The sequence below is a fragment of the Segniliparus sp. genome (genome assembly GCF_051660745.1).
Taxonomy (GTDB): domain Bacteria; phylum Actinomycetota; class Actinomycetes; order Mycobacteriales; family Mycobacteriaceae; genus Segniliparus.
The window spans coordinates 1-56,862 of the sequence record NZ_JBOFQF010000023.1; the positions used below are offsets into that span (position 1 = coordinate 1).

Sequence of the window (56,862 nt, forward strand, 5' to 3'; positions counted from 1 at the left end):
CGACGTAGACTCTACGTCGCCCGCGCCCGACGGCGTCGGCGAGTCGAACCGCGAGAGGAGATCGAAGCATGCGGCTGGTGTTCGCGGGCAGTCCCGAGGTCGCGGCGGTCTCGCTCGCCAAGATTCTGGACGACGGGGAGCACGAGGTGCTCGCCGTCGTCACCCGCCCGCCCGCCCGCTCCGGGCGGGGCCTTTCCCTCAAACCGTCCCCCGTCGGCGCGCTCGCGGAAGAGCGCGGCCTCCCGGTCTTGACCCCGGCGAGCGCGAAAGACCCGCAGTTCCAGGAGGCGCTGAGCGAGCTCGCGCCGGACTGCGCCCCCATCGTCGGGTACGGGGCGCTGATCCCGCCCGCGTTGCTCTCGGTGCCGAAACACGGCTGGGTGAATGTGCACTTCTCCCTCCTGCCCGCCTGGCGGGGGGCCGCCCCGGCGCAGGCCGCCATCGCGGCAGGCGACGAGATCACCGGCGTGAGCACGTTCCTCTTGGCGGAAGGGCTCGACACCGGGCCGGTGTTCGGCCAGGTCACGGAGAGGATCCGCGACACGGACACGGGAGGGGCGCTATTGGAGCGCCTCGCGGAGTCCGGGGCGCAGCTGCTGGCGGCCACGCTCTCGGGGATCGAAGCGGGCGCGCTCGCGCCTGTGCCGCAGACCGAGGACGGAGCCTCGTACGCCGCGAAGATCTCCGCCGATGACGCGCGCGTGCGCTGGGACCTTCCGGCGCATGTGGTGGACCGGCGGATCCGGGCGATGACGCCCGCGCCGGGGGCGTGGACCCTGTTGCAGGGCAAGCGGCTCAAACTCGGCCCGCTCGCCAAACCGCAGGAGCCGGTCTCTGGCCTCGGGCCTGGCGAGCTTCGGGCGACCAAGTCCGCAGTGCATGTGGGCACGGGATCGGCGGCGCTGGCGCTCGGCGAGGTTCGCCCCGAGGGCAAAGGCGCCATGCGCGCCACCGACTGGGCGCGCGGCGCGCGGCTGGAGCTCGGGGCGAAGTTCGATTAGACCTGGGGAGCCCCAGGCGGATGCATCGCAAGGCGCACCGAGCCGACGCGTACGGAGGCGGTATGGGTACGCGAGGTGAGGAGCAACGCCGCGAGGCGCCGCCTGGACCCCAGAGCTACTTCCACTTGCCGCGCTTGGAGAGGATGTCGACGACCAGCCACAGGGCGGCGATCGCGGCGATAGCGATCAGCCACACGTCCTCGACGTGGCCCTTGTGGTTGCCGATGAGCATCACGAGGAGCGAGCCGATGACGGCGAGCGCGACCCAGCGGTACGTGTTCGGGTACTCGCCGTGCCAGCCCCACTGCCCGGACGGCTCGACCGCGAGGTCCACCTTCGGGGAGTTGTACCAGCGCGCTTGCGCGGGCAACGGCTCGTGCTCGTCGTCGTGTGCGTGGAGGGCGGGCGCTTCGGTCTGCGACATGCGACTAGTGTACTGGGTGTTATGAAGCTGCGTCGAGACATCCCATCGAGATGGAGGAAGCTCCTCTTAGCTGGCCTTATCTCGGCGACGCTCGGGCTGTCGGGATGTTCGCTGCCCTTCCCGGAGAACTCCAACGACTCGGACGGGGTTTTCCCGTACCGGGACCGGGACAACTGCGGCATGACGGTGAAATACGACCTCGCCCCGATCCGGGCGGTGACGCTCACTCCCGGCGCGACCGACCTGCTCGACGCGCTCGGGGTGTCGAAGAGCGTCGTCGCGACCGACCTCGGCCCGGATTTCGCCAAGATCCGCGCGACGAACTCGGACTTCGTGTACGCCGGGACCATGTCAGGGATGGCGGGCCAGGTGCCCGCGCAAGACCCGGTCGCTGGCGGAGCCCCGTTGCGCGACGGGCTGCGGCGCTACGACCACCCGACGCATATCAGCGTCCTGTACTGCCCCGGCCATCTGCAGAACCTCGACGCCGTCTACTTGGAGACCACAATCGTCGGCGATGTCTTCGGCGTGCCGGAAGCCGCAGCGAAGCTGGTCGACGACTGGCGGCGGAGCTTCGACCAGCTGACCGACCAGTTGCGCGGCGCCCCGAGGCCGAGCGTGGTCGTCGTGGACGCCCGGGGGCAGGCTCCGAAGCTGGCCGGACCGGCCTCGCTGGCCCAAACGGTCGTGACATTCGCCGGGGGGGCGAACATCGCCACCGGCTCGGAGCCGTGGATCGACTCCGACTGGGCGGCGATCAAAGCGGCGAAACCCGATGCGATCCTGCTGGTGCAGGGGTCCAAGTCGCCAGCAGACCCGACGCTCGCGCAGAAGGTCAAGAAAATGGGCGGCCTGGACGACGGCTTCTTCGAGGCGGGCCCGAAAGTCTTCGAGCTGGCGCAGTTTTTGGCGAAAACATTGCACCCGGACAAGTTCTAGAGCTGTCGGTTCGGCTGCGGCATCATAGAGCCATGCGCGCAGCCTATGTCGAGAAGCTCGGCCCGGCGGAGAGCATCCGGGTCGGCGAGCTGCCCGCCCCGCGCCCCGGCCAGGGCGAAGCCCTGGTGCGGGTGGCCGCTGTGTCGGTGAATCCGGTGGACGCCTTCGTCCGCTCCGGGCTGTACGCGACAGATGTGCCGTTCCCGTTCGTCATCGGGCGCGACCTTGTCGGGACGGTCCACGAGCTCGGCGAGGGGACGGCGGGTGTTTCCGTCGGCGACCGGGTCTGGAGCTCAAGCCTCGGGCATGCGGGCAGGCAGGGCGCGGCGGCGGAGTTCGCCGTGGCCGCCGCAGACCGGCTCTACCGGTTGCCGGACGGGATCGACCCTGTGGTCGCCGTCGCGGCCGTGCATCCGGGGTCGACGGCGTATTTGGCGGTGCACGAGCACGGGCGGGTCCGCGCGGGGCAGACGGTGCTGGTGGTCGGCGCGGGCGGGAACGTCGGGATGTCGGCCGTCACGATGGCGGCCGAGATCGGAGCGCGCGTGGTCGCGGTGGCTTCCGTCGAGGACGAGCGGCGCTGCCTTGACGCGGGAGCGGCACAGGTCGTGGACCGCCGAGGCGACTGGAAGCGCGTGGTGGCGGACCGGCACGCGGACAGCGTGGACGTGTATATCGACGCGTTCGGCGAGAACGACCTCGAGCTCGCCGTCGGGCTGCTCGCGGCAGGGGGGCGGATCGTGGCGCTGGCGGGCGCGCGCGCCGCCCCGACGCTTCCGCTCGGCAAGCTCTACATGCGCGACGGCGCCGTGATCGGCTTCGTCATCAGCCGCGCGAGCACCGACCAGCTCGCCCGCGCCGCCACGAGGACGGGCGAGCTGCTCGCCGCGGGCGCATTGGTCCCGAAGCGGATCGAGACGTTGCCGCTGTCCGAAGCCGCGCGAGCGCATGCGCTCGTCGAGGCGGGCGGCATGGGCGGGACGCGGCTGGTGCTGCTGCCGTGAGCGGCGGGCTTTCGCGTTTGTAACACGCGGGTCATCTGGGGGTATCTCCGGCGCGGCAGGATGGCCTCTGCCAACGTTCCCGGCGACGAGGAGATTTTTCATGCGCCACGGCGATATCGCTTCGAGCCCCGACACGGTCGGGGTCGCGGTGGTGAACTACAAGATGCCCCGCTTGCACACGAAGGCGGAGGTCGCCGAGAACGCCAGGAAGATCGCGGACATGGTGGTCGGCATGAAACAAGGCCTGCCGGGCATGGACCTGGTCGTCTTCCCCGAGTACTCCACCCAGGGCATCATGTACGACGAGGCGGAGATGTACGCCACCGCCGCCACAGTCCCCGGCGACGAGACGGAGATCTTCGCGAAGGCGTGCCGTGCGGCGAAGACGTGGGGAGTGTTCTCGGTGACCGGCGAACGGCACGAGGAGCATCCGCGCAAACCGCCCTACAACACCCTCGTCCTGATCGACGACACCGGGGCCATCGTGCAGAAGTACCGCAAGATCCTTCCGTGGACCCCGGTCGAGGGCTGGTACCCCGGCGAGCAGACTTATGTCTCCACCGGCCCCAAGGGCTTGCAGATCTCATTGATCATCTGCGACGACGGGAACTACCCCGAGATCTGGCGCGACTGCGCGATGAAGGGGGCGGAGCTGGTGGTCCGCCCGCAGGGCTACATGTATCCGGCCAAGGAGCAGCAGGTCCTCATGTCCAAGGCGATGGCATGGGCGAACAATTGCTATGTGGCCGTCGCGAACGCGACCGGCTTCGACGGCGTGTACTCCTACTTCGGGCATTCCGCGATCATCGGGTTCGACGGGCGAACGCTCGGCGAATGCGGCGAAGAGGAGTACGGGATCCAATACGCCCAGCTGTCGGTCTCCGCGATCCGGGACGCGCGGCGCAACGACCAGTCGCAGAACCACCTCTTCAAGCTCTTGCACCGGGGGTACACCGGGATCCATGCCGCCGGCGAGGGCGACAAGGGGGTCGCGCCGTGCCCCTTCGACTTCTACCACCAGTGGGTCAACGACCCGCAGGCCGCGCAGAAGAACGTCGAGTCTTTCACACGCGACACCATCGGGGTCGCCGACTGCCCGGTGGGGGAGCTCCCGACCAAACCGGCCTGAGCGCGTCCCGGCTCAGCGCGAGGCTTGCCTCGGCTCGCGGGACAATCCCGCGACCACGTGCGCGACCGAGGCCAGCGTGGTGTGCCGGTGCCATCCGGTGAACGAGCGGCCGGAGAAGTCCCGCACGCCGACCTGGTCGGTGATCTCCCAGAAGTCGGCAGCGGCCCGGTGCGTCAGCGAGATGCGCTCGAGCTGCGTCATCGCGCAGAGGCGGCGCGTCGTGGTCAGCCAGAGCTCTGTCGGGCGGCTGCGCTGGCCCACTTGGGTCAACGACATCAAGACCAGGGGGACGTGGCGCCTGGCGATCGCGTCGAGCTCCGGCAGGCCCACCTTGGCCGAGGTGAGCAGGTAGCCCTTGCCCCGGTACACGCAGTGCTCCTCGCGCCTGGAAGCCTTCGCGGCCTGGGCGATCTGCACCGCCGAGGCGGTTTGCCTTGAGAAGCCCGCCAACGCCGGGTCGACCACGACGAGCGGCAGATTCGCCTCGACCCGCGTGGTGACGGAGGCGGCGACCCGCTTGCCGTCCTCCGCGACCGTCGCGAAGTTTTGGCTGGACAGCAGGATCTTCGCCGTGTCATGGGGGCTCACGCCATGCACGTCGTAGACCACCGGCAGGGCCGAGGCCGTGGACCGGAGCGCGGGGGCGAGCTCCTGGTAGCCCGCGATCGCGCATTCCGCCACCGACTCCATCGGGTGGTCGTCCGGGACCCCGGCCTTCAATCGCTGCTCGGCGCTCTGGACCCACTGCTTGTTGAGGTGCAGCCGCCAGCCCATCGGGGCGGCGAGCTGCTCCGATCCGAGCCATGCGCCGATCGCGAGCTGGCCGTGCACCGAGCGGCCCTCGGTGGCGCAGAAGCGGGTCGCGACTCCGACGGAGTGCTTCCCGGCCTTCGGGATGATCATGGAGCGCATCACCCAGGCCGTCGGGGCGAGCGTGCGGGCGGTGTACCGGGCCAGGTCCTCGCGCAGCGGCTGCCAATCCCACGTCGAGCTGTTGATGAAGTGGTGCAGGTTTTGCTCGCCCGCGCCGTCGCCCGCCTGCTTCTCCATCCAGGCGGCGATGTTCCTGGTGGATTTGCGCCCTGGGACGGAGAGCAGGCCTCGGACGTACTCGGCCCCTTTGCCGCGTTGGTCGCTGCGGGGCAGCGAGCTCAGCACCTCGGCGCAGATTTGGGCGATGACTGTCTCGGTCGAATCGGTGAGCAGCGGCGCCGCCTGCTGATCGGGGGTGAGGGCCAACGGAAGAGACATGGCCTGAGCCTCCTTAAGTCCGAGGAAGGTCGCTGATGCGATCCGCAATCCAGGATGGGCCATGGCCATCGCAGGGGGTAGGTGCCGGCGCTACACAACTTCGCCTGGAAATGAGCGTCCCGCACCACCGGTCCGGCGTCTGCCGCCAAGACCTCGATCGGCGGACCTGACGAACTTTCGGCGGACTGATGAATCAATGGTCCGGTGATCCCTGCTGGCACTGGAGCGGGGACAGGATGAGTCTTGGCCGCAGCGCGCGGCGGGCCGCGGAGCCCATCCCTGAAGTGGCCGAATGAGCATTTCGAAACAGAGAGGAAACGCCGGATGTTGAGCAGGCGAACCGCGTTGGCGGGCGGCCTCGCGCTGGGCGTGGGCGCCCTCGCCGCTCATTCCGGCCTGCGCCTGGCGTTTCGCCCCGAGACGGCGGCGGCCCCAGTCGTCGAGACCGTCTCGGGTTCGATACGCGGCGGCAGGGACGGCTCGGTCCTCTCCTTTCTCGGCGTCCCGTACGCAGGAGCGCCAGTCGGCGAGCTCCGGTTCCGCTCGCCGCAGCCCGTGCGGCCGTGGACGGGCGTCCGCGACGCCGTGGCGGTCGGCCCGCAATTCCTGCAGTTCGCGCGCTCGGACAACGAGCAGGAGGACGCGCTCACGGCCAACGTGTGGACTCCGGCGGTCGAGGGCAGGGCTCCCGTCCTCCTCTATATCCACGGCGGCGGATGGATGGCGGGCAGCGGCGGTTTGCCGGTGTACCACGGCGCGCAGCTCGCCCAGCGGACCGGCTGCGTCGTGGCCACCTTCAACTACCGGCTCGGAGCGTTCGGGTTCTGCGCGCACCCCGAACTCACGGACCCCGAGACCGGGCAGGACGGCAACTGGGGGCTCGCCGACCAGATGGCGGCCCTGCGCTGGGTCGTCGAGAACATCGCGTCGTTCGGCGGCGACCCGGCGAACATCACGCTCGCAGGCACCTCCGCAGGCGGCGCCAGCACATGGCAGCTCGCGGTCCACCCGCGCTCCGCCGCGCTCGTGCGCCGGGCTGTCGCGATCAGCCCCGCGCATATTTGGGGCCCGTACAACAGCCTGCGCCGCGACGACGGCCCCCGTGTCTTCGACGCGGCCGCAGCCGAGTTCGGCGTCACGGTCCCAGGGCTGCGGAGCGTGCCCGCCCCGGCGCTGCGGGATTGGTGGGACGGGGCGTTCCGCCGCCCCATCGGCGAGCGCGTCGTGCAAAGCGGGCGGCGCCACCGAGGCTCCATCGCGGGCGACGAGCTTTTCCCCGCACAAGACGGGGAGGCCCCGGCTCCGAGGATTCCCATGATGGTCGTCCACACCTCGACCGAGGGGTCGTTCTTCACCGAGCCGGACTATATCCTCCCGGTCCCGCCGCCGCAGGACGAAGCCGAGCTGGTGGAGCGGTTCGACAGCACGCTCCGCGAGGCGTTGCCGACGGTCTCGGCCGCCGAAGCCGCCGACGGCCTGGCCGCGTACCGCTCGGCCGCCCGCAACGAGGGCCGCCCGGACGATCCGCTCTCCCTGTGGAGCGAGATCGTCGGCGACGCGATGGTCCGGCACCAAACCTTGCGGATCGCCCAACGCGCGGCGGGGGAGAAGGCCGCCCCGATCTGGGTCATGGAGTACGCGCACCCGGTGCAGGCGCCGTGGCATGGGACGCCGCACGAGGCGACGTCGCCGTTCCTCTTCGGCACGTACCGCGATTGGGGGCTCGCTGAGAAATACGGCGCGGGCGAGGTGGAGCGCCGGGTCTCGGAGACCTTCATGGATCTGGTCGGGTCGTTCGCGAAGACCTCGGAGCCTGCCTGCGCGGCGGCGGCGCATTGGCCCGCCTTCACCGCCGAGGACCAGCGGACCCTCGTGGTCGGGGGCCCGGACCTCGCAAGAGCAGGCGTTCCGACGAAAACCGACCAGCTGGCCTTCCTCGACCATCTGGGTTGGGGCAGCTGCGCCGTGTGATCCAAACCATGTGAGCCCAAAACCGAATGCCGACGAATTTCCCGAAGACCCGAACAAAGACCCGGAAGGAACCAGAGCGATGCCTCTCGCAACCAAGGAATTAAGCCTGAAACCAGCCCTGCAGCAGCCTGCGTGGGAGGACGAGGACCACATCGCGGAAGTGCGCGAGGAGCTTTCCGGCTTCCCCGCGCTGGTCGGCGCGGACGAGGTGCGCACACTCCGCGAGCTGCTCGTCACCGTCGCCCAAGGCCGGGCCAACATCGTCCAAGCGGGCGACTGCGCGGAGGACCTCGCGGAATCCACCGCAGGCCATGTCGCGCGCAAGGTCGGCATGCTGAGCATGCTCGCTGGCACGATGCGGATGACGAACCACAAGCCGGTGCTGCGCGTCGGGCGGATCGCGGGCCAGTACTCCAAGCCTCGGTCCAACCCCGTCGAGACGGTGGACGGCGTCGAGCTGCCGGTGTTCCGGGGCCAGATGGTGAACGGCCAGGCCCCGAACGCCTCGGACCGCAGGCCCGACCCCACGCGGCTGCTGTCCGGCTACTGGGCGGCGAACCGGGTGCTGCACCACCTCGGCTGGCGGCGCCCGTCCTCCATCGCGATCATCGAGCCGCCGGTGTGGACGAGCCACGAGGCGCTCCTTTTGGACTACGAGCTGCCCGCGCTCCGGCGCGACGCGGAGGGCAGTCTGGTGCTCACCTCCACGCACTGGCCGTGGGTGGGCGACCGCACGCGGGACGTCGACGGCCCGCACATCTCCCTGCTTTCCCGGATCTCGAATCCGGTCGCCTGCAAGGTGGGCCCGTCGATGACGGTCGACGAGCTCCTGGAGCTGGCGGAGCGCCTCGACCCCGAGCGGACGCCCGGCAGGCTCACCTTCATCTCCCGGATGGGGGCGAAGAACATCGCCGACAAGCTCGGCCTGCTCGTGGAGGCGGTCGCCGAGGCGGGGCATCCGGTGATCTGGCTGTGCGACCCGATGCACGGGAACACCACGACCGCGCCGAACGGCCTGAAGACCAGGTACCTCGTGAACGTCCTCGCCGAGGTCCGCGCGTTCCGCGCGATTGTCGCGGAGCACGGGGGCGTCGCGGGCGGCCTGCATCTGGAGGCCACCCCGGAGGACGCGCTGGAGTGCGTGCTCGACGGAGAGGCCGCCGCCGGGTCCGAGTTCGGCGAGAAGTACCGGTCGCTCTGCGACCCCCGCCTGAACCTGGCCCAGGCGCTTGAGGTGGTGCGGGCGTGGTGAGCACCGACAACCCAGGACAAGAAGGCTCCGAGGGGCAGGAAGTCGCCATCGTCACCGGAGCCGCGGGCGGCATGGGCGCGGCGGTCGCCCAGCGGCTCGCCGAGGACGGACTGGCCGTGGTCGCGGCGGACGCCAACGCCGAGGGCTTGGCGGAAACTGTCGCGAAACTGCGCGCGGACGGCCATCTCGTCCATGCCAAGCCGCTGGACCTGCGCTCCGCCGAGGCGGTGGAGCGCCTCGTGGAGGAGTCCGAGGCGATCGGACCGGTCCGATCGCTGGTGAACGCCGCAGGGGTGCTGCGGATGGGGCCGACGGTCGACTTCTCCGACGAGGACTGGGCCGCCACGTTCGACGTGAACGTCACCGGGACTTTCCGCGTCTCACGGGCCGTGGCCCGGCGGATGATCCCGCGCGGACGCGGCGGGATCGTGTCGGTCGCCTCGAACGCCGCCTTGGTGGCGCGCAAGAACATGGCGGCGTACGGCGCGTCGAAGGCCGCGATGGAGTCGTTCACGAAGTCGCTCGGCCTTGAGCTCGCCGACTACGGGATCCGCTGCAACGTCATCGCGCCGGGATCGACCGAGTCGCCGATGCTCCGCGCGATGCTCGGGCCGTCGAACGAGGCGGTGATCACCGGCAACCTCGCCGACCACAAGACCGGCATCCCGCTGCGCAAGGTCGCGCAGCCCGCCGATATCGCGAACGCCGCCGCGTTCCTGCTCTCCGACGCCGCCGCGCACATCACCATGCACACCTTGGTGGTCGACGGCGGCGCGACGTTAGGCGTGTGACATGGGAACACAGGTTTTAGAGAAGCCGGGCATCCCCGCGATCGAGCCGTACGCCTTGCCGCAGGAGCGGGACTTGCCGCGCAACATCGCGCGATGGACGGCGGACCCGGAGCGGGCCGTCCTGCTCCTGCACGACATGCAGCGCTATTTCCTCGCGCCTTTCCCGGAGCCGCTGCGCTCGGAGCTCGTCGCGAACGCTGCGGAGCTGCGCGAACGCTTCGCGGACAACGGGGCCCAGGTCGCGTACACCGCGCAGCCCGGCTCGATGAGCCCGCAGGAGCGGGGCTTGCTCAACGACTTCTGGGGCCCGGGCATGAAGGTGGACCCGGAGCACCGCGCGGTGGTCGACGAGCTGGCCCCGAGGCCGGGGGACTGGCTCCTGACGAAGTGGCGCTACAGCGCGTTCCACCGCAACGACCTGCTGGCGCGGATGCGCGCGGCAGGCCGCGACCAGCTCGTGGTCTGCGGCGTGTACGCGCACGTCGGCGTGCTCATGACGTGCGTCGAGGCTTTCACCAACGACATCGAGACATTCCTGGTCGCGGACGCGATCGCGGACTTCGACCGCGAGTCCCACGACCTCGCCGTCTCGTACGCGGCCAAGCGCTGCGCGGTGGTCGCCACCGCCGGCAGACTGCTCTAAAGAGAAAGAATGGTGCTATGAGCGAAGCCCCGCTCGACCTCGTCTTCGGCGAGACCGAGCTCCTCGACCTCGTCTTCGGCGAGAATCCGCCGCCGTTCGCGGTGCTGTCCCGACCCGAGTCCTTGGGCCCGGACCGGCTCGACGTCCTCGTCGGCGAGATGGCCGCCGTCGGCTCCCTCGCCGACTTGCCGCTCCCCGAGCCGGGCCAGGGGGTGCCCGGCCAGCACGACCTCTTGGCGCTGGTCCCGTACCGGCAGATCGCCGAGCGCGGCTTCGAGGCAACGGACGACGGCGCGCCGCTCTTGGCGATGCGGGTCGCGTCCCAGTCCGTCGTGCCCGCCGACGCGTTCCTGCGCCGGGTGCGCCCTGCCGAGCTCGAACTGGCCGACGGCGAGTTCGACTTGGACGACGAGCAGTACGCGGCTGGCGTGCGGCGGATCATCGACGAGGAGATCGGGCAGGGCGCGGGGGCGAACTTCGTCTTCAAACGCACCTTCGTCGGCCATCTGCGCCGCTACTCGACCGCGACGGCGCTCGCGATCTACCGCAGGCTCCTCTTGCTGGAGCGCGGGGCGTACTGGACCTTCCTGGTGCACACCGGGGAGGAGACGTTCATCGGCGCGACCCCGGAGCGCCACATCAGCGTGAACAACTCGGTCGCGGTGATGAACCCGATCAGCGGCACCTACCGGTACCCGGCCGAGGGGCCGACCTTGGAAGGGGTGCTGAGCTTCCTCGACGACGTGAAAGAGACCGACGAGCTCTACATGGTGGTGGACGAGGAGCTGAAGATGATGGCGCGGATCTGCCCCGAGGGCGGCCGCGCGCAGGGCCCGTTCCTGAAGGAGATGGCCCGCCTCGCCCACACCGAGTACCTGATCACGGGGAACACCGACGTGGATCCGAGGACCATCCTGCGCGAGACGATGTTCGCGCCGACGGTGACCGGCAGCCCGCTCGAGTCGGCCTGCCGGGTCATCGCCCGCCACGAGCCGAACGGCAGGCGCTACTACAGCGGCGTGGTCGCGCTCTTCGGCGCCGACCAGCTCGGCGGACGGGCGTTGGACTCCTCGATCCTGATCCGGACGGCGGAGATCGACAAGACGGGCAGGCTGGCGTTCGGCACCGGGGCGACCATTGTGCGCCACTCGTGCCCGCTCGGCGAGGTCGCCGAGACCCGTGGCAAAGCCGCAGGCTTCCTGGCCGCCCTCACTGGCGACACGCGCCAGAGCCTGAGCGCCCATCCGGAGGTCGTCGCCGCCCTCGCGAAGCGCAACAGCGACATCGGCGACTTCTGGCTCCGCCAGGAGGAGCTGCTCGCCGGGGCAGCCAGCCATCCCCGCCACGGGCTCTTCGCCGGGCGTTCGGCGATCATGGTGGACGCTGAGGACAACTTCACCTCGATGATCGCCTTGCAGCTGCGCGCGCTCGGCCTGTCGGTTGACTTGATGCGCTTCGACGAGACGGCGGGCTTCGGCGACCGGCTCTCCTCCGGCCGGTACGACCTGGTCGTCATGGGGCCGGGGCCGGGCGATCCGACCTCGCAGACCGATCCGAAGATCGCCGTCATGCGCTCGCTCATGGCCGAGGCTCGGCTGTCCGAGCTGCCGGTTCTCGCGGTGTGCCTGTCCCACCAGGTCCTCTGCGGCCATCTGGGCCTCCCGCTCGTGCGCAGGGCTTCCCCGAACCAGGGCAAGCAGTTGGACATCGACCTGTTCGGCCAGCAGCGCACGGTCGGTTTCTACAACGCCTACACAGCCCAGCTGCCGCAGTGGCTCCCCGCGCAGGCACAGGGGCTTGAGCTGGCGGCGGACCCCGAGACCGGCTATGTGCACGCGCTGCGCGGGCCCCGGCTGGCGTCGGTGCAGTTCCACCCCGAATCGGTGCTCACCCAAGACGGCGTCGGGATTTTCGCCGACCTCCTGTCGGGGCTGTTGGCGAAGGCCGAGCCTGTCGTCGAGCTCTCCGTCGTCCGAGCCGCCGAGGGAGGGCTGGCGGAGAATCCGCTCGTGCGGTAGTTTCTCCGCCATGGCCCCTGTGGAGCGGAGCCTCCGCAGCGCGTTGGCGCGCGCATGACGTCCGGCGACAAGGCGATCACCGAGGCGTACTCCGCGAACGCGGATTTCTGGGTGAAGGTCATCCGCGAGCGGCGCGACAAATACCAGACGGATCTGGTCGACCGGGCGCTTTTGGCCGCGGTCGGCCCGTGCGAGGGCCGGGTCTTCCTCGACGCCGGGTGCGGCGAGGGGTATTTCTCCCGGATGCTGGCGGCGCGGGGCGCCGCCCGAGTCCATGGCGTGGACTCCTGCCCCGAGCTGGTGGACGCGGCCCGGTCGTTCGCGGGCGAAGACGCGTCGCGGACCGCCTACCACCTCGCCGACGCGGCCGCCCTGCCGTTGCCAGACGGCGCGGTGGACGTGGTCGTGGCGAACCGGCTGCCGCATGGGCTCGACGATCCGGGCAAGCGGTTCCACGAGTTCGCCAGGGTGCTCCGGCCGGGCGGGCTGCTGGTGTTCCTGGCATTGCACCCGTGCTTCTACACCGCGCGAGGCGCGGCGGACCCGCTTTCGGCGCAGGAGTATTTCGCCCCCCGGCTCGTCGTGCAGCACTTCGACGTGGACGGGATGGTCTCCCCGCAGCCGTCGGTGCAGCGGTTCTTCTCGCTGGAGGAGCACACGTCCTTCCTCTTCGACGCGGGCTTCCACATCGTCGGGCTCTGCGAGCCGAGGCCGACGCAGGACCAGGTCGCGAGGGACCAGTGGTGGCGGGAGCACTTCACGCGCCCGTTGTTCTTGCTGCTGAGCTGCAGGCGCGACGGCGCAGAAGGCAGCAGGCCCGGCCCCTAGCGGACCCAGGCGCGCACGGCGAGGGCGGCGCAGAGCGACGCGGAGGCCGCGATCCAGAGCGCGCCGAGCCCCAGATGCAGGTAGGAGAGGGCCCCGAGCACGCCGCCGGCCGTCAGTCCGCACCAGAGCAGCAAGTATCGCGCCCAGATCCGGTTCGGCTCGCCGAAGAGGGCGCGGGTGAGGTGCTGGCCGATCTTCACGAGGGTGCCGGTCATATAGGTCACGCCGAGGCTGACTTCGCCGCCGCGCTCGAACACGGCGTTCTCCGCGCCCATCGCCGTGGCAAGGAGCGGGGGCGCGAGGAAGACGGCCAAGTGCAGCGTGTGCAGGCTCGCGGCGAGGACGAGCAGTGCGGTGACCAAGGAGAGGACGGCGAGGCGCCGTGCGCGCGGGACGAGCCGGGACACGGACGAGCCTGCGACGACCCCGCAGACAAAGGCGAAGATCAGCCCGGCGGCGAGCTCTGCCTGGCGCCAGTCGAGATTGGCGGCCCCCACCGCCGCCCTGGTGGTGTTCCCGTTCATGAAAGAGACGAAATATCCGCCGAGATAGACGTAGCCGGTCGCGTCGACGAACCCCGCCAGCCCAGTGAGGGCAGTGGCGAGCGCGATCTCTTGTTTCGAGTGGCTGAGCATGGGAGACGCCCAGACTGCCACAGCCACAGGCAGGGCGCAATCACACCGCCGAGGGCGGCGCCCGGCCCGACAATCCGGCGACCAGGGGGAGATGCTTTAGGCTTTGCCCATGACCACCCGTGTGCTCATCCTGGGCTCGACCGGCTCTATCGGGACCCAAGCCCTCGATGTGATCGCCCGCCACCGGGACAGGTTCGAAGTGGCAGGCCTCGCCGCCGGCGGCGCCCGCGCCGGGCTCCTGGCGGAGCAGGCCGCCGAATTCCAGGTCTCCCGCACGGCGACCGGGGCCGACGGGCTCGACGCGGTGTTGCGCCTGATCCGGGAGGCCGAAGCCGACGTGGTGCTCAACGCCATGGTCGGGGCGGTGGGCCTGCGGCCGACCGTCGAAGCGCTCGAGACCGGGGCGCGGGTGGCGCTCGCGAACAAGGAATCGCTGATCGCGGGCGGTCCGGTGGTGACCGAGCTGGCGAAGCCGGGCCAGCTGGTCCCGGTGGACTCCGAGCACTCCGCCCTCGCCCAATGCCTGCGCTCCGGGGCGGCGCAGGAGGTGGCGAGCCTCGTGCTCACCGCCTCGGGCGGGCCGTTCCGGGGGTTCTCCCGCGAGCGGCTGGACGCGGTCACCCCCGAGCAGGCGGGCAAGCACCCGACCTGGTCGATGGGCCCGATGAACACGCTGAACTCCGCCACGTTGGTCAACAAGGGCCTCGAGCTCCTCGAAGCGCATTACCTGTTCGAGCTGCCATGCGATCGGATCGAGGTCACGGTCCATCCCCAGTCGGTTGTGCATTCCATGGCGACATTCGTCGACGGCTCCACAATCGCCCAGGCGAGCCCGCCGGACATGCGCCTGCCCATCGCGCTGGCGCTCGGCTGGCCTGACCGGCTGTCGGACGTGATCCGCCCCGTGGACTTCGCGGCCTCGCACACGTGGACCTTCGAGCCGGTGGACGACGCGGTCTTCCCCGCCGTGCGGCTCGCGCGGGAGGCGGGCAAGGGCGGGGGCTCGCTCCCCGCCGTCTACAACGCGGCGAACGAGGAGGCGGCGGCCGCGTTCCTGGCCGAAAAGCTCCGGTTCCCGCAGATCGCCGAGGTCATCGAGGAGGTTCTGGCGAGAGGGCCGCAGTGGTCCGCGAAGCCGGGTACGCTTGAGGAAGCGCTCGAAGCGGACCGGTGGGCCCGTGTCGCCGCGCAAAACATTCTTGCCGAGAAGGAGTAGGGCCCGCGTTGTTCGTCTTTGGAGTGGTGCTCTTCGCGCTCGGTATCCTCGCCTCCGTCGCGTGGCACGAATGCGGGCATATGTGGGCGGCGCTCGCGACCGGGATGAAGGTCAGGCGGTACTTCGTCGGTTTCGGCCCCAAGATCTGGTCGGTCAAGCGCGGCGAGACGGAGTACGGCCTCAAGGCCATTCCGGCAGGCGGGTTCTGCGACATCGCCGGGATGACGGCGGCGGACGAGCTCGCCCCGGACGAGGAAGACCGGGCGATGTGGAAGCAGAAGCCGTGGAAGCGGGTCTTCGTGCTCGCCGCCGGTCCCGCGATGAACCTCGTCCTCGGCGTCGTCTTGCTCTACGGGGTCGCGTTGGTCTGGGGCCTGCCGGGCTCGGGTGCCAGCGTGCCCAGATTGGGCTGCGTCGCGCCGACACAGCTCTCGGAGAAGGAGCTCGCCCCCTGCGCAGGCGAAGGCCCCGCCCAACGCGCGGGCATGCGGCCGGGGGACGTCATCACCGCCGTGAACGGGACTGCGGTCGCGGATCCGGGGGCGACGACCAAGGCCATCGCGGGCTCGGCCGGGCCGGTGCGGTTCGACGTGCTGCGCGACGGGCAGAAGCTGTCGTTCGAGGTGCAGCCGCAGCGGGTCTCGTGGTTCGACGTCGACCCGGCCACCGGGGAGTACCGGCGCGACCCGGCCACCGGCAAGCCGCTCTTCCGCGAGATGAGCAAGGTCGGCGTGAGCGTGGAAGCGGTCACCGTGCGCTACAACCCGGCGACCGCGGTGCCCGGGACGTTCGCGTTCACCGGCGTGGTGTTCGAGAAGACCTGGGAAGGGGTCGTGAAGATCCCGTCCAAGGTCGGCGCGCTGGTGCATTCGCTCAGCGGCGGGAAACGCGATCCGGAGACCCCGATGAGCGTGGTCGGCGCGAGCCGCATCGGCGGGGAGCTCGCCGAGCACGCCGACGAGTACAAAGGCGTGTGGCCGACCTTCGTTTTCCTCCTGGCCAGCCTGAACTTCGTCCTCGCCATGGTGAACCTGCTGCCGCTCGTGCCGTTCGACGGCGGGCACATCGCGGTGATCGCATACGAGAAGGCCCGCGACACTGTCCGACGCCTTCGCGGCCAAGCGGCGGGGGCCCCGGTGGACTACCTCAAACTCGCCCCCGCGACGTACGTGGTGCTCGCGGTCGTCGGCGTCTACATGGTGCTCGTGCTGGCGGCGGACATCGTCAACCCGATCAGCCTCTTCCAGAAGTGAGGCTCGGCGAGACTGCTCGCGAGACGGCTAGACTGGTCGCATGACTTCCGTGCAACTCGGCATGCCCGCCCCGCCCGCGCAGGTGCTCGCCCCGCGCAGGCAGACCCGGCAGCTCAAGCTCGGCGCGGTCGGGGTGGGCAGCGGCTCCCCGGTGTCCGTGCAGTCGATGACCACGACCAAGACGCATGACGTGAACACGACCCTGCAGCAGATCGCAGAGCTCACCGCGGCGGGCTGCGACATCGTCCGGGTCGCCTGTCCGCGACAGGAGGACGCCGACGCGCTGTCCGCCATCGCGAAGAAGAGCCAGATCCCGGTGATCGCGGACATCCATTTCCAGCCGCGCTACATCTTCGCCGCCATCGACGCGGGCTGCGCCGGGGTGCGGGTGAACCCCGGCAACATCAAAGAATTCGACGGACGGGTGAAAGAGGTGGCCCAGGCCGCCGCGGCGGCGCATGTGCCGATCCGCATCGGGGTGAACGCGGGCTCCCTCGACCCCCGGTTGCTCGCCAAATACGGCAAGGCCACCCCGGAGGCGCTGGTGGAGTCGGCGCTGTGGGAGGCGGGCCTCTTTGCGGAGCACGGTTTTTTCGACCTCAAGATCTCGGTCAAGCACAACGACCCGGTGACCATGGTCCGCGCCTACGAGCTGCTGGCCGAGCAATGCGACTACCCCCTGCACCTCGGCGTGACCGAGGCGGGCCCGGCGTTCCAGGGGACCATCAAGTCCGCCGTGGCGTTCGGCGTGCTGCTCGGCAAGGGCATCGGCGACACCATCCGGGTCTCGCTCTCCGCGCCTCCGGTGGAGGAGGTGAAGGTCGGCCAGCAGATCCTGCAGTCCCTCGGCCTGAAGGAGCGCACCCTGGAGATCGTCTCCTGTCCGAGCTGCGGGCGCGCCCAGGTGGACGTGTACACGTTGGCGGAGCAGGTCACAGCGGGCCTGGAGGGGATCGAGATCCCGCTCAGGGTCGCGGTGATGGGCTGCGTGGTCAACGGTCCGGGCGAGGCGAGGGAGGCGGACCTCGGCGTCGCGTCCGGCAACGGCAGGGGACAGATTTTCGTCAAGGGCGAAGTCATCAAGACCGTGCCGGAGCACCTCATCGTCGAAACGCTCATCGAAGAGGCGCTGCGCATCGCCGAGGAATCCGCGCTCGGGCACGGCGCCCCTGAAGTCACTGTGAGCTAGTCCGCCGTCCAAATCGCGATCTGCCGCGTTGTCGGCTCCTCGTGTACACGGCTCGTTCCTCGCTTTTCCCCGTACTCCCCCGCAAGCGGGAGGTGCCCCCAGTCGTCGCCTGCCGCCTTGCATCCCATCGATTTGGAAGCCGGATGTCACAACAAGGTCACGCCGCCTCGGTGCGCCTTACCCGGCAAGTCTGGCAAAAGGCTTACCATCTGCGGTTATGCGGAGTTCTTGGTATCGAGTGGCGGCGCTTGCGCTGGCGACGCTCCTGCCGGTGGGCATGGCCGCCTGCACCCCGAAACCGGTCGGCCCGAATCCGGCGGCGCTGAAATTCCTCGGCCTGCTCGCGAAGCACCAGACGCGCGACGCGGCGGACCAGACCGACTTCCCGGACCGCGCCGCGCGCGCCATCGAGCAGATGTGGGACGGGCTCCAGGCGCAGGCGTTGACCACGAGGATCGGCGAAGCCGAGATCAGCGGCGACACCGCGCGGGTCGGCTACCACTACGAGTGGAGCCTGCCGAAGGGGCGGACGTGGGCCTACGACGGGAAGCTGCACCTCGGCAAGTTCCAGGGCGAGTGGCGGGTGCTGTGGACGAACACGGACATGCACCCCAAGCTCGGCGACACCCAACGGGTGGCGCTGCGCTCCACGCCGCCCCCGAGGGCTTCCGTCATCGACAGCGCGGGCTCGCCGCTCCTGGTGCCGGGTACGGTGACCCGTATCCTCTTCACCCCCAGAGACGTGCGTCTGCCGGACACTGTCACCTCGGTCGCCCGCCGTATTGTCGACGCTCTCGGGGATCTCGCGCCGCCGGGCCTGACCGGCCAAGCCCTCGCCGAGCAGGCGACCGCTGCGGGCAAAGGGGCGTACGGCGTCGCCTTGCTCCCGAACGACAAGGCGAAACCGGTCCTCGACAAGATCGGCGGCATCACCGGGGTGGGCTTCAACCAGCAGTACGACCTCGTGCCCACCGATGCGAATTTCGCGCCCCAACTGGTCGGCCAAGTGAAGAAGCAAGCGCTGGACGAGGTGGACGGCAAGGCGGGCTGGCGCGTGGTCACGGTGAGCGCGGAGGGCGTGGAGTTCGACGTGCTGCACGAGACGGCGCCGCAGCCGTCGCCCGCGATCACCCTGAGCGTGGACCGGCGGATGCAGGAGGCGGCGCAGCACGCCGTCGACAGCCGGGGCCTTGAGACCATGATGGTGGTGATCCAGCCGTCCACCGGGCACATCCTCGCCGTCGCGCAGAACCACGCCGCAGACGGCCTTGGCATGCTCGCGACCGAGGGGCAGTACCCGCCTGGCTCCACTTTCAAGATCATCACTGCGAGCGCCGCGATGCAGCAGGGCGTCGCGACCCCGGAGTCGTACGTCGGCTGCCCGGGCCGGGTGGACATCGGCCAGCGCAGCGTCCCGAACGAGAACGAGTTCAGCCTCGGCACGGTGCCGATGCGCACGGCGTTCGCGCACTCCTGCAACACCACGTTCGCGAAGCTCGCGAGCGAGATGGCTCCGGACGCGCTGACGAGGGCGGCGGCCTCCCTCGGGCTCGGTGAGGACTACCGGATCCCAGGCCTGACGACGGTCTCGGGATCGGTGCCGCAGGCGGACGACCTCACCGTTCGCACCGAAGACGGCTTCGGGCAGGGCATGGTGACGGTCAGCCCCTTCGGGATGGCGGTCGTGGCCGCGACCGTCGCGCACGGATCGCCGGTGACCCCTGTGTTCCGGCTCGACTCCCAGACCCAAGTCTCCGGGGAGCGCCCCGAGCTGAGCCCGAGCATCGTCGACGGGCTTCGGCCCATGATGCGCCAGGTGGTCACGGCGGGCACTGCGACGCACATCGCCGACTGCGGAGAGGTGTATGGGAAGACCGGCGAGGCCGAGATCGACGGCGGGTCGCACGCGTGGTTCGTCGGGTACCGGGGGGATCTCGCATTCGCGACGCTCGTCGTCCGGGGCGGCAGCTCGGAATCGGCCGTCGCGGTGACGAAGCTGTTCCTCAAGAGCGTCCCCGACGGCAACCTGTAGCGCCCGTCGAGCCGGAGAGCGGCGGGCCGGTCCGCGCGCAGTCTTCGCCAGGCGGCGAAGGCTGAGTACACTGAAATGCTATGACGACCGCTACTCGCAAACCGCTCCGGCCCGGCAAGCCGAGTCCGATCTTGACCGTTCCGGACGCCATCGTGAAACCGGAGTACGTGTGGAAGCCCACCGCGAAGGAAGGCAGCGAGCCCTGGGTCCAGACCGAGGAGACGATCGCCGCCGTGCGGGTCGCCTCGAAGATCGCCGCAGGCGCTCTCGCGGCAGCGGGCGCGGCGGTGCGCCCCGGGATCCGCACCGACGAGCTGGACCGGATCGCCCACGACTACATGGTGGACCACGGCGCCTACCCGTCGACCTTGGGCTATAAAAGCTTCCCCAAGTCCAGCTGCGTGTCCCTCAACGAGGTGATCTGCCACGGCATCCCCGACTCGACAGTGGTCGAGGACGGCGACATCGTGAACATCGACGTGACCGCGTATATCGACGGCGCGCACGGCGACACCTGCGCGACATTCCTCGCGGGCGAGGTCTCGGACGAGGCCCGCCAACTGGTGGACGTGGCGCGCGAGGCCCGCGACCGGGGGATCAGGGCGGTCAAACCCGGCAGGGAGCTCAACGTGGTCGGCCGGGTCATCGAGGCGTACGCGTCGCGGTTCGGCTACAACACGGTCCGGGATTTCACCGGCCACGGCATCGGGACGACCTTCCACAACGGGCTGTCCGTGCTGCACTACGACGCGCCGCACGTCACAACGGTCATCGAGCCCGGCATGGTCTTCACCGTCGAGCCGATGATCAACGCGGGCGCCCTCGACTACGAGATCTGGCCGGACCGTTGGACCGTGGTGACCAAGGACAAGAAATGGTCCGCCCAGTTCGAGCACACGGTGCTTGTGACCAAGGACGGCGTGGAAGTCCTGACGGAGATGCCGCTGGCCCCCTGACGGCGATCTGCCGTCACTCCGCTAGGAGTTCGAGGACAAGGGCCTCGTCGTCCACGTCGTCGGGCCACCCGGGGTACTCCGGCGGCGTGTTGCCGAACGCCGGGCAGCGGCTTTGGTGCTCGCACCACTTGCACAACGGCCCGGGATTGGCGCGGAAGTCGCCGGTCCGCCCGGCGGCCTGGATCGCCCGCCAGATGGCGACGAGGGTGCGGCTGAACCGTTCGAGCTCGTCGGGGTCGGGCTCGTAGGTGAGCGTGTCCCCGGACCCCAGGTACATCAGGCGCAGCTCGCTCGGCACGATGTCGCGCAGCTTCCACAGCGCCAAGGCGTAGAACTTCATCTGGAACAGCGCCTTGGCCTCGTAGAGGTCTCCGGGGGCGCGGCCGGTCTTGTAGTCCACCACGCGGAGCGCGCCGTCGGCGAGCTCGTCCACCCGGTCGACGAACCCGCGCAGGGGCACGTCCGGCGCCAAGTCGACCTCCACCCGCAGCTCGCACGCGCTCGGCGTGACCCCGGCAGGGTCCTCCAGGGCGAAGTAGCCCGCGAGCAGTGTCTTGGACTGCTCGAACAGTTGGGCCAGCCCGCGCTCGTCCAGGTCGAGCCTGCTGTCCTCGGGCATCTCGCCCGAGACCCGCTCCCACGATGGCGCGACGAGCCCGTGCGCGGCCTCCAAGGTCCGCGATTCGGCGGGCAGCGCGAGGAGCTCTTCGAGCGCGGCGTGCACGAGCGTCCCCCGGACCATCGCGAGGGTCGGCGGCTGGGGGATGCGGTCGATGGCGCGCAAACGGTACAGGAGCGGGCACTGGCGGAAATCGCTCGCCCGCGAGGGGGAGAGCGCCAGTCGTCTGCCCGGCGGGCGGCTGTCGGACGCGGGCGGGACAGCGGGTTTCGTCATAGCTTGAGCCTAGCGAGGCGGTCTGACAGGCACAGGCCGAGCGTCCGGTTCCGATGGAACCGAGGGAGGGCCGGGCGCGTCTAAAGAAACCGTGCGGAGAGAAACGGCGGCGCGGAGAACGATGGGCGGGGCGCTCGGCCCGGTGGCGGCTGTCGTCGTGGCCGCGTTGTTGGCAGGCGTCCCGTCGGCGGCCGCCGACCCTGGCAAGGCGCCGGAGGCCAAAGACTTCTGGACCGTCAAGGCCGGGTCGTACAAGGTCCTTCCGGACGGACGCCTGGACGGGCGGGACGGCAGCGTCAAAGGCTATGGCAAGTCGATCGGGGCCGCGCTGGAGATGGCGAAGAGGCGGGCGGCGGGCAAACACGAGGCCGTCGGGCCGCCGTTTCAGACTTTTGGCCCGATGACCTGGGACAAAGCGATGAACAAGGCTGGCCTGCTCTAACTTCCGGTACTCGCTGTCTCGCTTTTTTCGTGACCATACGGTAATGTTCCCCAATGCCACAAGGGGGTGGGCTCGGGAAGAAATTGTTCATTGGAGGATTCTCAGGATGAGAGCTGTTCGTGGTCTTGGCGCGGTCGCCGCAATCGCAGGAGTGACGGTGGGACTGGGGTTGACCAGCCAAATGCTGGCCGAAGCCGATCCTGGCGAGGAGGGCTTCCATGTGCAATGCGACGTGTACGCGCAGGGCTTCGGCCCGATGAGCATGCCCCAGTACGCGGGCACGGTCGACGGCTTCGGCGAGAACGAGGGCGCGGCGCGCGACGACGCGGAGCGCAAGAAGTGGGGGCCCTACGGCAATATGCCGAACCTGCAGAACTGCCGCCCCGCCTGATCCCCCCGGACTGGCTAGCATGGAGCCGTGCGGATTTTCTGGACGGTTGCGGCCTGGACGGTTGCGGCGCTCGCGCTCGCGTTGTGTCCTGCGGCTCAGGCCGACCGGCTTTTCGGCCAGCTCGTCCTCCGGTGCGAGGTCTGGGGCGACGGCGGGCCGGACGGAGTCCATCTGAGGGGATACGCCCAGGGGCTGGGCGGCTCGCGTGAGGAGGCCCAGGCCGACGCGGAGCGCGATATGCGCTCGGCATACGGGTTCGGCCCTCGCCTCGGGCACTGCGCGGTCGCGTTCGGATGACGCACGAGACCGCAAAGGGCGCGGGTGCGGGCGCGGCGTGCCATGATGGGCGCCGTGGATCAAGATCAACAAGATCAAACTGACAAACCTTCCGGCCCGTTCCGCGAGGGCGAGCGCGTGCAGCTCACCGATGCGAAGGCGCGCAAGTACACGGTGGTCTTGCAAGCGGGCAAGACCTACCACACCCATCGTGGGGCCATTGCCTTCGACGATCTCATCGGCAAGCCGGAGGGGAGCGTCGTCGTCGCGGCCTCCGGGGCCGAGTACCTGGCTTTTCGTCCGCTGCTCGCGGACTACGTGCTCGCCATGCCGCGCGGCGCGGCGGTCGTCTACCCGAAGGACTCGGGCCAGATCGTCATGGAGGGCGATATCTTCCCGGGGGCGAGGGTGCTCGAGGCCGGGGTCGGCTCGGGGGCGCTCACCTGCTCGTTGCTCCGCGCGGTCGGGCCGACGGGCGAGGTGATCTCGTACGAGATCCGGGAGGACCACGCGCAATTCGCCGTGGCGAACGTGGAGCGGTTCTTCGGCGAGCGCCCGGCGAACTGGAGCTTGACGGTCGCCGACCTTCGCGAGTTCGACGCCCTGGCCCTCGGCACGGTGGACCGGGTGGTGCTCGACATGCTTGCCGCTTGGGAGACGCTCGACGTGGTCTCCAAGGCGATCGTCCCCGGCGGCGTGCTCGTGGTGTACGTGGCGACCACCACGCAGATCTCCAGCGTGGCCGAGGCGCTGCGCGAGCAAGGGCAGTGGACCGAGCCGAGGATTTGGGAGAGCCTGGTCCGCGAATGGCAGGCCGTCGGGCTCGCGGTGCGCCCTTCGCACCAAATGCGCGGGCACACCGGGTTTTTGATCAGCGCGCGGCGTTTGGCGGACGGCGTGACGGCTCCGAAGCCGCACCGCAGGGGCCGTCAGCCGAGCGCGGCCGAGCCCGAGGCCGCCGAGCCCGAGGAGGGGTAGCGGAGCGGCGTCCCCGCAGGCCGGATCACGTGGGCCGACGCCCGGCCCGCCCATGCCGGGCGCGACGCGAAAACCGTGTGTTCACTTTTGCGCAGGCGCACGGCTTCGTCGTGTCAATATGATGACTACCACATGGAAAGATTGAGTGGGCGCGCACTCCGCTCCGACGCCGGACACGATTCCCCGGTACGGTGGTGGGACAAGCGCCACAGAGCGACACGCCTGACAAGGGAGTGGTGAAGATGAGCACCTCGGATCGCACGGACTACGACCCCTTCGAGGAGGCGGGCGCGCGCGGCGAACGGCACGGACAGTCGGACACGAGCGATCCGGCGGAGCTCCGGGAAAGACTCGACTCGCTGGCCAAGCGCAACGCGAAGCTGCTCGACACGTTGCGGGACGCGCGGGCGCAGCTGGTCACCCTGCGCGAAGAAGTGGACCGGCTCGGCCAGCCTCCCGGCGGCTACGGGGTCCTGCTCGGGGTCAACGACGACAAGACCCTCGACGTGTTCACGTCGGGGCGCAAGATGCGCCTGGGGGTTTCGCCGAACGTCGACCCGGTGCTTCTGCGCAAAGGCCAGACCGTCCGCCTGAACGAGGCGCTCACCGTGGTGGGCGCGGAGCTCTTCGAGGCGGTCGGCGAGATCTCCACCCTGCGCGAAGTGCTTGAGGACGGGCATCGCGCGCTCGTGGTCGGCCACGCCGACGAGGAGCGCGTCGTCTGGCTCGCGGACCCGCTCATCAACAAGGACGATGACGACGACGAGACGGGCGCCTTCCGCCAGCTGCGTCCCGGCGACTCGTTGCTGGTGGACACCAAGGCCGGGTACGCCTTCGAGCGCATTCCCAAGGCCGAGGTCGAAGACCTCGTGCTCGAAGAGGTGCCGGACGTCCAGTACGAGGACATCGGCGGGCTCACCCGGCAGATCGAGCAGATCCGCGACGCGGTGGAACTGCCGTTCTTGCACCGCGACCTGTTCAAGGAGTACTCGTTGCGGCCCCCGAAGGGCGTGCTGCTCTACGGCCCGCCGGGTTGCGGCAAGACGCTCATCGCCAAGGCCGTGGCGAACTCGCTCGCCAAGAAGATCGCCGAAGCGCGGGGGGAGGACTCGCGCGAGGCGAAGTCGTTCTTCCTGAACATCAAGGGCCCGGAGCTCTTGAACAAGTTCGTCGGCGAGACCGAGCGCCACATCCGGCTCATCTTCCAGCGGGCGCGGGAGAAAGCCTCCGAGGGCACCCCGGTGATCGTCTTCTTCGACGAGATGGACTCGATCTTCCGCACCCGGGGCTCCGGAGTCTCCTCCGACGTGGAGACCACGGTCGTCCCCCAGCTGCTCGCCGAGATCGACGGCGTGGAGGGCCTGGAGAACGTGATCGTCATCGGAGCCTCCAACCGCGAGGACATGATCGATCCCGCGATCCTGCGCCCCGGCCGCCTCGACGTGAAGATCAAGATCGAGCGGCCCGACGCCGAGGCCGCCGTGGACGTGTTCTCGAAGTACCTGGTGCCGGAGCTGCCGCTCAACGCCGAGGACCTCGCGGAGTTCGGCGGCGACCGGGCCGCGTGCGTCGGCGGGATGATCAGCCGGGTCGTGGAGCGGATGTACGCGCAGAACGAGGACAACCGGTTCCTCGAGGTCACCTACGCCAACGGCGACAAAGAGATCATGTACTTCAAGGACTTCAACTCGGGCGCGATGATCCAGAACGTCGTGGACCGGGCGAAGAAGTCCGCGATCAAGTCGGTGTTGGAGACCGGGAAGCACGGCCTGTCCATCCAGCACCTCTTCGACGCGATCGTGCACGAGTTCGCGGAGAACGAGGACCTGCCGAACACCACGAACCCGGACGACTGGGCGCGGATCTCCGGCAAGAAGGGCGAGCGGATCGTCTACATCCGGACGCTCATCTCGAACAAGCAGGGCACTTCCGGCCGGGCCATCGACACCGAGAACAACACCGGCCAGTACCTCTGAGCGCGGTCTGTAGGCTGGTGCCATGACGACGCACCAGTTCCAGACGAAGGTCGAGTGGAGCGGCTCGACGGCGGGCGGCTACGAGGAGTACACGAGGGCCCACACGGCGGCCAACCCGCCCGCGAAGGCCGAGCTGCGGCTCAGCTCGGCGCCGGAGTACGTCGGCGAAGCCGACTTGCTCAACCCGGAGCAGCTGCTGGTGACAGCCGCGAGCTCCTGCCACATGCTGTCCTTCCTCGCGCTCGCGAACCGCAAGAAGATCGACGTCCGGTCGTACGCGGACGACGCGCTCGGGGAGATGCCGTCGGACGTGAAGCCGGTGCGGATCAGCCGGATCACGCTGCGCCCGGTCATCACGGTGGCGCCGGGCACGGACCACGCGCTGGTGGTCGAGCTCGCGCACAAGGCGCACGACATCTGTTTCATCGCGAACTCGATCAACTCCGAAGTCGTTGTCGAGCCGAAGGTGCTGGAGGGGTAGACGGGGGTCCTCGCACGCCCAGGATGCTCCCAGCCGACAGGCGGTAGTGTGTCGGCATGAGCAAACTGGGAACGAGCCTCTGGAAGGCGTTGTCCTGGCAGTCCGGCCGGGAACAGGGCCGCTCCGCCAACGCCGCGAAGGCAGCGGAGGAGCACGAGGAATGGGCGGCGGGGCTCTCTGACGAGGATATCGCCAAGGAGGCCGCCGAGCTGGACGTGTTCGGCTCGTCCGGGGACCAGCACCGTTTCCTCGCGCTTGCCCGCGAGGCCGCGGACCGCTCGGTGGGGCTGCGGCCGTACGACGTCCAGCTCCAGGCCGTGCTGCGCCTCTTGGCGGGCGATGTGATCGAGATGGCGACCGGCGAGGGGAAGACCCTGGTCGGGGCCATCGCGGCGGCAGGCTACGCGCTCGCGGGCAGGCAGGCGCATGTGATCTCGGTCAACGACTACCTGGCCCGCCGCGACGCGGAATGGATGGGGCCGCTGCTCGAACTGCTCGGCGTCGACTACGGCTGGCTCGACGAGGACACGGCTCCGGAAGAGCGCAGGGCCGTGTACGCGAAGCCCGTGGTGTTCGCGTCGGTCAACGAGATCGGCTTCGACGTGCTGCGCGACCGCCTCGCGTACGAGGCGGACGAGCTCATCGCGCCGACGCCCGACGTCGCCATCGTGGACGAGGTGGACTCGGTGCTCGTGGACGAGGCGCTGGTGCCGCTGATCCTCGCGGGCGCGACAAGCGGCGAGCGCCCGTCCGACGAGGTCATGTCGGCGGTGGACGGCCTGCAGCCGGGGACGCATTACAGCGTGGACTCCGACGAGCGCAACGTCTTCCTCACCGAACAGGGCGCGGCTCGGGTGGAGGAGCGCCTCGGCGTCGACCTCTACGACGTGGAGCACGTCGGCACGACCCTGGTGCAGGTGAACCTCGCCCTGCACGCCAAGGTGCTCTTGAGGCGGGACGTCCACTACATCGTGCGCGACGGCAAGGTGGAGCTGGTGAACGCCTCTCGGGGGCGGGTGGCGAAGCTGCAACGCTGGCCGGACGGCCTCCAGGCCGCCGTCGAGGCGAAAGAGGGACTGGAGCGCACCGACGCGGGCGAGGTCATCGACACGATCACCGTGCAGGCGCTGATCCGCAAGTACGCGACGGTGAGCGGCATGACCGGCACCGCGCTCGCGGCGGGGGAGCAGTTCCGGCAGTTCTACGACCTGCGGATCTCGCAGATCCCGCCGAACACCCAGAACATCCGCGAGGACGAGCCGGTCCGGGTGTACGACACCGGGGCGCACAAGGTCGCCGGGATCGTGGAGCTGGTCCGCGAGGCCCACGAGTCGGGCCAGCCGGTGCTCATCGGCACCAATGACGTCAAGGCTTCCGAGGACCTCGCCGCCCGGCTGGGGAAGGCCGGGATCGAGCCGGTGGTGCTCAACGCGAAAAACGACGCCCAAGAGGCCTCGATCATCGCCGAAGCTGGCGCGAAGGGCGCGGTGACCGTGTCCACGCAGATGGCGGGCCGTGGCGTGGACATCCGCCTCGGCGGTTCGGAGGAGACGGGCTACGAAGAGGTCAAGGAGCTCGGCGGGCTCCTCGTCATCGGCACGGAGCGGCACTCCACCGAGCGGTTGGACTTCCAGCTGCGGGGCCGCGCGGGCCGCCAGGGCGACCCCGGGCGGTCGGTGTTCTTCTCCAGCCTCGAAGACCCGGTGGTGACGCGCAACGTCGGGCCGCCGAAAAACCCGTTCCCCCCCGACGAGGACGGCCGGCTGCGCCAGGCGAAGGCCTTGGAGCTGGTCGAGCACGCGCAGCGGGTGGCGGAGTCGGCGATGCTGCAGGTGCACGCCAGCACATGGCAGTACAACCAGTTGGTCGACGTGCAGCGCGATATCGTCAACGAGCGCAGGCTCGAGCTCTTGACGACCGAGCGGGCCTGGGAGGAGCTCTCGGCGGCGGACGAGAAACGCGTGGCGGAGCTGGTCGATGCGGGCGTCTCGGAGGCTGCGCTCGTGACAGCGGCCCGGCACATCATGCTGCACCACCTCGACCGGTGCTGGGTCGAGCATTTGGCCTTCCTTGCGGACCTGCGCGAGAGCATCCATTTGCGGGCGCTCGGCAGGCTCAACCCGCTCGACGAGTTCCACCGCAGCGCGGTGGACGCGTTCAAACGCCTTGCCGAGGACGCTGTGGAGCGCGCCGAGCGGAGCTTCGCGACCGTCCCGATCACCGAGGACGGAGTCGACCTGCAGGCCGCAGGGCTCAAGCGCTCGCACTCCACCTGGACGTACATGGTGCACGACAATCCGCTCACTGGCGACGGGCAACTGCTCCAGTCGCTCTTCGGCTGATCGGGGGAGCCGTGGGCGATCAGCAGGGCGAGCTGAGCTCAAGGGTACTCACCGTGCCGAACGCGCTCAGCTTGCTGCGCCTCGCGGGCGTGCCCGTGCTGTGGTGGGCGCTCGCGGAGCACCGGGACTGGCTGGCGCTGATCGTGCTCATCGCGAGCGGAATCACCGATTGGGCGGACGGCAAGCTCGCCCGGCTGCTCGACCAGTCGTCGAAGTTGGGCGCCCTGCTCGACCCCGCCGTCGACCGTCTGTATCTGGTGGTCGTGGCCGTCGGCTTCGCCGCGCGCGGCGTCGTGCCGTGGCAGATCATCGCGGCGCTCGTCGCGCGGGATGTGTCCCTCACCATTTCCGCCGCATTGCTCAGTCGAGCGGGCTGGCGCCCGCTTGAGGTCCTCTACCTGGGGAAAGCGGCCACTTTCGCGTTGATGTCGGCATTCCCGGTGCTGCTTTTGGGGCAGCTCGACTCGCCGGTGCGGGTGCTGGCTTGGGCGCTCGGCTGGGCACTACTAGGCTGGGGTGGCGCGATGTATTTCTGGACCGCCGTCTTGTACTGGTGGCAAACTGTGGTCACATTGCGCATGACGAACACATTGAAGGAAAGGGATCGCCAACGTGACTGAGCACAGCATTCCGGCAGATTTGCACTACGCGACGGACCACGAGTGGGTCCAGGAGCTCGGCGCGCAGGTCGTGCGGATCGGCATCACGGATTTCGCGCAGTCGCAGCTCGGCGATCTCGTGTACGTGAAGCTGCCAGAGGTCGGGTCGCAGGTCTCGGCTTCCGATCCGCTCGCCGAGGTGGAGTCCACGAAGAGCGTCTCCGATGTCTTCACGCCCGTGAGCGGCACTGTGACCAAGGTCAACGAAGCGCTTGAGGGCGCTCCGGAGCTGGTGAACGCCGAACCGTACGGAAGCGGCTGGTTGGTGGAGATCACCGCCTCGGACGAGGCCGCTCTGGCGGACGAGCTCGGCGGCCTTCTCGACGTGGAAGGCTACCGCGCGATCACGGGTTGATGTCGGGGCGCTGCATTGCCGCGATCATCGGACTGGAATACTGTAGGCATGCTCGACATGGCGAGCGCGACGCATCGGGCCCTCGGCTGAGGGCAGGCGGTGTGTGAGTGACGAAGGAGCTATGGTGACCGATTACAACAGACCAGAGCAGGGCGCACAGGCCTCGGACGAGGGCCAGGATTTCGCGTCGCGCACCGAGGTGCCGGTCGAAACCACGTCTTTGTTCCGCTCAGATCTGATCGGCGAGGTCGAGTCCGGAGCCACCACGCCCTCCACCGAGTTGTCGATCCCCGGCGTCGAGGGCCTGCCTGCGGGCGCCGCGCTGCTGGTCGTCAAGCGCGGCCCCAACGCGGGCTCCCGCTTCCTCCTCGACCAAGTCACCACGTCGGCGGGCAGGCATCCCGACAGCGACATCTTCCTCGACGACGTGACCGTGTCCCGTCGCCACGCGGAGTTCCGCCGGGCCGAGAACGGTTTCTCGGTCGTGGACGTCGGCAGCCTCAACGGCACGTACGTGAACCGCGAGCCGGTCGACTCGGCGCTCTTGTCCAACGGCGACGAGGTGCAGATCGGGAAGTTCCGGCTGGTCTTCGTCACCGGCGCCTAGCTCACGGGGTTCGTCTGGCGATCTCCTGCGAATCCGCCGGAATCTCTGAGCGAGTGTCGGCGGTTTCGCCTAGACTAGGGAGACGGACCATAAAGTGGCCCGCCACGAATGCGGAGGTTGGCAGCGATGAGCAAAATGCGGGTGGTGGGCATCCGGGTTGAGCAGCCGCAGAACGAGCCCGTGTTGTTCCTGAGGGAAGCGACGGGCGAGCGTTACCTGCCGATTTGGATCGGGCAGGCCGAGGCGGCTGCGATTGTCATCCATCAGCGGGGGACTCCGGTGACCCGCCCGTTGACGCACGATTTGTTGCGCGAAGTGATTGTCGCGCTCGGGCACGAGCTGCGCGAGGTGCGGATCACCGATCTGCAGGAGGGGACGTTCTTCGCCGACCTCGTCTTCTCGGACGGCAAGCAGGTCTCGGCGCGTCCGTCGGACTCGATCGCCCTCGCCATCCGTGCCGGGGTGCCCATCTACGCGGAGGAGAAAGTCCTCGCCGAGGCGGGGCTCTTTCTCTCCGAGGAGGAAGTGGAAGTGGTCGAAGGGGCGAGCGCGGAAGCAGAAGCAGACGTGGAGATCCCGGAGGAGGAGCTGGCCAAGTTCAAGGAGTTCCTCGACTCGGTGAGCCCGAGGGACTTCACCTCCCCCGAGGGAGAATGACCATGGGGAATCTCCGGGGCAGCCGGGCGGGACGGCGTGTCGCGGCAAGAGGCCCGGCGATTCTAAGAAGAAACTGTGAAATCACAGCGTTGTCACATGTTGATGCGGCGCTTGCGCCCCGCGCGCGGGCTGACAGCCCTTGGCTCCGCGCAGCCGTAACCTCGACGGGGCAAGCAAGACGCACGATGGGAGATCATCGCCGGTGAACGATCGGGTGAAGTTGGGTTCGACGAAGAACGACGAGTCCGCCACGCATGGGAAGGACTCCCAGGCTGGCGAGGAGCAGGGGCTGTTCCCCTTGGAGTCGCTCGGCGCTGGCGAGCAGGCGGCCCAGGACGAAGAGGTGGACGTCGAGCTCCTCGGCTACCGCGCCCCGGTGGCGAGCGAGGTCGCGGGCATCACGTACCGCCAGCTCGACTACTGGGCCCGCACGGGGATCGTCGTCCCCTCGGTGCGCGGCGCGGTGGGCTCGGGCAGCCAGCGGCTGTACTCCTTCAAAGACATCTTGGTCCTCAAGATCGTCAAGCGGCTCCTGGACACCGGGGTCTCGCTGCAGAACGTCCGCCTCGCGGTCGACCATCTGCACCAGCGCGGCGTCAAGGAGCTCTCGGACGTCACGCTCTTCTCCGACGGCGTCGGCGTGTACGAGTGCACCTCCGGCGAAGAGGTGGTCGACCTCCTGCGCGGCGGCCAGGGCGTGTTCGGCATCGCGGTGGGCGGGGCCATGCGCGAGCTGTCCGGCGCAGTGATCGGCATGCAGTCGTTCCGCGTCGACTTGGACGAGCCCGAGCCGAGCGTCGACGACGAGCTTTCCGCGCGGCGGAAGAACAAGACGCGCGTCAGCTGATCGCCCGAAAGCTCGGCGAGCATGGGATTTGCGTCGACGCGCTAAACTAAGGAGTCTCTTCCCCCTACCTTTGGAGGCTTCCTTGAGCGCTGCGACTGAGCGTGTGTTCGCCGACCGTCATATCGGGCCGAACGAGGCAGAACTGGCGAAGATGCTCACCGAGCTCGGTGTGGAAAGCCTTGAGGCGCTCGCGGGCAAGGCTGTGCCGGGCTCCATCCTCGACGCCGCCCCCGGCTACGGGCTCGACCCGGCTGCCGCGTTCAAGTTCCCCTGGGGCCAGGCGGAGCACGAGGTGCTGGAGCAGCTCACGAAGCTCGCCTCGGAGAACACCGTCGCGGTCTCGATGATCGGCCTCGGCTACTACGACACCGTCACGCCGCCCGTCCTGCGCCGCTCGCTGGTCGAGAACCCCGCCTGGTACACGGCGTACACCCCGTACCAGCCGGAGATCAGCCAAGGGCGGCTCGAGGCGCTGCTCAACTTCCAGACCATGGTCAGCGATCTGTCCGGGCAGGAGATCGCGAACGCGTCCATGCTGGACGAGGCGACCGCCGCGGCCGAGGCGATGACCCTCCTGCGGCGGGCGAGCAAGAGCAAGTCCGACCGCCTCGTCGTGGACGCGGACCTGTACCCGCAGACCCGCGCCGTGCTGGAGACCCGCGCGGAGCCGCTGGGGATCGAGTTGGTCGAGGCCGACCTGGGCGCGGGCGAGGAGGGCCTGCCGCCCGGCGACTTCTTCGGCGTGATCCTCCAGCAGTTCGGCGCGAGCGGGAAGCAGCTGCCGGTGCAAGAGGTCGTCGCCGCTGCCCACGGGCGCGAGGCGCTGGTGGCGGTCGGGACCGACCTCTTGGCGGCCACGCTCGTCACCCCGCCGGGCGAGCTCGGGGCCGAGGCCTGTTACGGCTCGGCCCAGCGCTTCGGCGTGCCGCTCGGGTACGGGGGGCCGCACGCCGGATTCCTCGCCACGAAACAAGCGCACGCGAGGCAGCTTCCCGGCCGTCTGGTCGGGGTCTCCGTGGACGCCGACGGCCACCCCGCCTACCGGCTCGCGCTGCAGACCCGGGAGCAGCACATCCGCCGGGAGAAGGCGACCAGCAACATCTGCACCGCGCAGGTGCTCCTCGCGGTGCTCGCGGCCATGTACGCGAGCTACCACGGCCCGGACGGGCTGCGCGCCATCGCGCGGCGGACGCACGAGCGCGCCGAGGCGATCGCCTCGGGGCTCGGCGGAGCCCTCGTGCACGAGCGGTTCTTCGACACCGTCCTGGCCCAGGTGCCGGGGCGGGCGAGCTCCGTGGTCGCCGTCGCGAAGCTCAGCGGGATCAACCTGCGCCTCGTGGACCGGGACCATGTGTCGGTGTCCTGCGACGAGACGACCACCGAGGCGCATGTCGCGGCGGTGCTCGCGGCGTTCGGGGCCGCGCGGACGCAGCCGCGCCCCGTGGAGATCGCGGACCGCGCCTCCCCGTACCTCACGCACCCCTCGTTCAACCGCTACCACAGCGAGACGGCGATGCTCCGCTACCTGCGCGAGCTCTCCGACAAGGACATCGCGCTCGACCGGTCGATGATCCCGCTCGGCTCGTGCACGATGAAGCTCAACGCCGCCGCCGAGATGGAGCCGATCAGCTACGCGGGGTTCGCGCGCATCCACCCCTTCGCCCCCGACTCCGACACCGTCGGCTACCGCAAGATGATCAAGGGGCTGGAGGCGGAGCTCGCGTTCATCACCGGGTACCACAGCGTGAGCCTGCAGCCGAACGCGGGCAGCCAGGGCGAGCTCGCGGGCCTGCTCGCGATCCGCGCGTACCACCACAGCCGGGACGAGGCGCACCGCGACGTGTGCCTGATCCCGTCCAGCGCGCACGGCACCAACGCCGCCTCGGCCGTGATGGCGGGCATGCGCGTCGTGGTGGTGGCCTGCCGCGAGAACGGCGACGTCGACCTCGACGACCTCAAGGCCAAGCTTGAGGCGCACGGCGAGAAGCTCGCGGCCATCATGATCACCTACCCCTCCACGCACGGCGTGTACGAGGTCGAGGTCAAGGAGCTGTGCGGCCTCGTGCACGACGCGGGCGGCCAGGTGTACATCGACGGCGCGAACCTCAACGCGCTCGTCGGCCTCGCCCGGCCCGGCCACTTCGGCGGCGACGTGAGCCACCTGAACCTGCACAAGACCTTCTGCATCCCGCACGGCGGCGGCGGCCCCGGCGTCGGCCCGGTCGCGGTGGGCGAGCACCTGGCGCCGTTCCTGCCGGGCCATCCGCTGCGCGGCGGGCTGGGCGACAGCGGCCCCGTCTCCGCCGCGCCGTTCGGCTCCGCGTCGATCCTGCCGATCAGCTGGGCGTACATCCAGCTCATGGGGTTCGAGGGGCTGCGGCGGGCGACCTTGACGGCCATCGCGTCGGCGAACTACCTCGCGCGCAAGCTCGACCAGCACTTCCCGGTGCTGTTCACCGGCGCGAACGGCCTGGTCGCGCACGAGTGCATCCTCGACCTGCGCCAGATCACCAAGGAGACCGGGGTCACCGCCGAGGACGTGGCCAAGCGGCTCGCCGACTACGGCTTCCACGCCCCGACGCTCTCCTTCCCCGTGTCGGGGACGCTCATGGTCGAGCCGACCGAGAGCGAGAGCCTGGAAGAGCTGGACGCCTTCGTCGCCGCGATGGTCGCGATCAAGGGCGAGATCGACCAGGTGGCAGGCGGCGTGTGGTCGGCGGAGGAGAGCCCGCTGCGCGGGGCTCCGCACACCGCCCGCGCGGTCACGTCGGACTCGTGGGAGCGCAAGTACTCGCGCGAGGTCGCGGCGTACCCGAAGGTGGCCTCCGCGTACCCGAGGCCGAAGGTCTGGCCGGGCGCTGCCCGCATCGACGGCGTCGCGGGCGACCGCAACCTCGTGTGCAGCTGCCCGCCCATCGAGGCCTACGCGGAGTAGATCCGGGGTCCGCGCGGCGGCCGGGGCTGATCTAGAGGGGCGCGATCCTCAGGATCCGCTCCGCGTTGCGATGCGCGATCTTGGCCTTGTCCGCCGGGGCGAGCGGCAGCGCGTCGAGGAACCGCACGGCGGGCCCGGTGTGCTCGTAGGGGTAGTCCACCGCGAACATCACATGGTCAACGCCGATCTCGTGGACGGCCCCGATCAGGGCCGCGGGCGAGCACACGCCGCTGGTGGTGATGTAGATGTTGTCGCGCACGTACGTCGAGGGCGGCTTGGAGAGCCTGCTGCGCTCGCCGAGCAGGTGGTGGGGCGAGTCGAGCCGGGCGAGCTGGAACGGCAGGAACTCGCCCATATGCCCGAGGATGAGCTTCGCGCCGGGATGGCGCTCGAAGACTTTGCCGTACACGAGCCGCAACGCGTGGCCGCTGGTGTCCGCCGCCCAGCGATGCGGGGCCCAGGCCAGCTCCGGATACCCGTCGTGGACCTTCCACTGGTCGTCGGGGCCTGCCATGTGGGGATGCAGGTAGAGCGGCACGTCGAGGCGTTCGAGCTCGGCCCACACCGGGTCGAACTGCGGCTCGTCCAAGTAGTGGCCGAGCGTCGGCCCGTTGACCAGCGCGCCGTTCAAACCGAGCTCCTCGACGGCCCGGGCGAGCTCGCGGACCGCCGCGTCGGGGTCTTGCAGCGGGAGGGCGGCGAGGCCCGCGAACCTGGTCGGGCGCTCGGCGACGACTTCGGCGAGGAAGTCGTTCGCGCGCCGCGCGTCGTCCACCGCGACCGCCGGGTCGGGCTGCGCCTGGATCCCCGGCGAGGTGAGGGAGAGGACCTGCATGTCCACCCCGTGCTCGTCCATGTCCGGGATGCGGTATTCGGTGAAGTCGCCGATCCGCTTGTTGATCCGCGCCAAGAACTCGGGCCCGACGACCTGGGCGAACCCCGAGCCGGAGCTTTTGGCGGCGGGGGGAGTCCGCAGGCCGTCGAGCCAGAAGGCCTCCTCCAGCGCTATGGTCCGCATGCTCTCTCCTTACTAGCCCAACGCGACGAGCTGCCCGCCGAGGACGAACACGAGCTGGCCGCCAGGGGCGACCGAGATCCCCGGCGAGGGGCCGGGCGGCAGGCCGGGCAGCTCGGTCGTCGAGCGGGTCGCGCCGGTGCCCGCGTCGAACCGGAGCAGCGCGGAGCCTGCGCCGCCCGCCCCGGCGACCAGGACGAAGCCGTCGTCCGCCCCGGCGAAGGTGGCTGGCGAGAGGCAGCGCACGTCGTCGCGCTTCCAGAGCTGCCCCTTGTCCGAGTACGCGGCGAGCCCCGCCTGCGCGCCCGGGTCGGAGCCCGCGCCGACGACGACGGCCCCGCTCGGGGCCTCGGCCAGCACGCCTGCCCCGCCCCGCCCGGTCGGCGCGCTCCACAGCGCCGCCCCGTTGTCCAGCCTGCGCGCCGAGACGAAGCCCGCGCCGTCGGTCGCGACGACGGCGCTGCCGTCGGCGCTGATCACCGGCATGCCCAGCGGGCCGGGGTGCTCGGCCGTCGCCCGCCAGTCCACCCAGAGGGTTTTGTCCCCCGCGTTGTAGCGCAGCCCGACGAGCTGCGCCGCCGCCGCGCCCGGCGGCCAGAAGCTCAGCACGATCCTGCCCGAGCGGGCGTCGTAGGCGGCGGGGGAGGCGACCGGGCAGCTCGGGCCGTGCGCCGCGCAGTCGGCGAGGCCCTGCGCCGCGTCCGCCCGGTTCTGGACCGGGACCAGCTCGATGGGCGCGCTCACCGTCCGCCCGTTCACGGCGTCGAGGACTTCGACCTGCCCGAGGTGGGTGACGACGAGCAGGTTCCCGTCCCCGGTGAACCCGGAGCCGACCGGCGACCCCAGGACCGGGTCGCTCCACTTCACCGAGTCGTTCTGGGCGAGGGCCGCGATGCTCCCGGCCTGCCCGAGGTAGACGGTGTCGAATTGGTCCGCCAGCGGGGTCGACAGCTCCACGCCGAGGTAGCGCCGCAGGCACCAGCGCTTGCGCCCGTCCGCGACGTCGAAGGAGAACGTGTTGCAGCCGGACCCGGTGAGCGCGGTGGCGCCGACGAAGCCTCGGGAGGAGACCGACGGCTGGGCGTAGCCCTGCCCGAGCAGCGGCCTCGACCAGAGCACGGCGAGCTTGCCCGGCGGCGTTTGGCCCACGCGCCCGGAGTTGTGGCTGTCCGCGCGGGCTCCCGGCCAGCCAGCGGAATAGGCCCGGAGCACCCACGAGTCGTCCTGGCACGCGGCCAACCCGCCCGCGAGCAACAGCAAAACAAGAATCCGGCGCATCGTGTCGAGCTTACTGGCCCTGCTGCCTTGGATCTCATCCGCCAGAAACAGCAGGGTCACTCCCATGCTGTCGCGACATGCGCCGCCAGCGCGCGCAGCTGCGTCTCGGCCTCCGAGATCGCGAGCTCGACCGAGCCCGCGAACTCGCTCACCGAGTACGCGGCGGCGAGGCCGGCGGCGGCGGTCTGCTCGGGGGAGAGCCGCACCTGTCCCGCGAGCGCGAGCGCCCGCGCCCCGGCCCGCGCGGCCGCTTTCGCGAGGGCGGAGACGACTTTGCCGTGCGCCGACTGGTCGTCGAGCCTGCCTTCGCCGGTGATCACCAGGTCGGCGCCCGCGAGGAGCGCGACCTGGCCGGTCCGCTCGGCCACCAGCTCCGCCCCCGAGCGCCGCGAGCCGCCCAACGCGAACAACGCGGCCCCGAGACCGCCCGCCGCCCCCGCGCCGGGCAGGGCGGCCACATCCCGTTTGACCACGCGTTGGAACTCGGCCGCCGCCGAGGACAGCCGCGCCTCCAACGCCCTCACGGTCGCGGCGTCGGCCCCTTTCTGCGGGCCGAACACCCGCGCCGCCCCGGACGGCCCCAGAAGGGGGTGCTCCACGTCGGTCGCGGCGATCAGCTTCACCCCGGCGAGCAATGCCGGGGCCTGCGCCAGCCCGCCGAGGACGGCGAGCATCCCGGCTCCGGCGTCGGTGCAGGCCGAGCCGCCGAGGCCGACGACGATGGTCGTCGCGCCGTAGTCGAGCGCGTCCACGATCAGTTGGCCGACGCCCCGGCTGTGCGCGGCGAGCGCGGTCTCGGGGGTCGGGGGGCCGTCGAGGAGGTGCAGGCCGCAGGCCTGCGCGCATTCCAGATAGGCGACCAGGTGGTCGGCGTCGCCGACCGCGTCGATCAGCCAGTGGGCTTTCACCGGGGCTTCGAGCGGGCCTTGCACGAACGTGGTCTTGCGCGAGCCGAACCGCGTGGCGAGCACGTCCACAAAGCCGGGGCCGCCGTCGGACTGCGGCAGGAGGACGAGCTGGTCCGCCGGGCGGGCGGAGCGCCAGCCCTCGGCGATGGCCTCCGCGGCCTCGGGCGCGGAGAGCGTTCCGCCGAAGGAGTCCGGAGCGATGACGACTCGCATTTCCGGAGTCTACATTCCCGCTTCCGGCAGGTGATCTTCCGTGCTGGAGTTTCCCGGCCAAGTGGAGCGGGGACCGCGCTTTGCTTTACTCTTTTTCCCGATATGACGAGCATGTGGAACGCACCGCTCCGCGAGCGCTGGCGCGGCGAGCGGCTTCGGGATCCGAAGCAGGCGAAATTTCTGACTCTGGCCTCGCTGCGCTGGGTGCTGCGCAACCGCGCCTACACGCCCTGGTACCTGGTGCGCTACGCGCGGTTCGCGAAGTTCAAGCTCCTGAACCCGCATGTGGTCACCAGGGGGATGGTCTTCCTGGGCAAGGGCGTGGAGATCCACGCGACCCCCGGCCTCGCGCGCCTGGAGATCGGCAGATGGGTGCACATCGGGGACGGCAACGCCATCCGCGCGCACGACGGGTCGCTCAAGATCGGGGACAAGGCGGTCTTCGGCAAGGACAACGTCGTGAACTGCTATCTCGACATCGAGCTCGGCGGTTCGGTGCTGGTGGCGGACTGGTGCTACATCTGCGACTTCGACCATGTCATCGACGACATCACGGTCCCGATCAAAGACCAGGGCATCGTCAAGGGCCCGGTGCGGATCGGCCCGGACACCTGGATCGCGACCAAGGTCAGCGTGCTGCGGGGCACCATCGTCGGACGGGGCTGCGTGCTCGGGGCGCACGCCGTGGTCAAGGGCGAGATCCCCGATTTCGCCATCGCGGTCGGGGCCCCTGCCAAAGTGGTGAAGAACCGCAAGGAAGCCTGGGAGGCCCGAACCGCCGAGCGCGAGGCGCTGGCGAAGGCGCTGGCCGATATCGAGCGGAAGAAATCGAGCGGCTCGAACAGCTAGGCCGGGGCGCCGGCAGGTCGGTCCCGCGCCCGTTGCCACGCGGCCGATATTTCCGTGACGCTCACGCCCAGCAGCGGCGCGAGCGTTTCCGCTCGTTCAGAGCTGAGGGGGGTGCTGCCTCGCTCGAGGGTCGAAAGCGTCGTCGTGCTGATCCCCGCTGCTTTCGCAAGCTGGGGTTGGGTGAATCCGGCGAGCACACGCAGATCGACCAGGGTGCGTTCTTCGGCGCGGACGACGACAACTGCGCTCACGGGGGTCTCAAGCACATTCAGGGCGGCGACGAGTTTATCTATATTCGGTTTGACCTCGCCGGTCTGCCATTTGCGTAGCGTTGACTCGCTGACACCGGAGAGCCGGCTGAGGTCGTGGTTGCTGATGCCTTTGCGTTTGAAGCTGAGGCGGGCTTTTGTGAAGCGGTGGCGGTTGAAGCCGCGCAGTACGCGACGGCTCACACGTCGCCGTTCTGCCGGTCCGATCCCATACGCCCATGCTCCGGGCGCAAACGCTGAGCGTCATTATGACTCGAAATAGTTTACCGATCCAAATGAGTGAAGAAAGGTTGCGTGATCCCGGTTCTAGGCGTAGATTCCGCATAACACGCGGTATGACCGGGTACCGCGAGACACTGGAGGAGCCGAACGCATGGACCGCATCGCCTGGCGCGGGGTGAGCGACCGTGCCTAGCTATGAGCAGTATCTAGCGCGGGGCTACAGCCAGGCTGTGGCCGAGCAGCTGGCGGAGCAGGACGAGGCGGACCTGGCGCAGAGGGCGGTGGAGATGAACGCGCGCATAGCGCCGCCTCCGCCGCCGTCGAACCCCGCGTTCTGGTTCGAGGACTCGAAGCCTCCCGCTCGGCCGGATAGGGTCGCGGAGGGGACGGGGCGGTTCGCGGACTTGGACCGGATGGCCGAGACGGAGAGGAACGATGAGGCGCTGATCGAGCAGCGGGTGACGGCGTACCGTGAGAGCCTGCCCCCAGTGGAGCCGAACGACACGGTGGAGCACGGCGGCTTGAAGATCGCCGTGTATCTGGACGGCAAGGCCCGTGAGGTGAACCGCCGCGAGGCCGAGGTCGAGAAGATCCAAGAGGGAGGACGCAGAAAATGAGGCTGGACGTCGAGAAGACCAGGCAGGCCGGTCGGGAGGTGCTGACGGCGAAGGACGAACTCCAGGGCGACGACACTCCGGCTTCGCTGCGAACAGCGGCGGACGGTATGAAAGGTCTCGCGCTGCAAGACGCGTTGAACGCGTGCGCGGAGGGCTACGAGGGGTTCAAGACGCGGTTCGGGGACGAGCTGGACTACATCGGGCATTCGGTGATCGCCGCCGCCGACGGCGTGGAGATGACCGACGAGGCCGCGAAAGCCTCTATCGAGAAGCTGGACATCCCCGGGTGAGCGGGCCGTTGACCCGAGCCCTGCTGGACGCGCTCAACCCCGCCGTCTTGGGGGAGCTGGCGCAGGCGATGCGGACGAAGGCGCAGAAGTACGAGCCGGAGCAGTCCCAGTTCCCGCGCCGCTTGCGCTTTCCCGGCGGTGGTGAGGAGTTCACCGGGCGAGCCTCGGACGCGCTCCAACAGCGCGCGGGGCTGGTCGGTCGCACCTACGGGGACACCACGCACATTCTCGGCAACGCCGCTGGCCAATTGGACCAGGCGCAAGGCTTCATCGCCGACAGCAGGAAAACGGCGCGCGACTTCATCCAGGGTGTTGAGGACAAAGACGTCACCCTCGGAACGAACGACGGGAAGATGTGGAACTGCGGCAAGCCGTTCCAGGTCGCGGACGACTTCGCCGTGACCGTGAAACCGGGATCTGTCCCGTCGGGAGCGCCGTACCAGATCGGGCAGCTCGTGCAGATGATGGCCGACACGTTCGCCGAGGATGTCAAACGCCTCGTGGCGCAGCTCGAAGACCTCGGCACCACGTGGGCGGGGAAGATCAAAGATGCTTTGGACCTCTCCAAGCTCGCGTTGAACCCGAAGGGGCAGCCCTACGCCCCGTACGATCCGCGCAAGAACGCGCACGAGCTGGCCAAGGCCATCGCGGACGGTGTCAGGGACGTCCCGTCCGACCCGAGGGAGCTCAAAAACCTCTGGGACCAGCTCAGTGAGACCGAGAAGAACGAGATCTACGCCCGCCACCACGACATCGGCAACCACAACGGCATCCCCTTCGACCCCGAAGACCATCGTGGTCGCGACTACTACAATCGCAAGAACCTGAAAGACATCATCGAGCAGAAGCAACGCGAATGGGACGCGCTGCGTCTGAGCCAGCCCATGGTTCCCATCGGAATGGGCCAAGGCGAGCAGTATGAGAAAGACTGGGCGGCCTGGCAAGAGAAATGCAAAACCGTCCAGCACGAACTGGACGGGTACAGGAACGTCCAAGCGACCCTTGACCGGAGCCTCGACCCGAAGACCGGGCAGCAGGACCCCAACAAACCGCCGCGCTTCCTCGGCCTCCTGGACGAGAAGGGGCATGCCGCGCTCTCGGTCGGCAACCCGGACCTCGCGTCCAACCTCGTTACTGCTTAATATGACCATATGAGTTCTGATACTCGGGTCGTGAAGTCCGCAGCGGTGTACGCGCGGATTTCCGCTGATCCGCACGGGCAGGGGTTGGGCGTGCAGCGACAGTTGGAGGACTGCCGGAAGCTGGCCGCGTCGCGCGGATGGATAGTCGGCCAGGAGTACGTTGACAACGACGTGTCTGCGTACTCAGGCAAGGAGCGACCCGCCTACGCGCAGATGATCTCGGACTTGGAGGCCGGTTTCCGTGACGCGGTGATCGTCTACAACCTAGACCGCCTACACCGCCGCCCTTCAGAGCTGGAAGAGTTCGTCACGCTGTGCGAGTCCGCAGGGGTGCGGGATGTCGCGACGGTGACGGCGGACATCGACCTCGGCAACGACGACGGGTTGTTCATGGCGCGGATTTTCGCGGCATTCGCAGCCAAGGAGTCCGGGCGCAAGTCGGCGCGGATGAAGCGGAAGTGGGAGCAGACCGCCGCTGCCGGACAGCCGGGCGGGTGGGCGAGGGCGTTCGGATACGAGCCGGACATGATCACGGTTCGCGAGTCGGAGGCCGTGGTGCTGCGCGAGGCCGTGGAGCGGTATATCGCAGGGGAGTCGATCTACTCGCTGGCGAAGTGGTTGAATGAGATAGAGGTTCCTACTCCAAAAGACGGTCAGTGGAGCGGCAACTCGTTGCGCCAGGTGTTCGTCTCGGGCCGGATCGCGGGGCTTCGGGAGCATCGGGGGCAAGTGGTGGCCACGGCGGTGTGGGAGCCGATCATCACCGTCGAGCAGCGCGAGCAGGTCTTGGCGAGGCTTGCCGTGCAGCGCAAGCTTGGTCGCCGCACTCCGCGCACGCACCTGCTGTCGGGGCTTTTGACGTGCGGGAAGTGCGAAGCACCGCTGTACTCGCACTCACGCGAGACGGTCACATCCGGGGGCAATAAGAAGAGCCGCCGCTATATCTGCCTCTCCCGTCCCGGCTGGAAAGGGTGCGGGAAGCTGGCCGTGGTGGCGAACCCAGTGGAGGAGCTGATTGTGGAAGCGGTGCTCACCCGCCTGGACTCCCCTGCGGTGGCAAAGGCAATGGCCGGTCGAGAGAACGAAGACCAAGAAGTCACAGTCTTGTCGGAGAAGCTGGCCGCCGATCAGCGCAAGCTTGAGGAGTTGGCGGGGCTGTACGCGGATAACGCGCTCACCGCTCGGGAGTGGATCGCAGCGCGCAACCCGATCCAAGCCCGCATCCGGGACACAGAGCGCCAACTCGCCCACTCCACCGGCAACACGGCGCTGCACGGGTTGGCTGGCAAGGGCGGCGAACTACGAGGCCAATGGGCGGATCTGCCCTTCGAACGCCGCCACGCCATCGTGAAAGCGGTGCTTGACCACGCCGTCATCGCCCCCGGCAAAGGCGGCTGGGTCTTTGACATCAACCGAGTGCGGCCACGTTGGCGCGTGTGATGGAGCCAGTCATCGCCAGGCAGATACTGCGATAGTTAATCCTCTGTACATCGAAAAAATATTGATTGATTGACGTCTAATCCCGGATGTCCTATGGTGAAAGCTGCATACATGATCTCGGATTAATAGGAAGGAACGCCCATGCCACGGGGGTATTCTGCGGATTTCCGTTCCAGAGCGGTGGAGCTGGTCCGCTCAGGAGTGCAGCCATCGACGCAGGTCGCTAAGATTTTCGGCATAGCGCAGAGCACTTTGCGTTCGTGGGTGGCCGCAGACATTGAACGAGAGCAAAGGGAGCGCACCATTAGCATGGAGCATCATGAGATAACCGATCTTCGCGAGCGGATGCGGGAGATCTCAAAGCTGGTTCTCGGATGACTGTTAAGGTAAAAATACCAGATCCAGGAAATTCTCTCATGGAGAAATGCCCAGAAGTCGTGCCAGACTGGCATCCTGAGTTAAACGGGGATCTAACACCGAAGGACATTTCTTACTCCAGCAAGTACAGAGCATGGTGGCTAGGAGCAGTGTGCGGCCATGTTTGGGAAGCCAGAGTAAACAGTAGGTCCCAAGGTCACGGTTGCCCGAACTGTGCCATTCTGGACAGAAGCATCAAAAATAGAATTCCGAAACCGGGGGGCTCACTTGCAGAGCGATACCCGGAGGTAGCAGCAGAATGGCACCCGGCCTTAAATGGTGACTTGATGCCATCCATGATTGGCCACTCCAGCAACAAGAGAGTATGGTGGCAGTGCAAAACGTGCGGGGAGGCATTGTCGGTTGCGGTATGCCACAAGATTAAAGGACGTTCATGCCGAAGATGCTCAATCAAAGACCGCGCTACTCCAAAGAATGGCAGTTCGCTTGCTGATCGTTTTCCTGAGATTGCCACAGAATGGCATCCAGAGAGAAATGAAGGAGTAACTCCTGATGCAGTAAGCTTTGGAGCGAATCAAAAATTCTGGTGGAGATGCCAGCACTGCGGATACGAGTGGAAAGCCCTTGTGGGAAATAGAACAAGGGGTGTCGGATGTCCGCCTTGCGGGCTACGGTCAAGCAGTCAGCTCAATAGCATCCCGAAGCCGGGGCGTTCACTTGCGGAGCGGACCCCAGTTATTGCCGCAGAATGGCATCCCTTGCGAAACGGAAGCCTGACACCAAATCACGTGAATAATAGCAGTGGCTCCAAAGCGTGGTGGCTCTGCAAACGATGCGGGCACGAATGGGAAGCGGTTATAGCGAGTCGAAGCAGTGGGCGAGGATGCCCACCTTGCTCCAGGGTGAATAAAAGTGCTAGATTCAAAGGCAAGACTTCGAGTGAAATAAAAAATGAATACGCTTTGGAGAGGGAGGACAAGCTACGGATTAGCGCTAACTGTATGCCCGAAGCCTCCATAATGGGAAATCGCAGATCTTCTGATCAGAAACAAACCCTCGAATCCTCAGTTTTCTCGAATTCCATTGAGAGAAAGCCTCCGAAAACGGGGTGCACGTTACAGGATCGCGCCCCCGATATCGCGCTTGAATGGCATCCCACATTAAACGGGGTATCGGCGCCAGATGATTTCGGCTATGCTAGCAACAAAAAGGCATGGTGGCTGTGTTCCGTCTGCGGTCACGAGTGGCATGCGGTTATCGGCAGCCGCACGAGAGGGTGCGGCTGCCCTGTATGTGGACGTAAACGAGCTGGACAGCGGAATGCTACCCCTCGGCCTGGGGAGTCCCTCGCCGAGCGGTCCCCTGAGCTTGCGGCAGAGTGGCACCCTTCGCTGAACCTTCCTATCACGCCAGGTGATATATCGGCAAAGAGCGGCAAAAAGGCGTGGTGGATTTGCGCTGCCTGTAATAACGAATGGCAGGCGGTGATCGGAAGCCGAGCAAAAGGATACGGGTGCAGACGATGTGCGGGCCGGTTGCTGGCATCGAGGCTCAGGGTACCAAAGCCTAAGCGTTCCTTGGCGGAGAAGCATCCTAATTTGATCAAAGAATGGCACCCTGTACTAAATGGCGAGTTGACTCCAGATCGGGTAAGCGGTACCAGTGGGCAAAAAATCTGGTGGCTCTGCGAAAAAGGGCATGAATGGCATGCATATGTAAATAATAGGATTCGATCCGGATGCCCCAAGTGTTCTTTATGGGGAACGAGCAAAGAAGAAATTCGACTCAGGTGCGAGCTAGTGGCAGCGGGGGTTCCCATAGACGGCAACCAGGAGATCTTTGCCCCAGGCGCACGAAGATCTCTCCATTGTGACATGATCGTATCGCGATGGAAGGTCATCTTGGAATTCGATGGTAATCGTTTTCATAAACAAAAGTCTAATATTTTGAAAGACGAGAATAAGACCAGAACTCTTTCGGCGCTGGGATGGACCGTTATTAGAATTAGAGAGGCGCTTCCGTTAATCGGTGAAAACGATGTAGTGGTACCTATTTTTTCGAATGCTTTAACTCGTGCGAAAATGACACTCAAAAAGCTTTACGAGCTTGGTTTCGAGGCTGATCGACTCCAAGAGTATCTTATTGCGGATGAGCCATGGGGCGCCGCGGAGGCGGAGCGATCATTCAAACGCCACCTAAGCCGATCTCTGAAAACGGAAAATCCGAGCCTTGCAGAAGAGTGGGATTCGGTTAAAAATGGGGATATTACTCCAGGCGATGTGACACCAGGAAATGCCTATAAAGCTTGGTGGCGATGCAAGCAGTGCTCCCATAGCTGGAAGGCTGCTGTGTATAGTCGCTCAAATGGATGCGGATGTCCGGTTTGCGGCAAAGAGTCTTCAGCTCTTGCGCGAAACGCCCCTATGGCCAATCGATCTTTAGCAGCTATATTTCCTCAAGTTGCCGCAGACTGGCATCCAGACAGGAACGGTATCTTAACTCCAGAATCTACTGGCGCCTACAGTCATAAGGAGATTTGGTGGCTCTGCTCCACATGCGGCCACGAGTGGGCTACCGAACTTCGCAGAAGAACCCGTTACCGATCCGGTTGCCCGTTTGGTTGCGGCAAGCCAGACTGATCACAATACGATCATCATGCCGCTAGCTGAGCAATCTGTGTGAGCGAACGCTGCTGAGGGTATTTACTGGTTTTGGTCCGTCGCCCTAAGAGCACGACGATCTGATGGACGATACCGAGATCGGTGATGATCACTGGCACCCCTTGTCTCTCGCAGGATGCGGCGAGCCAGGTGTCGAAGCATGCGCGGTCCACCCCTGCGATAGTTTCCGGCGGTTTCTCGATCTTGCGGCTCACTGCTACCCCCAGCTCTGCTGGTCGCTGAGCGCATCGCGGGCGACATGTTGGCTCTCGCGTTGCTGGGCAGATTTGGTGAGGGCGAGCACGCGGTCTCCGATGGTGGCGTGCCCGATCCGTCGAACTTCCCAATCGGTCGAGTCTCGGCTCTGATCGGCTTCTTCCGGCTCTGCGATGTCGTCTTGGCGTTGGTCGGTGTGCCAGGCTGCTCGTCCAGCTCGGAGCTTGGTCATGGTGGTGGAGTAGCCGCGTGATTTAGTGGCGATATGGCCCCTGTAGCCGAGGGTGTGCAGCCAGTCGCACATGCCGTCGTTGTCGGGAATCGCAGAGAGCGAGACGAGCGTATGGAGAATGCGTTTGACGTGCTCGCTCGCGGCGAGATGCTCGATAGAGGCCGGGGTGATCCTGACGGGGCTCACGCCGATGTCGACAACGGATTTGGTGACGTATTTCGCGAGGTATCCGGCGATTTTCCGACTTGTGATCCCTTCCGTATTAGGGATGTCGGGTTCGATGTGCTGCGCGTCGATCTGTTTCCCGAATCGCGCCGCGCGGGCTTGCTTGGTTCCGTCGCTCGCGGGGACGGAGACTTCGCTCGCGGCGCGTCTGACCAGTGCAGCGAGGTCGTGCGCGGTGAGCCGGGTGGCAGGCGGCCGGAGCGCTTCTCCTACCGGTGCCGCCGCGTCGAGACGGATCACGGCGTGCAGATGCGGCAGTCCACGGCGTTGGGGCTCTGCGATCTTGACGAACATTAATTTAATGTCGCCAGGGCGTTCGCCCATGTCGCGGAGCCGTTGGGCGAGCAGACGACGCAGACGGATGGTGTAGCGTCGCCAGAGCTCGGGCAGATTCCAGGAGAACAGGGCGTGCCCTGTGTGGTCGTAGCAGTCCAGGCACAACGGCTCGCCGAGGATCGGATCGGTTTTGCCGTGCCGCATGTCGCACCAGACGGGGCGCTTGTGCGGGCAACGCCGCCGCCCAGCCCAGGCGTGGTGGTGGCATTGACCGTCCATCCTCGCAGTGTGGACTTGGCCGAAGCTGGGAGCAGTGAGCGTGGCGAACACTCTCGGGTGCAACGCCACGGTCTCGGGGATATTGTGCCGCCCGCCGAACAGGCCGGCGTGGACGAGCTGGTACACGTCGCCGCCGTAGAGCCGGGAGCAGGACGGGCAGACGGCGGCGCGGCGGTTGTTGCAGCGGGAGAATGCCACGAGGGATTTCCCATCGTCATCGGTTCCGGCGAGCTGGACCGGGCAGGCGCACCATCCAACCGAGGAGGCGAGGGCTTCCCAATCGCCGTAGCCGGGAGAGGCGGCGCGGCGGAGCATCTGTCCGAGCACCGCCTCTCCCTTGACCGCTTGGCGCATGCCGGGAAGCTCCATGCCGGGGATCTGTATCTGCGGCATACGGCCTCGCGCGTTCGGCGTGCTCATCGCCCACCGGCCTGTTTCTTTGCGGCGAACGCTTGCGCCAGCCGGTCGATCATCTGATCCGAGACGTGGAACGCCCGCACTCTGGTGGTCTCCGCGTGCTCTTCCTCCTGGACGTATCCGACGCCGGGGGTGGACTCCGGTATCAGGTCCGCGAGCGCCCCACGGTCTCTGGCGGCTTGGCCGAGCACCATCGCGGCTTGCGTGGGCTCCGAGAGCCGCAGGGCGATCCGGGTCGGGAAGAGCTGGCGCACGGACAGGGTTTCTTTCGAGGGGTCTTGCACAGCGGCGAGCACGGACACGCCGACCGCGCGGCCTTGGGTGAGGACGAGGCCGAGCAGCTGCTCTATCTCTGCCTTGACTTTTCGGTCGGTCTGATAGGTGGTCAAGGACGCTATCTCATCGACCACGAGCAGGATCAGTGGCTCGTCTTTTGTGGGGACGTGCTGGCGCGTGCGCCCGCGCATCCGTTCCGCTCGGTCTGTCATCGTCCGGGCGGCGTCGCGGAGCAGGGTAAGAGCCGCTTCACCGTTGTCGTGTGCGAATCTGGCAAACATCGGCGCACCGGCTCCGAACTCCATCCCGCCTTTCGGATCGATCACCCACACTTGTGCCCTGCCTTCCCACACCACGGGGGACGCGGCGACGAGCAGGGACCAGAGCACCGAGCCTTTCCCGGCTCCCGTAGCTCCAGCGACCAGGACGTGCCGTCCGAGGAGGCGTAGCGTCCACGGTCTGCCGTTCTCGGCGACTCCTACCGGCAGCGCCAGAAGATCGGGGGCTTTTTGCGGCGTGGGGACCGGCACGATCTGCGCCAACGAGTCTGCGCGATGGACCTGGATGACGACCTCTCCCGGCTTGGTCGAGCGGACCACGAGCCGTGACGCGCCGAACGTGTGCGAGAGCGCATCGGCCTGACGCTGCCAGTCCGCCACCGACTGACCGGCCAGCAACCGCACCACGAGGGTGTCCGTCGTCTTGGTGATGCCGATGGCCTGCAGCCGGGGCACGACGGTCTTCCCGTCGAGCTTGGCCGTCAAACCGCTCATCTCCATCACCACGGCCCAACGCCGCTCATAACGGGACCACTTGCGCCAGCGGACCGCCATCGGCCACCACACGACCGAGCGGAATGAAGCCGGGTGCAGAAAACCCCACGCCGTGTAGGCGCACAGCAGCACCCACGCCGACAGCCCTCCCAGCCGGAGGCCGTATTTGACCCCGATAGCCAGGGCCAGGACGACAGGGGCGCTGACCGCTGGGAACAGCACTGCCCACTTCAAAAGATAGAACAGAGTTGTGCCCACAGCGGTGAGCACGTCTTCGAGCAAAGCGTCGCCCGCGCTCTGCTCCTTGGGTTTGTTGTTCGAATTGTTCGCCATGATCAGCGACACCTGAGCCTTTCAAATCGAAGAGAAGTAAGTCGAAGGACGGGGCAGCCGGACCCCGGAGTCACGGAGCCCGGCTGCCCCGAGAGGAGTGACTACGCGGCGGGGCGCACTGGACCGGAGGAGCCGCCGCTTGGCGAGGCAGGGCGGTTCGGGGTGATGATCCCCGCCACCGGGTCCCCGGCCGAACGGATGGACTCCGCGCGGAACGCCACGCCGGAACGGCCTTCTTGGCTCCACGGCAAGGCGGTCAAACCCTCCACCTTCACCGGAGAGCCGACGACGACGTTCGGCTGTCCCGCGACCGTGATCGCGACGACCTCGCCCCCGGAGGAGTCGAGCGCCATCACCTGCACCTGCCACAGCGGCAGGCCGGTCTCCCGGTCCAGCCTCGGCGCTCCGGTGTTGTGCGCCGTCCGTTGCTCCGGCGCTTTCGTGCAGAAAAATCCGACGCCCTCGGTGTCGATTCTCAACTTCATTTCCGTACCTGTTCCTTTTATCCGTCGCCCGTTTCAGATGAAATTTTCGGGCTCTGATTTATTCGCTTATTCGGCGAACGCGACTCGTTTCGAGCCGCGCATAAACAGGTCTACCGGCTGTTTTTTCTCGTCTAAATAGCTTCTCTTCATCTTCTCCGACTTCTTCGGATCATCTTTTCATCGTCCCTTCTCGTCTTGCCTCTTCTGTGCTACGCTGCTGGACAGAATCAGTGGAAAGGGAACGGGTTGAACGCGCTGAAAGCCCTCGCGCAAAAGCGTCATATCCAAACGCATGCGTCGTTCTCCCGCGAGTACAAGAAACAAGCGCGACAGCTCGATCCGAGCCTGGCCGCGAACGCCCCGAGCAGCGCGCAGCTCAACCGCTGGTTCAACGGCGACATCAAAGGACTCCCGTACGCCGACAACTGCCGCGTCCTGGAGAGCATGTTCCTCGGTTGGACCGCCGAGCAGTTGTTCCAGGAGTACACCGGCGACATCCCCGCCTCGGCGGACGCTCCGAAGAACCTGGGGGCCGTCGCGCTCGCGGAGGAAGCCGCCCTGAACAGGGCGGGGACCGCAGACCTCGTCGAAGTCTTCGTGACCCGCTCCGACTTCATGCACGACTACCCGCCGCAGCACCTGTTCAACGGCGCTCAAGAGATCCGGGCCGTCGGCCTCTCGCTCAACATCATCTGCCAGCAGTACCCGGACGGCAGGCTGCGACAGTCGCTGTCGAACGGGGCGACGGTCAAGTGCCTCTTCCTCGACCCCGACGGCAAGCACATCAAAGAACGAGAGCAAGAGGAGGACCACGAGGAAGGCGTGCTCTCGCACCTGACGTCCTTGAACATCCAGACGTTGCGGCGGGTCCGCAAGAAGCTTCCCGCCGATGCCCCCGGCCAGCTGCTCATCCGGGTCTACGACGAGCCCGTCCGGTTCAACGTCACCGTGATCGACAACTCGGTGTGCATCGTCCAGCCCTACCTGCCCCACGCCCGAGGACTAGAATCGCCTACGTTCATCGTGAGGAACGAGCCCGACCGAAAAGGGCTGTACGACACGTTCACGCAGGTTTTCGACTCGCTGTGGGAGCGCGGCAAGGAGATAGAAGCATGACCGACCCCATGGACCTGCTCGTGACGGCTCATACCGCTGTCGACATCGGCGTGAGACTTCTTACCCAGGCGAGGAAAGAATTCTCCCACGGCGTTTCCGTGCAGAGCAAAGGCGACAGGGATTTCGTCACGAATGTGGATCTCGACATCCAGCGGGCGATCAGCGAATACCTCGAAGAGACCACGCCGGAAATCGGCTTCCTCGGCGAGGAGTCGGTCACAAAATCGGCCGACCCACTCTCCGAAGATCTGGTGTGGACCCTCGACCCCATCGACGGCACGTCGAATTTCGCCCACGCGCTCCCGCTGTGTTCCGTCTCTTTGGCCTTGCTCGAACGAGGCGAGCCCATCGTCGGAGTCATCGCCGCGCCGTTCCTCAACCTCCGCTACAACGCGGTCAAAAACGAAGGCGCTTACTCAGACGGGCACCGGATACGGGCGAGCCAGACGGCGAGTCTGCGCAATTCGATAGTCTCCATCGGAGACTACGCCGTGGGCGAGGAAGCCACCCAGAAAAACAAACAGAGGATCGCCCTCACCGCAGCCCTTGCCGAGAACGTGGAGCGTGTCAGGATGTTCGGCGCCGCCACGCTCGACCTCGCTTGGGTCGCCGAAGGCCGCACCGACGCATGCGTCATCCTCTCCAACAAGCCCTGGGACACCGCCGCTGGAGTCATCATCGCCCGAGAAGCCGGAGCCCTCGTCACCGACACGAGCGGCGCATCGCACAGCTACAGCTCGACAACCACTGTCGCTGCAGCTCCCGGTATCTCGCCAGCACTTCTCGACCTCGTTCGCCAGGCTATCGCAGAATAACCACACCAATCGGCCATGCGCTCGCTCGATCTGGCGTGAAGCGAGACATTCCACCGCTGTACCGCCAAGCGCGGCTATGGCATATCTCATAATTAACCAGCTTGAAGTGCTCCGTTGGCAACCGTCGCCGCGTGTGCCTCGCCGCCGTCCGCTAGCGCTCCCTGCGGCTCGGCCCCCTTGCGCCCATTGCCAACGGTCCTGACCTCCTGGCTGATTTGAGCTGGTGAGACCGATCAAGCGGCAAAGTGGTGAGGACTTTCTTTACTCCGATCAAGCGGCAAAGTGGTGAGGACTTTCTTTACTCCGATCAAGCGGCAAAGTGGTGAGGACTTTCTTTACTCCGATCAAGCTTTGCCTGTTCTAAAATGTGTGTCTCTTCGTATGCTCCGCAGTCAGAATTTTGGCGAATTCCCGGAAATTCTGCGGCAGAAGATTTCGAGATTGTCATGTTGCTCGATCACTCGACAGCGACTAGAGTGCTGAGCAAGATCGCTGATGCGCGGAGGAGCGGAAACCCTCGCGCTCAGCCCGACCTTGGAGGCCTTGTGGTCTTACGTCGTTGCGGACTGCCCACGCGGCCCGTCGTCCTTACAGGGATGCCGCGTGTCTGATCAAGGTGGTTTCTCGCTGGACTCGGAGGAGTCGGAGTCGGTGTGCCGGGCTGTGTTGAAGTCGCTTGGGGAGCGCCACCAGCTCTTGGCGGACAAGATCGCGGACTCGTCGGATTTCGAGGGCGCGGCCGACGAAGCCGGTCGCCGCGCGCAGGAGCTGGCGAGATCGGCGAAGGCCCGACTGGAGGAACTGCGATTGGCTGGCGCGGCCCGGACGGTCGGCACGGTTCAGAACGTGTTCTCCGGGGTGGCATTGGTGCGGGAGACCGATTTCGAGGCCGAATATGGATTGAAGTCGGCTGGCTCGCGGATCGGCGGGGTTGGCGCGTGAAAACCGAGACGGCGGAAGTTCCGGACGCGGGGCGGCGCGATCCGCGAGAGATGGCGGTGTGGGACGGAGCGAAGGAGAACGCCGCGCTGCGCGAGGATATCGCGACGGTTTTCCGGCTCGGGTTCGTCTCGTTCAAGCACCCGAAGGTGTCGGGGTCGGTGCAGTTGTCTGGGACTCCGCCCTTGGTGCGGTTGGGCTCTTCCGGATCGAGGGTGTTCCGCAGCCAGGAGCCGCTGCTCGCGGTCTCGGGGTTCCCGCGCGAGTTCGGGGAGTGCATGGAGTGGGCGGCGGCGAAGGCGGTGGAGCGCTACGACCTGTATGAGCGTCTGGCGGACGATCCCCGTATGAAGCCTGCGGACGCGGCGGAGACGAGCGGTTTCGACCTCGAAGCGCCTGCCGGGTGCCGCACGCTGCCGGGGCGCGTTGACTTCCTCGAGAAGGCGAAGCAGGCTGTGGAGGGCGATACAGGAGCACTGGCGTTCCTCAAACGCCATAGCGACCGGGTCGCGCATGTGGAGCTGATGGCCGAGACCGGGGCGGGCGCGATGTCGGTGGTGCTCGACGGCCGGGACCTGCCCGTGTCGATGACCTCCGCGCGTTACTCGGAAGCGGCGAAGCTGGCTTGCTGGGGACTGCGGGCGGCGGGGATCGAGGCGCAGAAGTGGGCCAACCAGCTCGCCCGTCAGCTCGTGGACGCGACCGCCGGGGTCGGGGAGGCTCTGGCCGACGACGAGCGGGTCGAGGTCGACTTCACGCGGGGCTTGCCGGACTGGCCGGACGAGATGGCCGAGGACTTCGAACAGCTCAAAGAATTCCTCATGGACCTGCAATGCACGAGGCACGACTTCGTGACCGAGCAGAAGCGCCGCGAGGAGGAGCGCGAGCGCCAACAGGCGGAGACCGATGCCGATCTGGAGCGCCGCAAAGCCGCCGCGATAGACGAGCTCCGGATGCAAGGGAGGCTCGGGTGAGTGAGATCGGGTCGCGCCCCTACCCGGAGCCGTGGGGCGAGGTGCAGAAACTGGTCGCGGAGCCCGTGTGGCTCGGCGTCAACGAGTGTGAGCTCGCGGACTTCGCCCAAACGCTGCGCACCGTGGCGGATCTGGAGCGCGCGAGCGGCGACGAGATCCATTCCCACGCGGGCCGGTTGGAGGACAACCACGCCGGGGGCGGGTTGGACGCGGGGCCGGAGGCGCTGCGCTGCGACTCCACAGCCCTGCACGTCCACGCGGAGCGCTGCGAGAAGACCGCCGCGATCCTGGACGAGGCCGCGCAGGAGATCCGCGAGGCGAAGGTCGATCTCAGCATCCTCGGCGCCTACGCCCAGTCCGAGCAAGAGTCCTGGGACGTGCTGCTCAAACAGACCGCGAACGCTCGATGGGTGCAGAAGCTCGCCGCCAAGAGCCTCGAGAAGGCCCAAGCCGCCGCGAAAGCCAGAGCGGACAAGGCCGAGACGTTCTTCACGGCGAAGATCCGCGAGCACGACAAACTCCACGAGGAAGAAATCGTCGTCGGGCACGTCGATCTGGACGAGGTCGACGGGCCGTCCGCTAGAAACGCCGCCGCCGAACCCCAGCCAGCGAGCCCAGTTCGGCCTGCCGAGACGGAATGGCGAGGGGCCGCCGATGCGAGCGCGTTCGAGCACCATGAGAACGCGTGGCCCGCGCAACCCGAGTCGCAGGCCCCCGCGCCCAGCGGCACGCCCGACTCAGGCCACCGCGCCGATCAGCCCGAACGCCCGGAGCATTCCTGGCCCCCGCCTCCTGAGGACCACCCGAGCGGCGATCCGGCGGCCACGACGTCCGCACAGTCCGGGTCCGCCGTCTTAGAGCACGACACGAGTCCGGCCTCGACCGAGGCGCAGGCCGCAGACCTCGCGGTCCCCGACGACGTGACGAACATCGACCTACAGGAGTCGAGCGACGCGGCGACGATGGGCGCGGCGGGCTCGATGACCGGGCAGGCTTTGAACCTCGCGAACGTCGAGGAGCAGTACCGGGCCGGGGGCGCTCACGGCTACCACGGCGACGACGGGTTCTTCGGGGACCGCCGCGCGGAGGAGCTGCCCCAGGACCATAAGAGCGTGTTGGCTCGGTGGGCGAAGTGGCTCGGCGCGCAGCCCGACGTGTTCCCCGCGCGCGGTCTCGCGCCGACAGGCGAGCCGAAGTACCTGCTCTCGCGGCATTTGGACTCGGAAGGCTTGGATAGGACGTTCGTCTACTCGAACCTCGGGCCGGGGGTGCTGGGGAAGCGGCTGCCGGTGCGGGCGTGGCCGGGGTGGGAGCACGCTGCCGACCCTGTTGTGCACGTCGCGCTGCTCGGCGGCGACGACCTCGTGCATGGGGCGCGGCGGCATTTCGAGCAGCAACGCGATCTCTTCGCGGCGCACGGGCTCACGTACTCGCTCGTCGGCATGGCTGTCACCTACCCGGCGACCGAGTACGCCCGCCGCGCCATCCAGGACACCAACGGCCATTTGACCGGCGCGGAGGCGGTCGAAGCCCCGTTCCTCGTGGCGGCGGCGGGGCCGCTGGTGGAGCCCGAGGGCGGCTCGGCGCACCCGTTGCAGTACTTCACCCCCGACCTCTACAACAGGATCACGGAACTTTTGGCGGGGCCGTGGGCGGTGGAGGCCCGCGCCCGTGCGCTGGACTGGGTCGCGGACATCGTCGAGGGTTCGGGGGCGCAGAGCTGGGAGGGCTTCACCGCAGTGCGCCAGGAGATCAAAGACCGCCGCACGGTCTCGCAGCGGGCGTACCTCGCTGCGTGCGAGGACGGGGCGCAGCTCGGCGCGCAGACCTGGCGCAACCTCGCCCAAGTCCAAGCCCTCCCCGAGGCGCAGCGCTCCCCGATCCACTTCCAAGGCTTCCTCGCCTACCACCGCGCGCTGATCGCCCTCGCCGGCTTGGAGCGATGGGGCCAGGCGCAGCTCGCCCAGGACCCCGGTTTCGTCCACGACCTCGCCTATCTCGCGATCCGGGCGAAAGAGGCGGACGGGGACCGCGACCTGCCCGTCCGCATGATCGCGCAGTTGCCCGACCCGGCGCAGAGCTATTGGAAGGCCAGATGAACGCCACCATGCCCGAGCGCCCATACTTGACACAACGATCACGGAGAGGAACCCACTAGAGCATGGCCGACGTGGAACTCAGTCGCGAGGACGCCGCTCTCATCCTCAACGACTTCGACACAGCAATCGAAGAGCTGAGGGAGATTGTTGAATTTGCTCAAAAACTTGAGACACCACCGGATGCGTTCGGCTCGGGCGCGGAGGGCAAGAAGTCTCAGGAGCGGGCGCGGCTGAACGGCGAGAACATCGCCCAATACGCCAAGGACACGCTCGCCGCCACGTTAGAGCGGAAGAAAGCGGCGGAGGCAAGAATTCATGCCATCTTCGGCGCGGATTTCGACAGCAAAACCGAGTTGGCGAAGATCAATCCCAATGCGGGCAACCAGGGCCACCTCACAGGATTCGAATGAGAACCGCCATGAAAAACAACGTCGCCGTCCCGCTCGCCCTTATGGCGCTCCTCGCCGCAGGATGCCAACGCGGAGGAGCCGCCAGCCCGACCGGGACCACCAACACGGGCAACTCGACACCAGCTTCCGCAGCGCCAGCGCCGAAGAACCTGGTCACCCCAGAGACGGCGGGTAAACCCGTCCTCAATCTCAAGCTCGGCGAGCCGGTGGCCTTCCGCAAAGGCGGCATCACCCTCACCCTGATAGCTAAAAGCTTCGAAAAGCTCGACGGCGACCCACCTGACCAGACCGATTTCCTCAAGAAAGAGAGCTGCGGCGTGTGGTGGAAGCTGTCGGAGGAGATCGTCGTTGACGCAGAACCGAACGCCACCTGGAGCAACTGGGCAGTGGACTCTTTGGGGGGATTTATCGGATTCCAAAGAGGGACCGGAGGAGAAGGATTCGCCCATATCCCGGTGACTGATCCCGGCACGGGCCCAGATCGAATCATCAATGTCACTGTGCCCGCAGAAGCCGAGCGTAGGGCGCACCCAGATACTCCTTTCCACAAGACGCTTGAGTCAAAGGAGTACTACGGTATGTGCGGGACTGACCATGACGGTGAGCTCACTGGACAGCCCAGCGGTCTGGAACCGCTCGGGGTCGATGCCAAAATCGGCAACATTCCCGAGGGCACTCTCAAGCCGACGACGATTGCGAGGTGGCTCCGATGAGTGAGAAGAATTTCATGGCCGATCCGGCCAGTGATTTCATCGAGAACCTGGGAGTCGGGGCGAGTTTGCAGCCTGACGCGATCACGAGCCAGGTGGCGCAGGTGGCCCAGCAGGTCGGCTCACGGATCGCGGACACATTGCAGACCCTCCACAAGAGCGTCGAGTCACGGCATTGGGTCGGCAAGGCCGGGGACGCGACTCGTGGGGAGGTGGAGGATTTGGCGACGGGGGCCAAGACGACGGCGGAGGTCATCGGCGAGCATGTGCAGCAGGTGCAGGCCGTCGCGGAGTCCGCTACAACGGCGAAGTCGGTGGTGGATCAGAACAGCCAGTGCGTGGCAGGGGTGTCGCCTATGGATCAGGTGAAGGCCGTGGCACGGGCGTTGCAGAACCACTACCACGAGCCTGGCGAGCCCGAATACCCCTCGCTCGACTACCCCGGCCGTATCCCGTCGACGCCGAGCGAGGACCGTGGCGACACCCCGGACGGCGCGTCTCAGATCCAAACCAAACCGTCCGCAGGCGGCGCTGCCTCGTCGGGCGGAGCGCCTGAGAGCGGATCGGCCGCCACGCCTGTCGCGGCGAAACCCCAAGCGCAGGACGGCACGACCAGCGGCGCGCAGCAACCAG

General features: G+C 67.5%; 55 protein-coding genes and 1 pseudogene (1 of these 56 only partly in view). 44 read left to right on the top strand and 12 right to left on the bottom strand.

Annotated features, from left to right (window positions below):
- The first annotated feature begins 68 nt into the window (after nt 1–68).
- Nucleotides 69–1,001, top strand: coding sequence for a methionyl-tRNA formyltransferase (gene fmt, locus ACRC20_RS06055; RefSeq protein ID WP_438685453.1), 933 nt, complete (start codon nt 69–71; stop codon nt 999–1,001).
- A gap of 115 nt (nt 1,002–1,116) precedes the next feature.
- Here the strand turns inward: fmt and ACRC20_RS06060 are convergent, their stop codons facing one another.
- A complete protein-coding gene (locus ACRC20_RS06060; RefSeq protein WP_438685454.1) occupies nt 1,117–1,425 on the bottom strand; it encodes a DUF2631 domain-containing protein in 309 nt (102 codons plus the stop codon).
- A 21-nt stretch (nt 1,426–1,446) separates the two neighbouring features.
- Between ACRC20_RS06060 and ACRC20_RS06065 the strand changes: the two genes are divergently transcribed.
- The 3 genes from ACRC20_RS06065 to ACRC20_RS06075 all read left to right on the top strand — a co-directional run bounded on the left by ACRC20_RS06065 (nt 1,447) and on the right by ACRC20_RS06075 (nt 4,497).
- Nucleotides 1,447–2,364, top strand: a complete 918-nt coding sequence (locus tag ACRC20_RS06065) for an ABC transporter substrate-binding protein (RefSeq protein WP_438685455.1) — start codon at nt 1,447–1,449, stop codon at nt 2,362–2,364.
- A 32-nt stretch (nt 2,365–2,396) separates the two neighbouring features.
- Complete coding sequence (locus ACRC20_RS06070; protein WP_438685456.1) at nt 2,397–3,368, top strand: NADPH:quinone reductase; 972 nt, start codon at nt 2,397–2,399, stop codon at nt 3,366–3,368.
- 100 nt (nt 3,369–3,468) lie between these two features.
- Entirely contained in the window at nt 3,469–4,497 is a 1,029-nt protein-coding gene (locus ACRC20_RS06075) for an aliphatic amidase (RefSeq protein ID WP_438685457.1), read from the top strand.
- Between the two features lie 12 nt (nt 4,498–4,509).
- On the opposite strand, the gene ACRC20_RS06080 is transcribed toward ACRC20_RS06075, so the two are convergent.
- Nucleotides 4,510–5,748: an IS701 family transposase gene (locus tag ACRC20_RS06080; protein ID WP_438685458.1), complete on the bottom strand. Its 1,239-nt coding sequence runs from the start codon at nt 5,746–5,748 to the stop codon at nt 4,510–4,512.
- 324 nt (nt 5,749–6,072) lie between these two features.
- Between ACRC20_RS06080 and ACRC20_RS06085 the strand changes: the two genes are divergently transcribed.
- The 6 genes from ACRC20_RS06085 to ACRC20_RS06110 all read left to right on the top strand — a co-directional run bounded on the left by ACRC20_RS06085 (nt 6,073) and on the right by ACRC20_RS06110 (nt 13,251).
- Entirely contained in the window at nt 6,073–7,719 is a 1,647-nt protein-coding gene (locus tag ACRC20_RS06085; RefSeq protein WP_438685459.1) for a carboxylesterase family protein, read from the top strand.
- Between the two features lie 79 nt (nt 7,720–7,798).
- Nucleotides 7,799–8,971, top strand: coding sequence for a 3-deoxy-7-phosphoheptulonate synthase (locus ACRC20_RS06090; RefSeq protein WP_438685460.1), 1,173 nt, complete (start codon nt 7,799–7,801; stop codon nt 8,969–8,971).
- Nucleotides 8,968–9,762, top strand: a complete 795-nt coding sequence (locus ACRC20_RS06095; RefSeq protein WP_438685519.1) for a 2,3-dihydro-2,3-dihydroxybenzoate dehydrogenase — start codon at nt 8,968–8,970, stop codon at nt 9,760–9,762. Before ACRC20_RS06090 ends, ACRC20_RS06095 begins: the two co-directional genes overlap by 4 nt.
- A gap of 1 nt (nt 9,763) precedes the next feature.
- A complete protein-coding gene (locus ACRC20_RS06100) occupies nt 9,764–10,405 on the top strand; it encodes an isochorismatase family protein (protein ID WP_438685461.1) in 642 nt (213 codons plus the stop codon).
- A gap of 17 nt (nt 10,406–10,422) precedes the next feature.
- Nucleotides 10,423–12,423, top strand: a complete 2,001-nt coding sequence (locus ACRC20_RS06105; protein ID WP_438685462.1) for an anthranilate synthase family protein — start codon at nt 10,423–10,425, stop codon at nt 12,421–12,423.
- Nucleotides 12,424–12,477: 54 nt separating this feature from the next.
- Nucleotides 12,478–13,251 (top strand): class I SAM-dependent methyltransferase, encoded by a 774-nt coding sequence (locus ACRC20_RS06110; protein ID WP_438685463.1) that lies wholly within the window; start codon nt 12,478–12,480, stop codon nt 13,249–13,251.
- Here the strand turns inward: ACRC20_RS06110 and ACRC20_RS06115 are convergent.
- Complete coding sequence (locus ACRC20_RS06115; protein WP_438685464.1) at nt 13,248–13,886, bottom strand: YoaK family protein; 639 nt, start codon at nt 13,884–13,886, stop codon at nt 13,248–13,250. The two genes, ACRC20_RS06110 and ACRC20_RS06115, sit on opposite strands and share 4 nt — an antisense overlap.
- Nucleotides 13,887–13,995: 109 nt before the next feature.
- Here ACRC20_RS06115 and dxr point away from each other — a divergent pair, with 109 nt between their 5' ends.
- From dxr to map, 5 genes are all read left to right on the top strand, one after another.
- Entirely contained in the window at nt 13,996–15,102 is a 1,107-nt protein-coding gene (dxr, locus tag ACRC20_RS06120) for a 1-deoxy-D-xylulose-5-phosphate reductoisomerase (protein ID WP_438685465.1), read from the top strand.
- 8 nt (nt 15,103–15,110) lie between these two features.
- Nucleotides 15,111–16,355, top strand: a complete 1,245-nt coding sequence (locus ACRC20_RS06125; protein ID WP_438685466.1) for a M50 family metallopeptidase — start codon at nt 15,111–15,113, stop codon at nt 16,353–16,355.
- Nucleotides 16,356–16,395: 40 nt separating this feature from the next.
- Nucleotides 16,396–17,544, top strand: a complete 1,149-nt coding sequence (ispG, locus tag ACRC20_RS06130; RefSeq protein WP_438685467.1) for a flavodoxin-dependent (E)-4-hydroxy-3-methylbut-2-enyl-diphosphate synthase — start codon at nt 16,396–16,398, stop codon at nt 17,542–17,544.
- Nucleotides 17,545–17,761: 217 nt separating this feature from the next.
- Nucleotides 17,762–19,576, top strand: coding sequence for a penicillin-binding transpeptidase domain-containing protein (locus tag ACRC20_RS06135; RefSeq protein ID WP_438685468.1), 1,815 nt, complete (start codon nt 17,762–17,764; stop codon nt 19,574–19,576).
- A gap of 80 nt (nt 19,577–19,656) precedes the next feature.
- The gene (gene map / locus ACRC20_RS06140) at nt 19,657–20,532 is read left to right on the top strand and encodes a type I methionyl aminopeptidase (protein WP_438685469.1); all 876 of its coding nucleotides are present in this window, start codon (nt 19,657–19,659) and stop codon (nt 20,530–20,532) included.
- 13 nt (nt 20,533–20,545) lie between these two features.
- Here map and ACRC20_RS06145 read toward each other — a convergent pair whose 3' ends face one another.
- Entirely contained in the window at nt 20,546–21,427 is an 882-nt protein-coding gene (locus ACRC20_RS06145; RefSeq protein ID WP_438685470.1) for a RecB family exonuclease, read from the bottom strand.
- A 91-nt stretch (nt 21,428–21,518) separates the two neighbouring features.
- Here ACRC20_RS06145 and ACRC20_RS06150 point away from each other — a divergent pair, with 91 nt between their 5' ends.
- The 13 genes from ACRC20_RS06150 (at nt 21,519) to gcvP (ending at nt 34,373) form a co-directional block, all read left to right on the top strand.
- Nucleotides 21,519–21,869, top strand: a complete 351-nt coding sequence (locus ACRC20_RS06150; protein WP_438685471.1) for a hypothetical protein — start codon at nt 21,519–21,521, stop codon at nt 21,867–21,869.
- Between the two features lie 106 nt (nt 21,870–21,975).
- Nucleotides 21,976–22,260: a hypothetical protein gene (locus tag ACRC20_RS06155; RefSeq protein ID WP_438685472.1), complete on the top strand. Its 285-nt coding sequence runs from the start codon at nt 21,976–21,978 to the stop codon at nt 22,258–22,260.
- A gap of 27 nt (nt 22,261–22,287) precedes the next feature.
- Nucleotides 22,288–22,557 carry a hypothetical protein gene (locus ACRC20_RS06160; protein ID WP_438685473.1) on the top strand — a complete coding sequence of 90 codons (270 nt, stop codon included), beginning with the start codon at nt 22,288–22,290 and terminating at the stop codon, nt 22,555–22,557.
- Nucleotides 22,558–22,599: 42 nt separating this feature from the next.
- Nucleotides 22,600–23,514 carry a tRNA (adenine-N1)-methyltransferase gene (locus tag ACRC20_RS06165; RefSeq protein WP_438685474.1) on the top strand — a complete coding sequence of 305 codons (915 nt, stop codon included), beginning with the start codon at nt 22,600–22,602 and terminating at the stop codon, nt 23,512–23,514.
- A 242-nt stretch (nt 23,515–23,756) separates the two neighbouring features.
- Nucleotides 23,757–25,490, top strand: a complete 1,734-nt coding sequence (gene arc / locus ACRC20_RS06170; RefSeq protein ID WP_438685475.1) for a proteasome ATPase — start codon at nt 23,757–23,759, stop codon at nt 25,488–25,490.
- A 22-nt stretch (nt 25,491–25,512) separates the two neighbouring features.
- Nucleotides 25,513–25,971, top strand: a complete 459-nt coding sequence (locus tag ACRC20_RS06175) for an OsmC family protein (protein ID WP_438685476.1) — start codon at nt 25,513–25,515, stop codon at nt 25,969–25,971.
- Nucleotides 25,972–26,027: 56 nt separating this feature from the next.
- Entirely contained in the window at nt 26,028–28,313 is a 2,286-nt protein-coding gene (secA2, locus tag ACRC20_RS06180; RefSeq protein WP_438685477.1) for an accessory Sec system translocase SecA2, read from the top strand.
- Between the two features lie 53 nt (nt 28,314–28,366).
- Nucleotides 28,367–28,933 carry a CDP-alcohol phosphatidyltransferase family protein gene (locus ACRC20_RS06185; protein WP_438685478.1) on the top strand — a complete coding sequence of 189 codons (567 nt, stop codon included), beginning with the start codon at nt 28,367–28,369 and terminating at the stop codon, nt 28,931–28,933.
- Entirely contained in the window at nt 28,926–29,327 is a 402-nt protein-coding gene (gene gcvH / locus ACRC20_RS06190; RefSeq protein WP_438685479.1) for a glycine cleavage system protein GcvH, read from the top strand. Before ACRC20_RS06185 ends, gcvH begins: the two co-directional genes overlap by 8 nt.
- A gap of 124 nt (nt 29,328–29,451) precedes the next feature.
- On the top strand, nt 29,452–29,934 hold the full coding sequence (odhI, locus tag ACRC20_RS06195) for an oxoglutarate dehydrogenase inhibitor Odhl (protein WP_438685480.1): 483 nt from the start codon (nt 29,452–29,454) through the stop codon (nt 29,932–29,934).
- A 126-nt stretch (nt 29,935–30,060) separates the two neighbouring features.
- Nucleotides 30,061–30,591 carry a bifunctional nuclease family protein gene (locus ACRC20_RS06200; RefSeq protein ID WP_438685481.1) on the top strand — a complete coding sequence of 177 codons (531 nt, stop codon included), beginning with the start codon at nt 30,061–30,063 and terminating at the stop codon, nt 30,589–30,591.
- A 202-nt stretch (nt 30,592–30,793) separates the two neighbouring features.
- Nucleotides 30,794–31,438 (top strand): MerR family transcriptional regulator, encoded by a 645-nt coding sequence (locus ACRC20_RS06205; protein WP_438685482.1) that lies wholly within the window; start codon nt 30,794–30,796, stop codon nt 31,436–31,438.
- 82 nt (nt 31,439–31,520) lie between these two features.
- Complete coding sequence (gene gcvP / locus ACRC20_RS06210) at nt 31,521–34,373, top strand: aminomethyl-transferring glycine dehydrogenase (RefSeq protein WP_438685483.1); 2,853 nt, start codon at nt 31,521–31,523, stop codon at nt 34,371–34,373.
- A 31-nt stretch (nt 34,374–34,404) separates the two neighbouring features.
- Here the strand turns inward: gcvP and ACRC20_RS06215 are convergent, their stop codons facing one another.
- Genes ACRC20_RS06215 through ACRC20_RS06225 form a run of 3 tightly spaced genes read right to left on the bottom strand, consistent with a single transcriptional unit; the run spans nt 34,405 to nt 37,787 of the window.
- Entirely contained in the window at nt 34,405–35,391 is a 987-nt protein-coding gene (locus ACRC20_RS06215) for an amidohydrolase family protein (protein ID WP_438685484.1), read from the bottom strand.
- Nucleotides 35,392–35,403: 12 nt separating this feature from the next.
- Nucleotides 35,404–36,726, bottom strand: a complete 1,323-nt coding sequence (locus tag ACRC20_RS06220) for a PQQ-binding-like beta-propeller repeat protein (RefSeq protein ID WP_438685485.1) — start codon at nt 36,724–36,726, stop codon at nt 35,404–35,406.
- Nucleotides 36,723–37,787: a glycerate kinase family protein gene (locus ACRC20_RS06225; RefSeq protein WP_438685486.1), complete on the bottom strand. Its 1,065-nt coding sequence runs from the start codon at nt 37,785–37,787 to the stop codon at nt 36,723–36,725. Before ACRC20_RS06225 ends, ACRC20_RS06220 begins: the two co-directional genes overlap by 4 nt.
- 102 nt (nt 37,788–37,889) lie before the next feature.
- Between ACRC20_RS06225 and ACRC20_RS06230 the strand changes: the two genes are divergently transcribed.
- Entirely contained in the window at nt 37,890–38,636 is a 747-nt protein-coding gene (locus ACRC20_RS06230) for an acyltransferase (RefSeq protein ID WP_438685487.1), read from the top strand.
- On the opposite strand, the gene ACRC20_RS06235 is transcribed toward ACRC20_RS06230, so the two are convergent.
- A complete protein-coding gene (locus ACRC20_RS06235) occupies nt 38,633–39,088 on the bottom strand; it encodes a helix-turn-helix domain-containing protein (RefSeq protein WP_438685488.1) in 456 nt (151 codons plus the stop codon). The genes ACRC20_RS06230 and ACRC20_RS06235 overlap by 4 nt on opposite strands.
- A gap of 269 nt (nt 39,089–39,357) precedes the next feature.
- Between ACRC20_RS06235 and ACRC20_RS06240 the strand changes: the two genes are divergently transcribed.
- The 7 genes and pseudogenes from ACRC20_RS06240 to ACRC20_RS06270 all read left to right on the top strand — a co-directional run bounded on the left by ACRC20_RS06240 (nt 39,358) and on the right by ACRC20_RS06270 (nt 45,633).
- Complete coding sequence (locus ACRC20_RS06240) at nt 39,358–39,744, top strand: hypothetical protein (protein ID WP_438685489.1); 387 nt, start codon at nt 39,358–39,360, stop codon at nt 39,742–39,744.
- Nucleotides 39,741–40,034: a hypothetical protein gene (locus ACRC20_RS06245; protein WP_438685490.1), complete on the top strand. Its 294-nt coding sequence runs from the start codon at nt 39,741–39,743 to the stop codon at nt 40,032–40,034. Before ACRC20_RS06240 ends, ACRC20_RS06245 begins: the two co-directional genes overlap by 4 nt.
- Nucleotides 40,035–40,042: 8 nt before the next feature.
- Complete coding sequence (locus ACRC20_RS06250; protein WP_438685491.1) at nt 40,043–41,176, top strand: hypothetical protein; 1,134 nt, start codon at nt 40,043–40,045, stop codon at nt 41,174–41,176.
- A gap of 9 nt (nt 41,177–41,185) precedes the next feature.
- On the top strand, nt 41,186–42,616 hold the full coding sequence (locus tag ACRC20_RS06255) for a recombinase family protein (protein WP_438685492.1): 1,431 nt from the start codon (nt 41,186–41,188) through the stop codon (nt 42,614–42,616).
- A gap of 141 nt (nt 42,617–42,757) precedes the next feature.
- Complete coding sequence (locus ACRC20_RS06260) at nt 42,758–42,994, top strand: transposase (RefSeq protein ID WP_438685493.1); 237 nt, start codon at nt 42,758–42,760, stop codon at nt 42,992–42,994.
- 38 nt (nt 42,995–43,032) lie between these two features.
- Nucleotides 43,033–44,736: pseudogene (locus ACRC20_RS06265) on the top strand (zinc-ribbon domain-containing protein); the annotation flags it as partial.
- Nucleotides 44,737–44,868: 132 nt separating this feature from the next.
- Nucleotides 44,869–45,633, top strand: a complete 765-nt coding sequence (locus tag ACRC20_RS06270; protein WP_438685520.1) for a zinc-ribbon domain-containing protein — start codon at nt 44,869–44,871, stop codon at nt 45,631–45,633.
- Between the two features lie 14 nt (nt 45,634–45,647).
- On the opposite strand, the gene ACRC20_RS06275 is transcribed toward ACRC20_RS06270, so the two are convergent.
- From ACRC20_RS06275 to ACRC20_RS06290, 4 genes are all read right to left on the bottom strand, one after another.
- On the bottom strand, nt 45,648–45,869 hold the full coding sequence (locus ACRC20_RS06275; protein WP_438685494.1) for a hypothetical protein: 222 nt from the start codon (nt 45,867–45,869) through the stop codon (nt 45,648–45,650).
- Between the two features lie 2 nt (nt 45,870–45,871).
- A complete protein-coding gene (locus tag ACRC20_RS06280; protein WP_438685495.1) occupies nt 45,872–47,302 on the bottom strand; it encodes a replication initiator in 1,431 nt (476 codons plus the stop codon).
- A complete protein-coding gene (locus tag ACRC20_RS06285; protein WP_438685496.1) occupies nt 47,299–48,681 on the bottom strand; it encodes an FtsK/SpoIIIE domain-containing protein in 1,383 nt (460 codons plus the stop codon). Before ACRC20_RS06285 ends, ACRC20_RS06280 begins: the two co-directional genes overlap by 4 nt.
- A 101-nt stretch (nt 48,682–48,782) precedes the next feature.
- Nucleotides 48,783–49,166: a hypothetical protein gene (locus tag ACRC20_RS06290; protein ID WP_438685497.1), complete on the bottom strand. Its 384-nt coding sequence runs from the start codon at nt 49,164–49,166 to the stop codon at nt 48,783–48,785.
- A gap of 246 nt (nt 49,167–49,412) precedes the next feature.
- Between ACRC20_RS06290 and ACRC20_RS06295 the strand changes: the two genes are divergently transcribed.
- From ACRC20_RS06295 to ACRC20_RS06330, 8 genes are all read left to right on the top strand, one after another.
- A complete protein-coding gene (locus tag ACRC20_RS06295) occupies nt 49,413–50,282 on the top strand; it encodes a DUF5919 domain-containing protein (protein ID WP_438685498.1) in 870 nt (289 codons plus the stop codon).
- Entirely contained in the window at nt 50,279–51,097 is an 819-nt protein-coding gene (locus ACRC20_RS06300; protein ID WP_438685499.1) for an inositol monophosphatase family protein, read from the top strand. The genes ACRC20_RS06295 and ACRC20_RS06300 overlap by 4 nt, the downstream gene beginning before the upstream one ends.
- Nucleotides 51,098–51,700: 603 nt before the next feature.
- Nucleotides 51,701–52,039, top strand: a complete 339-nt coding sequence (locus tag ACRC20_RS06305) for a hypothetical protein (protein WP_438685500.1) — start codon at nt 51,701–51,703, stop codon at nt 52,037–52,039.
- Nucleotides 52,036–53,010, top strand: a complete 975-nt coding sequence (locus ACRC20_RS06310; protein ID WP_438685501.1) for a hypothetical protein — start codon at nt 52,036–52,038, stop codon at nt 53,008–53,010. Before ACRC20_RS06305 ends, ACRC20_RS06310 begins: the two co-directional genes overlap by 4 nt.
- On the top strand, nt 53,007–55,109 hold the full coding sequence (locus ACRC20_RS06315; RefSeq protein WP_438685502.1) for a hypothetical protein: 2,103 nt from the start codon (nt 53,007–53,009) through the stop codon (nt 55,107–55,109). Before ACRC20_RS06310 ends, ACRC20_RS06315 begins: the two co-directional genes overlap by 4 nt.
- A 62-nt stretch (nt 55,110–55,171) precedes the next feature.
- On the top strand, nt 55,172–55,519 hold the full coding sequence (locus tag ACRC20_RS06320) for a hypothetical protein (protein WP_438685503.1): 348 nt from the start codon (nt 55,172–55,174) through the stop codon (nt 55,517–55,519).
- 8 nt (nt 55,520–55,527) lie between these two features.
- On the top strand, nt 55,528–56,232 hold the full coding sequence (locus tag ACRC20_RS06325; RefSeq protein ID WP_438685504.1) for a hypothetical protein: 705 nt from the start codon (nt 55,528–55,530) through the stop codon (nt 56,230–56,232).
- Nucleotides 56,229–56,862, top strand: partial view of a hypothetical protein gene (locus ACRC20_RS06330; protein ID WP_438685505.1) — the 5' end (the start) only. The gene runs 659 nt beyond the window's last position; the window shows 634 of its 1,293 coding nt (coding positions 1–634); its start codon is at nt 56,229–56,231; its stop codon lies beyond the right edge, outside the window. Before ACRC20_RS06325 ends, ACRC20_RS06330 begins: the two co-directional genes overlap by 4 nt.

Coding starts and splice junctions, on each gene's coding strand:
- fmt (WP_438685453.1), top strand. CDS start 69: ATGCGGCTGGTGTTCGCGGGCAGTCCCGAGGTCGCGGCGGTCTCGCTC.
- ACRC20_RS06060 (WP_438685454.1), bottom strand. CDS start 1,425: ATGTCGCAGACCGAAGCGCCCGCCCTCCACGCACACGACGACGAGCAC.
- ACRC20_RS06065 (WP_438685455.1), top strand. CDS start 1,447: ATGAAGCTGCGTCGAGACATCCCATCGAGATGGAGGAAGCTCCTCTTA.
- ACRC20_RS06070 (WP_438685456.1), top strand. CDS start 2,397: ATGCGCGCAGCCTATGTCGAGAAGCTCGGCCCGGCGGAGAGCATCCGG.
- ACRC20_RS06075 (WP_438685457.1), top strand. CDS start 3,469: ATGCGCCACGGCGATATCGCTTCGAGCCCCGACACGGTCGGGGTCGCG.
- ACRC20_RS06080 (WP_438685458.1), bottom strand. CDS start 5,748: ATGTCTCTTCCGTTGGCCCTCACCCCCGATCAGCAGGCGGCGCCGCTG.
- ACRC20_RS06085 (WP_438685459.1), top strand. CDS start 6,073: ATGTTGAGCAGGCGAACCGCGTTGGCGGGCGGCCTCGCGCTGGGCGTG.
- ACRC20_RS06090 (WP_438685460.1), top strand. CDS start 7,799: ATGCCTCTCGCAACCAAGGAATTAAGCCTGAAACCAGCCCTGCAGCAG.
- ACRC20_RS06100 (WP_438685461.1), top strand. CDS start 9,764: ATGGGAACACAGGTTTTAGAGAAGCCGGGCATCCCCGCGATCGAGCCG.
- ACRC20_RS06105 (WP_438685462.1), top strand. CDS start 10,423: ATGAGCGAAGCCCCGCTCGACCTCGTCTTCGGCGAGACCGAGCTCCTC.
- ACRC20_RS06110 (WP_438685463.1), top strand. CDS start 12,478: ATGACGTCCGGCGACAAGGCGATCACCGAGGCGTACTCCGCGAACGCG.
- ACRC20_RS06115 (WP_438685464.1), bottom strand. CDS start 13,886: ATGCTCAGCCACTCGAAACAAGAGATCGCGCTCGCCACTGCCCTCACT.
- dxr (WP_438685465.1), top strand. CDS start 13,996: ATGACCACCCGTGTGCTCATCCTGGGCTCGACCGGCTCTATCGGGACC.
- ispG (WP_438685467.1), top strand. CDS start 16,396: ATGACTTCCGTGCAACTCGGCATGCCCGCCCCGCCCGCGCAGGTGCTC.
- ACRC20_RS06135 (WP_438685468.1), top strand. CDS start 17,762: ATGCGGAGTTCTTGGTATCGAGTGGCGGCGCTTGCGCTGGCGACGCTC.
- map (WP_438685469.1), top strand. CDS start 19,657: ATGACGACCGCTACTCGCAAACCGCTCCGGCCCGGCAAGCCGAGTCCG.
- ACRC20_RS06145 (WP_438685470.1), bottom strand. CDS start 21,427: ATGACGAAACCCGCTGTCCCGCCCGCGTCCGACAGCCGCCCGCCGGGC.
- ACRC20_RS06155 (WP_438685472.1), top strand. CDS start 21,976: ATGAGAGCTGTTCGTGGTCTTGGCGCGGTCGCCGCAATCGCAGGAGTG.
- ACRC20_RS06165 (WP_438685474.1), top strand. CDS start 22,600: ATGATGGGCGCCGTGGATCAAGATCAACAAGATCAAACTGACAAACCT.
- arc (WP_438685475.1), top strand. CDS start 23,757: ATGAGCACCTCGGATCGCACGGACTACGACCCCTTCGAGGAGGCGGGC.
- ACRC20_RS06175 (WP_438685476.1), top strand. CDS start 25,513: ATGACGACGCACCAGTTCCAGACGAAGGTCGAGTGGAGCGGCTCGACG.
- secA2 (WP_438685477.1), top strand. CDS start 26,028: ATGAGCAAACTGGGAACGAGCCTCTGGAAGGCGTTGTCCTGGCAGTCC.
- ACRC20_RS06200 (WP_438685481.1), top strand. CDS start 30,061: ATGAGCAAAATGCGGGTGGTGGGCATCCGGGTTGAGCAGCCGCAGAAC.
- ACRC20_RS06215 (WP_438685484.1), bottom strand. CDS start 35,391: ATGCGGACCATAGCGCTGGAGGAGGCCTTCTGGCTCGACGGCCTGCGG.
- ACRC20_RS06225 (WP_438685486.1), bottom strand. CDS start 37,787: ATGCGAGTCGTCATCGCTCCGGACTCCTTCGGCGGAACGCTCTCCGCG.
- ACRC20_RS06230 (WP_438685487.1), top strand. CDS start 37,890: ATGACGAGCATGTGGAACGCACCGCTCCGCGAGCGCTGGCGCGGCGAG.
- ACRC20_RS06245 (WP_438685490.1), top strand. CDS start 39,741: ATGAGGCTGGACGTCGAGAAGACCAGGCAGGCCGGTCGGGAGGTGCTG.
- ACRC20_RS06255 (WP_438685492.1), top strand. CDS start 41,186: ATGAGTTCTGATACTCGGGTCGTGAAGTCCGCAGCGGTGTACGCGCGG.
- ACRC20_RS06260 (WP_438685493.1), top strand. CDS start 42,758: ATGCCACGGGGGTATTCTGCGGATTTCCGTTCCAGAGCGGTGGAGCTG.
- ACRC20_RS06270 (WP_438685520.1), top strand. CDS start 44,869: ATGATCGTATCGCGATGGAAGGTCATCTTGGAATTCGATGGTAATCGT.
- ACRC20_RS06280 (WP_438685495.1), bottom strand. CDS start 47,302: ATGAGCACGCCGAACGCGCGAGGCCGTATGCCGCAGATACAGATCCCC.
- ACRC20_RS06285 (WP_438685496.1), bottom strand. CDS start 48,681: ATGGCGAACAATTCGAACAACAAACCCAAGGAGCAGAGCGCGGGCGAC.
- ACRC20_RS06290 (WP_438685497.1), bottom strand. CDS start 49,166: ATGAAGTTGAGAATCGACACCGAGGGCGTCGGATTTTTCTGCACGAAA.
- ACRC20_RS06300 (WP_438685499.1), top strand. CDS start 50,279: ATGACCGACCCCATGGACCTGCTCGTGACGGCTCATACCGCTGTCGAC.
- ACRC20_RS06320 (WP_438685503.1), top strand. CDS start 55,172: ATGGCCGACGTGGAACTCAGTCGCGAGGACGCCGCTCTCATCCTCAAC.
- ACRC20_RS06325 (WP_438685504.1), top strand. CDS start 55,528: ATGAAAAACAACGTCGCCGTCCCGCTCGCCCTTATGGCGCTCCTCGCC.